Here is a 56,532-nt window from a genome sequence, read left to right as displayed (position 1 = left end):
CCCCCGGGGCCCCGGTTACAACCCCTGCCCCCCCCCCCCCCCCGGCCCGGCCCCCCCCCCGGCCGGGCCCGGTTTTGCTTTCCCCACGGTAGATTCGCTGTGCCTGCATCAGTAGCGGCCGCGGGGGCGACATGGACGACGTAGACAGCCCGGAACCGACGAGGGCGCCGCGGGGTGGTGCCCGGCGCGTCGAGCGCTCCGGGCTTCCCCGCTGGTTCCGCCCCGTGATCCTCTACGTCCTGTTCGCGATCGCCGCGTACCAGATGTCCGGGTGGCTGTTCCACAATCTCAAAGGCTTCCTCGGGCTGCTGTTCCTCGCGTGGCTCTTCAGCATCACCGTCGAGCCCGTCGTGGACCGGATGGAACGCTTCGGGATGCGACGGGGGGCCGCAGCGGGACTGGTGCTGTTCGGGCTGGTCCTCCTGGTGGTCGGGTTCCTGTCGCTGTTCGGCGCGTTGCTCGCCGAGCAGCTCTCCCAGCTCGTCACCGCGTTGCCGGACGCGTTGTCCTCGGTCACCCAGTGGGCGAACCGCACATTCGACACCAACTTTTCGGTCGATTCGGATGATCTCCGCATCACGCCCGACACGGTGCGCGAACTCGCCGCCCGGTTCACCCCGGGTGTGCTCGGTGTGGTGACCTCGCTCTTCGAAGTCGTGTTCCAGTTGCTGACGATGCTGCTCTTCGCGTTCTACATGTCGGCGGAGGGCCCTGCCCTGCGGCGCACGGTGGCGAGTTGGTTTCCGGCTCAGCAGCAACGAGTGATTTCGACCGTCTGGGAGATCTCGGTGGACAAGGCCGGCGGTTACGTCGTCTCCCGCCTCATTCTCGCGGCCTTCAGCACCGTGGCGACCGGGGTGTTCCTGGTCGCGCTGGATGTGCCCTACTGGCTGCCCCTGGCCCTGTGGACGGGCGTCGTCTCCCAGTTCGTCCCGACACTGGGCACCTACCTGGCGATCGCCTTGCCCGCGATCATCGCGGCAACGACGCATCCGATCAACGCCGTGTGGGTCGTGGTTTTCGGCACGCTCTACCAGCAGATCGAGAACTACGTGCTGCATCCGCGCGTCACCGCGCGCACCGTGGCCATCCATCCCGCCGTGGCCTTCGGTGCGGTGATCATCGGTGCGTCACTGTTCGGTGCCATCGGCGCGCTCGTCTCGGTGCCGGTCATCGCGGTGATCCAGTCGCTGATCGAAACGTTCGGCCGGCGTTACGAACTCGTGCCCGAAATCGCCGGTTCACCCGGGCCCGATGCGCCGGACGCGAAGCGGGACATCGGAGACGCCGGAGACACACGGGCACCGGACGAAGGATCAGGTGCGTGAAGCCAGGTCACGTGCCGCGAGGTGCGCGAACACCATGCTCGCCCCGATGGGGTTTCCGCCGCCGGGATACACGGTTCCGCTGACCGCCGCCATGGTGTTACCGGCCGCATACAGTCCGGGTATCGGTGCTCCGGAGGTGTCGAGGACACGGGCACAGGTATCGGTGCGCAACCCTCCCTTGGTACCGAGATCGGACAGTCCGAACGCCGCTGCGTGGAACGGCGGCGTGTCCACCGGCACGAGAGGCGACTCGCCACCCGAGAACGCGCGATCGTAGGGTTCGTCCCCCCTGCCGAAATCCTCGTCGACGCCGACCGCCGCGAAGGCGTTGAATCGTTCGACCGTCGCGGCCAGCACGTCGGCGGGAACACCGATCATGTCGGCGAGTTCCTCGAGCGTGTCCGCGGTCTTCCACAGACCGGCCTCGACGTACTGCTCCGTCTCCGCGACCGGCACGTTGGTGGCCTGGACGGGTGGTGCGAGACCGTCTTTGTCGTCGTAGATCATCCAGAACGGCATGGTCAGCTTTCCGCTCTCCGCATGTGCGAGGGCGGCATGCCCGATCCGGTCGTACGGTGCGGATTCGTTGACGAAACGCTCACCGCGGTCGTCGACGAACACTCCACCGGTAAACCAGAGCGCGAACGCCGAGCGGCCGTCGGGGTGGGTCAGTCCGGGCGACCACCAGGCCTCGTCCATGAGATCGACATCCGCGCCCGCCGCGATTCCCGCGCGGTGCCCCTTGCCGAGGTTGGACCACGGCCCCATCGAATCGCGTGAGTGGCCCGGGACTCCGAATTCGGCCCGCATGTCGTCGTTGCGCTCGAATCCACCGGCAGCGAGGACCACACCCCGCCGTGCGCGGATGGCACGTCGCTCACCTCCGTGCGAGACGATCGCTCCGACCACGCCACCGTTCTCGACCACGAGATCTTCGAGGGCGGTGTCGAGACGGGTGTCGGCGTTCGGGTATTGCCGAAGGGCGACGAGGAAACGGCCGACCAGCGCCCGTCCTCCGATGAGGGTGCTGCGGAGGCGCTCGCCGGCGCGTTCGCGACCGAGGGGGCCGCGGATGGATTCGTTGAGTTCGAGGTCGTCACGCACCCGCAGCGGCGCCGCGCAGATGTGCCGGCCGGTGGCGCTGGCGTTGGGTGCCTTGCCGAAGTAATCGGGCCACGGCAGCACCTGGAACTCGAAGTTGTCGTCCGCTTCGAGGTAGTCGATGAGGGGCGCGCCACTGGTGACGAACGTGTCCTGCAGGTCGCGGGGGGTGCGGTCTCCGACCACGGAACGGAAATAGGTACGGGCGTCGTCGAGGGTGTCCGTGTCACCCGCCCGCCGCAATACGGCATTGGTGGGGAACCACATTCCCCCGCCACCGGAATACGCAGTGGTCCCACCGAAGTGCTCGGAGGCCTCGATGAGTATCACCGAAAGACCTTCCCGGGCAGCGGTATACGCGCCGCAGCACCCGCCCGCTCCCGATCCGACCACGAGTACGTCGCATTCCTCGGCCCAGTCCACCATTGCGTTCCTCCGTCGGTCCGGCGTCGGCAGATGCTAACCGTCCGGCACGCGGGGGCGGGAGCGTCGTGTCCCACCGGGCGGGAGACCCTAGACGGCGAGAGGCGCGGCGGTGGCGGCGAGCACGTCGTCCACGGTCACTCCGGGAGCGGTGTCGACGAGCACCAGACCCGCGTCGGTGACATCGATGACGGCCATGTCGGTGATGATGCGCTGGACGCAATGCCGCCCGGTGAGGGGCAGTGTGCACTCCTCGAGAATCTTCGGGTCGCCCTTCTTGGTGACGTGCTCCATCATGACGATGACGCGCTTGGCGCCGTGGACCAGGTCCATCGCGCCGCCCATCCCCTTGACCATCGCGCCGGGCACCATCCAGTTCGCGATGTCACCCTTCGCCGAGACCTGCATGGCCCCGAGAACCGCGACGTCGATCCGGCCGCCGCGGATCATTCCGAAGGAGGCCGCGGAGTCGAAGTACGACGCACCGGGAACAGCCGTGATGGTTTCCTTGCCGGCGTTGATGAGTTCCGGGTCGAGTTCTTCTTCGGTCGGGTACGGGCCGACGCCGAGCACGCCGTTCTCCGAGTGCAGGATGACCTCGATATCGGGATCGAGGTAGTTCGGCACCAGCGTGGGCATGCCGATACCGAGATTGACGTACTGACCGTCGGACAGTTCCCGTGCCACACGGGCCGCCATCTCCTGACGGGTGAGCCTGCGGATATCTGCCTGGGTCATGCTCGCACCGTCCGATTCTCGATGCCGACCTCGACCGGGCCGACGTGCACCACACGCTGAACGTGGATGCCTGGTGTGTGGATTTCGTTGGGGTCGAGTTCGCCCGGCTCCACGAGGTGCTCGACCTGCGCGATGGTGATGCGGCCGGAGGCCGCGGCGGGCGGATTGAAGTTTCGGGCGCTGGCGCGGTAGACCAGATTGCCGTGGCGGTCGCCCTTCCACGCGTGGACGAGAGCGTAATCAGCGGTGATGCCGCGCTCGAGTACGTAGGTCTTCCCATCGAATTCGCGGGTTTCCTTCGGCTCCGACGCGGCGGCGATGTGACCGTGTCCGTCGTAGCGCAGCGGCAGGCCGCCCTCTTCGACGGCGGTACCGACACCGGCCGGGGTGAAGAATGCGGGGATTCCGGCGCCTCCGGCACGTAGCCGTTCCGCGAGCGTGCCCTGGGGCGTCAACTCCACTTCGAGTTCGCCGGACAGGTACTGACGGGCGAACTCCTTGTTGGAGCCGACATAGGACGAGATCGTGCGCCGGATGCGGCCCTTCTCGAGGAGCAGCCCGAGACCGAACCCGTCGGTGCCGCAGTTGTTGCTCACGGTCTCGAGATCGGTGGCGCCTTGTTCCAGGAGCGCGGTGATGAGTATCTCGGGGATTCCGACCAGGCCGAACCCGCCCACAGCGATGGTCACGCCGTCGGGGATGTCGGCTACGGCCTCGTCGGCTGAGGCAACAACTTTGTCCATGTATCCCAGAATAGACCCGATTGTGCGTAATGTGAACCTGCGTTCGCATTGTGAACACTCTCCGCGGCGCGCCTTGCGAGGCGCGCTCCGGCGGATCTACGCTGTTCGCATAGCGTTCGATCGTCCACATAGCGAACGCTGAACCGGCCCGCTTGCCCGCAGCGACCCGCAGGAGACCACCGATGACCGTCCCGCTGCATGTCGAGCACATCGCGCGCACAGAGCACGGCAGGACGGTCCACGTCAGCACAGAAATCCGCAGCGGTGGATCTCCCGCGCGACAGTCGTTCCTCGACTCCTCCTCGAAAGGCGCCGCCTCGTGAGCACCTCGGACCTGAACGACCCGCGCGAGGGTTCCGTCGCGTCGACCGATTACGTCCAATCGCTCGCGCGTGGACTCTCGGTGATCACAGCGTTCGGGGCCGACCACCCCAGGCAGACCCTCTCGGACGTTGCACGGGCGACCGGCCTCACGCGCGCCACCGCGCGCCGGTTTCTGCTGACACTGGTCGAACTCGGCTACGTGCGTACCGACGGTTCACAGTTCTGGCTCACACCCCGCGTGCTCGAACTCGGCTACAGCTACCTGTCGGCACTGTCCCTGCCGGATGTCGCACGGCCCCATCTCGAAATGCTTGCAGAGAAAGTCCACGAGTCGACCTCGGTGTCGGTGCTCGACGGCGACGACGTCGTCTACATCGCGCGCGTGCCCGTCCGCCGCATCATGACGGTGTCCATCACCTTGGGAACCAGGTTTCCCGCACACGCGACATCCATGGGACGGGTACTCCTCGCGGGCTTGTCGCCTTCCGAACTCGAAAAGTACCTCACGCGAGCCGAACTCACCCCGATGACGTCTCGTACGCTCACCACCGTCGACGACCTGCGAACCGAAATCGAGAAGGTGCGCAGAGACGGGTACGCGATCGTCGACCAAGAACTGGAAGAGGGCCTGCGCTCCCTTGCCGCACCCATCCGCGACGAATCCGGTGCGGTGGTGGCGTCGATGAACATCTCCACCCACGCCGGGCGATACCCGGACGACACCGTCCACGACGTTCTCGTCCCCTCCCTGATCTCGACCGCAGAAGCAATCTCCCACGATCTCGTCCGCACCCGCACCAACTGAGACACCACCCCGAGGAACCCATGAACGACGTAGTGATCTGTGAACCCCTCCGCACCCCGGTCGGCCGATTCGGTGGCGTCCTGAAGGACATCGCACCCGAAGACCTTGCCGCGACCGTGATCCGGGAACTCGTGGCTCGCACCGGGATCACGGGATCGGACGTGGACGACGTGATTCTCGGCCAAGCCTCCCCCAGCGGTGAGAACCCTGCCATCGGCCGTATCGCCGCGCTGAATTCCGGCCTGGGTGTCGATGTTCCCGGCCTTCAGGTCGACCGTCGTTGCGGCTCCGGGCTCCAGGCGGTGCTCCAGGCCGTGATGCAGGTGCAGTCCGGCGGCAGCGACCTCGTCCTGGCGGGCGGCGCGGAGTCGATGAGCCAGGCCGAGTTCTACGCGACCGGAATGCGCTGGGGCGTGAAGGGAGAGGCAGTCGCCCTCAACGACCGGCTCGCGCGTGCCCGCGTGACCGCCGGCGGTCGCGATTTCCCCGTGCCCGGCGGCATGATCGAGACCGCCGAGAACCTGCGCGCCGAATTCTCTCTCAGTCGCGAGGACCAGGACGCGCTTGCCGTGCAGTCGCACCACCGCGCGGTTGCCGCACAGAAGAACGGAATCTTCGCGGAGGAGATCGTCCCGGTGCGCGTTCCCCAGCGCAAGGGCGATCCGATCACCGTCGACACCGACGAGCATCCGCGCGCGGACACGACCCTCGAGGGACTCGCGAAGCTGCGCCCGATCCGCGGCAGGATAGATCCGGATGCCACGGTGACCGCCGGTAATGCCAGCGGCCAGAACGACGGTGCCGCGCTCGCGGTGGTCACCACCGCGGAGAAGGCATCGAAGCTCGGATTGCGTCCGCTCGCGCGGCTCGCCAGCTGGGCCGTCGCAGGTGTCCCGCCACGGACGATGGGAATCGGCCCGGTCCCTGCCACGGAGAAGGCGCTCGGCCGCCTCGGCCTGACGCTCGCCGACATGGACGTCATCGAGCTCAACGAAGCCTTCGCCGCACAGGCGCTGGCGGTCATGCGCGTGTGGGGGCTCGAGCCGGACGATCCGCGGCTGAACCCGCACGGATCGGGTATTTCGCTCGGCCATCCGGTCGGGGCGACGGGCGCTCGTATCCTGGCCACCCTGCTGCGCGAACTCGACCGGCGGGAGGGCCGCTACGGCCTGGAAACGATGTGTATCGGAGGCGGGCAGGGACTCGCAGCGGTCTTCGAACGCATCGGTTGATCCGGCCACGAGCGCGGTCGCGCTCCGTAGCATCGGGGCATGAGTGATCTTCGGACGGACACACCGCCCACCACACGCCCCCGTACGGCCGCGCGACTCCTGCTCGCCGCCGCACTGGTCTTCGCGGGTCTGAGTCACCTGTTCTGGGGCCGTAAGGACTTCCAGGCCCAGGTGCCCGACTGGGTGCCCATGGACAAGGACGGGGTGGTCATGGCGTCCGGAGGAGTGGAGATCATGCTCGGCGCGGGGCTGGCCGTCCTCGGTCGCGACCGGGTCCGGGTGGGCCGGATCGCCGCCTTGTTCTTCGCGGCGGTCTTTCCGGGAAATCTTGCGCAGTACCGCGGGCGGCGCAGCGCGTTCGGGCTCGACACCGACCGGAAGCGCCTGGTGAGGCTGTTCTTCCAGCCGGTGCTCATCCTCTGGGCGCTCTGGAGCACCGGCACGCCGCGCCGCTGACCCCGCTTACTCTTCGGGTGCCACGCGCACCAGCATCTTTCCGAAGTTCTTTCCCTCGAGCATCCCGATGAACGCCGCCGGTGCGTTCTCCAGGCCGTCGACGATGTCCTCCCGGTACTTCAACGATCCGTCGCGAACCCAGGCCGAGGCATCGCGCAGGAAGTCGCCGTACATCTCCTTGACGAACTCGGTCTGGATGAAGCCCCGGATCGTCAGGCTCTTGGTCAGCACCGACGAGAAGAACCTCGGCAGGCGGTCTGCCCGCTCCTCGACAGCGCCGTTGTACTGCGCGACCAGTCCACACACCGGGATTCGGGCGTAGGTGTTGAGCAACGGCCACACCGCGTCCTGCACCGCGCCGCCGACGTTCTCGAAATACACGTCGATACCCTCGGGGACGGCGTCCTTCAGCTTCTGCGCGAAGTCGGGATCGCGATGATCCAAGGCGACGTCGAACCCGAATTCTTCGGTCAGTGCGCGGCACTTCTCGGGGCCACCCGCGATACCTACTGCCCTCGCGCCCTTCAGCTTCGCGATCTGACCCACCGCCGATCCCACCGGGCCCGTGGCGGCCGCCACCGCCACCGTCTCCCCGGGCTTCGGCTGCCCGATCTTCAGCAGTCCGGAATACGCTGTGAATCCGGGCATCCCGAGCACACCGACCGCGGTCGAGATCGGGGCCGCCGCCGGATCGAGCTTCCGCACTGCCCCGGCGTCGACCACCGCGTGCGACTGCCATCCGGCGCCCGCCAGCACATAGTCGCCGGCGGCAATGTCGGCGGCGCGGGACTCGACGACCTGACAGACGGTGCCCGCCACCATGACGTCACCGAGTTCGACGGGCGGGGCGTACGACTTGGCAGTACTCATCCGTCCCCGCATATACGGATCGAGCGACAGATAGACGACCCGCACGAGGAGCTGTCCCTCGCCGACCTCCGGCAGGTCCACGACCTCGGTGCGAAAGTTGTCGGTGGTGGGTGTGGCGTCCGGGCGCGAGGCGAGAACGATGCGGGTGCTCTGGGCTGACGTGGATGCACTCATCACTCCAGTGTGCCGCACATCGCCCGGCGGCCTCAGACGATCCGGTGCGCTTCTCCTCGGGGCGGCACATAGTTGGAGAACAACCGGGAGTGGACGACCTCGGTGAACGAGGGCCCATCCTGTTCGACCCGCCGGGCAGGCCTGGGCTGCTCCCTACGCACCGGCGACATGTTGGATGTGGATCGAATAGACACTTCGACTCCTCTCGGAAACGGGGAGGAAGGCGCTACCGAACACCGTCGCGCATCGACTCGACGGGTGTGCGACCCCCCTTGCGAATACATATACCCCTTCGACGGGCGCAACGCACGCGCGGGTTTCCGCGGCGTTCTCGTGTCGCCTCCGGTGCCACCGCCCCGGACGAGCACCTACCTGCCGTCACCTGCGCGTATGGGAGCGGTCACCGCCGAATTGAGTGCTGCCACTCGGCCTGTCGGCCGATCCGCGAGACCGGCCGGTCGCAGGGGAACCGTGCGAGAACCACCGGGGGGCAGATGAAACCACGAATCGGTTGCGTCGAACCCGGCCACGTTCAGCCGCACGTATTGAGCAGCGCCGTCGGTGTCCACCGTGACCGACCACCCGTTCGCGGATCGGTGCACGGTCGCCCTCAGGCCGATGCTGCGCTCGACGGGACGGGCGGCGCCCCCGATGAGATGGACATTCTCGGCGAGCACGACGCCGGACGCGTCGACCAACCGGACGGAGGCAGCATCGAATGCTTTTGTCCCGAAACGATATGCGTGGTTCACGTCCGCGAAACCTCCGGTGACTACGTTCCACGACAGAATGTGCGCGTCGTGGGCAGCGAGTGTCAGCGGCACTGTGATGTCGGTCGAGACGACACCCGCGGCGGTGTGGGAACGGAGGTGCAGAGTGGCGGCGAGCGGACGGTCGGTGTCGTTGAACACCAGGACCCGTAACCCGTCCAGCCCGTCGTCGACGAGAAGGGCTGTGACAGGCGCGAACACGCGGCGCAGGACGAACCACGGAGCTTTCGGGACACCTGCATGGTCGAGGACACCCCATCCGGCACCCGGTTCCAGATCCCGGGCCGCCAGCACCAGAGCGCCCCGGCAACCGGAGTCCGGCCGACGCCAGTGCTGGAGGACTTCGGTGAAGGCTTCGCATACGGCGGCACGTCCGAGATCGAGGTAGCGTTCGGGGTCGGACCAACGCTCGGCTGCGGGATCGGCGCCGAATACACTGCGCACGTAGTGATCCCGCACATCCTCGAAGTCCCACGACGCCCCGTTGTCGCGCGGAACTGCGGCCTTCCACGCCGGGTGGTGACCCGCGACGGCCACACTGCCGAATGCCGCCTCGACAGCGTCGTTTCCGGGAGGAATCGAGAAGGCGAGAGATTCGGCGGCGAACCGCACGCCTGCCGCACGCACATCGGAGAGTGGCCGACGATAACCTCCGACCCCGAAATAATGCGCCACACCGGAACTCACATCGATCGGCAGTGCGTCCGAGCCCGGAGGCGCGGAGGGTGACGACGACACCCAGACGACTCCCGGAGCGACCGCGTCCGCGATCGCCGGAAGCACGTCGTCGATGGCGCGGATGACAGGGCGCTGCACTCCGAGCATGGCCGGTTGCTGCTCCGTTTCGCTCCCACCGCACAGCACGACGAGCGCGGGGTTGCCCGAGTGCCTCAGCGCGAACGACCGCAACTCTTCCTCGAGCAACGTGCGGAACCCCGCGTCGTCGGGCGGGTCGGTCGTGGCCAGCATGACGTCCTGCCACACCATGATTCCCAGTTCTGCACAGTCCGAATAGAAGTCGTCGCGTTCGTACACCGTGGTCCCGGGGATCCGGATCATGTTGATGCCGGCATCGACGCACCGCTCGAGCACTCGCCGTGTCTCCTGCGGTGCGTTCAGCCCGATCGGATCGGTGGGTGTCCACACGATGCCGCGACAGAACACGTCGATTCCGTTGACCTGCAGCGCGAATCCGTCCTCGTCGTAGTTTGCCGTAACGGAGCGGAAGCCTGCCGACCCGAGGTGCAGGGGCTTCCCGTCGAGGTGCAGGTCGACGCTGTACCCGGCCGGTTGCCCGTGGGTATGCGGCCACCACAAGCGTGCCTTCGGTACCACGACGCGAGCACGAACGAGTTGCGAACCGTCCTGCCGGGAGACGATTTCCGCGCGGGCTTCCTGCTCACCCACCGTGACGAGGGCCGATGTCACGGCGGGTCCGGCGAGCACGACTTCGATCTCCACCACGCCGTCGCTCCCGTCCAGATGCGTGTGGACGCGACGAGAGATTGTCACGGGGTCGGCGCCGTCGAGGAGTCGGACCGGCCGCCAGGGCCCGACCGGAGCGGGCACCCCACCGAATACGGGTGCGCGGCCGAGGAGTGTCGTGCGGAACCAGCGAAGACCCTGGGCGGAGATCAACGACGAGCGCCACCGGCCACGGGGCCGCCGTGTCTTCAATGCCGCGTCGAGAGACGGGAAGCGGAGGGCGATTCGAGCCGAGCGAGGCAGTTCGTCGAGGACCACGACGAGCGGGACGAACATCGACTCCGATACCGCGACACGCTGCGATCCCACCCAGATCTCTGCCTGGGTGGCGAGGCCGTCGAAGGACAGGCGCCACGGCCCGCGTCCGCGCGCGGGCACGTCGGTGACGAACCACCAGTCGCTCGCGTCGGTCTGCGCCTGTCGTGCCGCGTCCACCCCGTTCGCGTCGCGGATGGCTCCCGCCGCGGTGCCCGGGACGGATACCGGTAGCCACTGGTCGAGCGCGTCGAGTTCGTCGGGGTGGCCGACGGAACCTGGCTCCACAGCGGTGCATACCCACTGAGCTTGGGCAAGGAGATCCATGCTCGAGTGCTGTTCCTAGCGAGATCCGGCAGCGCGCGCGGCCGTCGTGATCGAGGCATCCCAGGCATCCGCCATCAGGCCGAGTTGTTCGGCGGGATCGACAGTCCGTCCGCGGGCGGCACGGGCCATGCGGAACTGCACGCTCTTCGCTCCCTCGGAGACCGACCGGAATCCCGGCGCGGCGGTTGCTGTGCCCGGATAGCCGTGGTCCTCCATGTATTCACATATGTCGGCTGCGAGTTCGGCGCTCGCCCCGCACTGACGCAGCACACCGAAGGTCCACCGGTGGAACAGTTCCATCCCGCCCGAGCTCAACTGGTCGACGTCGTCGAGGACGCGCTCGGCGAGCGCGCGCACCGGGTTGGCAACGGACCGATGGCGGAGGTGGCGGCGCACGACAGCGTCGAAGGCGTCGCATTCCGGAAGCGAGACACCGAGCCGCACCTGCTCGATGTAGGGCGGCCAGGTGGAAATCGGATCGTCGAGCCCGAACACACCGCGGAAGTCGTCTGCGGCGAGCCGATGGTAGCCGCTGTTGTGGAAGTACTCGAGAACTTCCGCTTCACGGTCGATGAGGTTCGGCACGATGGTCGTCTTCGAATGCTCTCGGCGGTAACCGGTTCCATCCGTGTCGGGCAGCCAGAAGGCGTCGACCTCGACAGTCGACAGCAGACCTGCATCCGCGTTCGCTTCGAGATGTTCGATAGGCCGGCGCCACACGTTCATCTCCGCGACCTCGATGCCGTACAGGGAGAACAGGTCCTCGGGCTTGAACTTCAGAAACGTCCACTGGCTGCCGTCGAAGCGCGCGGAGAAGGCACACGCCGCGGCCGGTACGGGGTCGAGTCCGAGCGAGTGCAGCACTTCGACCCAGAGGTCGACGTAGCAGTTGGTTTCGGTCCACACCCGGTCTGCGCCGTGGATCGCATGCGGAACGTAGTCCTCGACCTGGACGTCGATGAGCCGTCGGGTCACGGAAACATCCTGTTGCGCACCGAGTCCGGCCAGTTGCCGACGGCAAGGCCGTGCGTGCGCAGCATCGCCAGCGCGATGCGCTCCATTCCGAAACCTACGCACGCACTGTGTGCGACTTCGCCGTCCGGCGTGACGATGCCGAAGGTGTCCCCGAAGTGATCGCGGTGGCAGTTGCACGACACCACGGCGGTGCCGTCGTCGAGGTCTCCGTAGAGCCGCACCGTCAACTCCGTTTTGAGGTTCTCGTGGCGCTGATTCGCCGCGAGCATGCGTCCGGCCCGGCCGAAGAACGGGTCGTTGGCCGGCACCGCGGTGGCGTCGAGGCCGAGCGAGTCCAGTACCTCGAGTCCGCGCCCGATCCAGGTGTCGCGGTGCTGCGCGGCGTCGTCGGCGGTGCCCAGACGCACGAATTCGTGCATGCGGAACGCCTGCATGCGTGCCGGATCGATTGCCGGTTCGTGCCGGAAACAGTAGCCGTACACATCGAGCAGTTCGCCGCCCTCACGCAGGGTTCCGCTGTACTTCGCGTAGGCGGGGTGGCATGCCGCCGAGACCAGGACGGTATCGGCCGGTTCGAGCCAGGCATCCCACGCTTCGCCCCGCGCGCGGGCAGCGAGCAACTCGGCGTGTTCGGCGTTGGTCCCGGCGAACGTCGTCACGGCACCGGTCAGGTGCGGGAACGAGGCGATGTAGTCGGTTCGCTCGAAACTGGTGCGCGGGAAGACCGGAGGGAAGCGCAGGCGGGTCGCCGCCGCGCCCGGGCCGGCCGCGACCACGACCCGGTCGATTCCGTCGACGATGTCTTCGAATTCGCCGGAGCGGCCGTAGAGCCCGGGAACCGCGGTGTCGACGAGCAGTCCCGCGGCGAGCAACTGCTGCTGGAAGTCCAGCCGTGCCCGTTCGAGTTCCGTGCGGTCCCCGACGGCCGTGCTGGTCATATCGTCCCTCGGTATGCGATCGACATCTGGGCAGAGTTGTTCATGATGCGGTCGTTGTTGACCATCACCGCGGCACCGTGCGCGTCACGCAGGTGCCTGCCGAGCGAATAGGGGCCCTCTTCCCGGTAGCCCGCGATTCCGCAGATCAGCATCGACCGGTTCACGAGGTCGACGACGGCGGTGGAGGCACTGACCTTGAGATTGTTCATCGCCAGCGAGAACCCCATCCCCGTCAGCGATTCGGCCTCCGCCGAACCTGCTTCCGCAGCCGTGGTCCGGTCGAAACGTCCCGCGGCCGAGAAGACGAGATCGGCGAACTGCTGGTGAGCGGCGGCCGCCTCCGCGAGACGCAGCGCACCGGGCGGAGTGACGCCGGGCTGCTTGCGGGCCGCCGACCGCACGTACGCGCGGGCCTTCTCCATGGCCGCATCGGCGATTCCCAGCCACACGGCCGACCACACGCTGTGAGACACGGGCAGCATGGTCCGTGACGAGATCTCGGAGTACGGCGCACCCACTATCAGATCCGCGGAAGTCTTTGCGGACAAGACGAATCCGGGACTGCAGGTGCCACGCAACCCCAGGGTGTTCCACGGTCCGGTCGGCTCGAGAGTCACGCCGTCACGGGGGCACACGACGAGAACCTGGTCGCTCGGCGGGCTGTCGGTGGTACGGCGTGCCGTCACCAGGACCGCGTCGGCGTACTCGCCGTACGAGATGACCGGGGCGTTCTTGACGACGGACACGGAATCGTCGACGCGCTCGACTGCGCAGAGGCTACTGCGCACGTCGCCGCCCGTGCCGAGTTCGGTCGTCGCCGACGCGATGAGGTAGTCGTGCTGTGCGGCGTCGGCGACGAACGCGGCCACACCCGGCGTCGAATGCCGCACGAGCGAGAGGATCTGCGTCTGGTGCATCGCGAAGATCATCGCGGTGGAAGCGCAGTAACGGCCCAGGATGCGCGCGATCTCGCACAGGTCGCTCAGCGATGCGTCCTCGCCGCCCTGCGCCGCCGGAACGGCACACGTGAGCAGTTTGTGGGCGCGCAGCGCGTCGACGGCCTCACGAGGGAACCGGGCTTCGCGATCGACTTCGTCCGCCCACACCGCAGCGATGTCGCGGCCGACGATCTCGGCTCGCTCTCGCAACGACAACTGTGTGGGCGCACTGCCGAACGCAGCGTCGACGACGCTCACCCGACACCCAGTTCGGTCAGGGCGGAGCGGATGGAACCGACGCTCGCAAAGGTGCTCTTACGCAGGAGTTCGTCGGGAAACTCGATGTCGAATGCGTCTTCGAGAGCGAGCATCACGTTGACGCTCGCGTGCGAGGTCAGTCCCAGTTCGTAGAGATCCGCAGTGAGATCGAGTTCTGTGGCGTCGACCGACAGCTTGGCGTGCTCTCCGAGCACCTTGCGGATTGCCTGTTCAGTCATGCCTGTTCTCTTTCTGTCACTGCTGTGCGGGTCGCGGCCACGGTTGCGAAGGCGTAGTCGGGCTCGTGGGAGAGCGAGACCTGGAAATCGGTCAACTGTTCATCCGACGCGCGCGCGGCAGCGTTACCGTCCAGGTGCACGGCACATCCGCCCCACGGCGCACGGCGTATTTCGATGGAGCGCCACGGAATCGCGTCGTCGCGCGGGCGGAGCACTTTCATCACGGCTTCTTTCGCCGCGAACCGTGCGGCAAGTCGCTGAACGCGGCCTGCCCCGGTGCACACCGAGAGCTCGTGCGGTGTGAAGACCCGTCGCAGGTACCGATCCCCGAAGAGGTCGATGCTCCGGGCTACGTCGGCGACAGTCACCACGTCGCAACCGATGCGAGGCGTCATCGTCGGGGCCGGGCCGGCATTCACGGGTTCCTCCGGCGTGCGGAGACAGACAGTGGGCGAAGAGGTTCGGCCACGGCCACTTCGGAAGAATTCATCAGGTTCCGCCCGGCATCTGTGCGCTCCGACATGTCCCCCCAACGAGCCCCGACGCCCGTTTTGCGCAATTCGACGTGACTCTAGAGCTGTGCGTGCGCGAACTCAATCCCGCCGCGCCCACATGTGTCCCGGTTCACAAGTAGTCAGGCCCCCGGCCGGGCCCCCGGCCCGGGGTCCTGAAGAGCGAGTCCCTACGCGGACACGCGCACGGGTTCTGTGCCCGCCTCGTCCGCCGACGCGGACACCGGCTCCGGAGGAGCAGCGACCGGCGTGGGTTCCTGCGCGTAGTAGAAGTGCGGGCGGCGGTGGCCCAGGAAGGACCCGCACCACGACATGACCGCGATGTAGCGATTACGGAAGCCCACGAGGTACACGAGGTGCACGGCCAGCCACAGCACCCACGCGATGAAGCCGGTGAGTTCGACCTTCCCGACCCGCGTGATGGCGCGGAAGCGGTTGATGATCGCCATGCTGCCCTTGTCCTTGTACTTGAAGGGCGTGCCGGCCGGGATCTTGCCCAGGATCATCTTGGCGACGTGCCGGCCGCCCTGCATGGCGAACGGCGACTGCGCCGGCAGGTTGTCGAGCGTGACCATGTCGCCGATGGCGTAGATGTTGTCGGCGCTGCCCACCGTGAAGTCCGCGTCGACCACGAGCCGTCCTCCGCGGACCGTCTCGCAGCGCGTGCGCTCGGCGAGCACTGCGGCGAAGTCGTTGGCCTGGATGCCGGCGGACCAGATGATCGTCTCGGCGGTGAGACGACGCGATGCCTCGGTGGTCGGCGTGGACAGGGTCGCGCCGTGCTCGTCGATGTCGGTCACGAGGGTGTTGAGCACAACCTCGACGCCGGCTTTTTCGAGCGATTCCTTCGAGTACTCGCTCAGCTTGCCGCCGAACGGCGGGAGCACCTTGTCTGCACCTTCGACGAGCGTGACGGTGACGTCGTCCGCGGTGATGTTGTGGATCGCATCCGCGAAGTAGCGCTGTGCGAGTTCCTTGATCTGGCCGGCGAGCTCGACGCCGGTGGGCCCTGCCCCGACGACGATGAAGCTGAGCAGATTCTTCCGATGTTCCGGATCGGAGGTCGTGTGCGCTTCCTCGAAGCAGCGGACGATCTGGCGGCGCAGCCGCTCGGCATCGTCGACGGTCTTGAGCGCGTACGTCAGGTCGGCGAACTCATCGCGGCCGAAGTACGCCTGGCGGGCACCGGTCGCGGCGACGAGGTGGTCGTACCCGAGGGTGTGCCGAGTGCCGCCGGCTTCATAGGTGACGGTGCCGGCATCCGGATCCACGTCGACGACCCTGCCCAGCCGCACATCGGCCTGCGGGTACTTCGCGAGGATCGCGCGGACGGACGGTGCGATCTCGCCGGGCGAGATGACACCCGTCGCCACCTGGTAGAGCAGAGGCTGGAACAGGTGCTCGGTGGTCTCCGAGATGAGGACGAACGGCTTGCCTGCCTTCGCGAGTTTCTTCGCCGTCGCCAGTGCTCCGAAGCCGGAACCGACGATGACTACCTCTGTCCGGTCGATGATGTTCGCCTCTTCCTTTCCTGTCCCACCCACGCCAGCGATACCTCCACTCGAGTTCATGTATTAGTCCAACCTAGGTTTCCGACCCTCCGTATATCCAGTAACCTGGGATATTCGGGGAACTGTTATCTGTTCTGCTCATAAGTAGGGGCGTGATGGACTTCCGGCAACTGCGGTACTTCCTCGCCGTGGGAGAAGAGACGAGCTTCTCGAGGGCAGCCGAACGATGCTTCATCTCCCAGTCGGCGATCAGTCACCAGATCGCGAAACTCGAGCAGGAGGTGGGCGCGAAGCTGTTCGAGCGCTCGACGCGCTCGGTCAAGCTCACCCCGGCGGGGGTACGGCTGATGCCCATCGCCGCCGAGGTGCTGAGCCTCGAGGCCCGCGCGCTAGAAGTCGGGCACGAGCCGCGGGGAAGTATCCGGATCACGGCGAACATGAGTTTCGCGTCGCAGAGTCTCGACGCCATCTCCCGCGTACGCGAGCGCCACCCCAACCTCGACGTCGAGTTCGTCATCAAGGACTTCACCGATCGGGTCAACGCTGTCGCGTCCGGCGAAGCCGACCTCGCCCTGATCCGCGGCGACGTGGACCGGCCCGGCCTCGAGGCGATTCGCCTCGGGATCGAAGATCTCGTCATCGTCACCTCGACGAGACACCCGTTGTCCGCCTTCTCCACCGTGGACATCGGAGAACTCGCGCACTATCCGTTGCTGCTGCCACCCCGGAACAACCAGGTTCTGCTGCACCGCGTGATCGAGGACGCGTTCGTCGAGGTCGGTCGCCGCGTCCGGCTCGGTCCCCCGATCGCCAGCGACCACACCGCCACCCTCGAGGTCATCACCAACCCACGGGCCTGGACGGTCCTCTACGCCGGCACCGCCGCCGAGACACCGCACAAGGGCCTGAAGTTCATGCGCGAGACCGACCACCGGCTGCGCGTGCCGGTGTGCGGTGTCCTGCGAAGCGGGGCGACACCGACACCGGAACTCGAATTTCTCGTTCAGGCGCTGGCCCACTCGATCGTGCCCACGACGACCACCCCTCCGGCCGCCGCACGCGGTGCCGGGAGCTGACGCCGGTCACGCGACCTCGCGGTCCGCCCGGTTCACCGTGAGGTTCAGATGCTTCCACCCCGCAACGTCCCGGCGAAGCTGGCGGTCATGGGTCGCGAGCACCACAGCGGCGTCGGTGACCTCCAGGGCCTCGGTCATCTCGTCCACGAGGGTGATCGACAGATGGTTCGTCGGCTCGTCGAGCAGCAGAACGTGGGGCCGGGTCGCGAGCATCATCGCCAGGTCGAGCCGACGCTGCTGGCCCATCGACAGATCCCGCACCCGCTTGTCGAGATCCCGCTCGTCGAGCAGACCGAGATCCTCCAGGGGCACGGTGCGGTCCTCGGGCACCACACCGTGGGCGGTGAGGAGTCCGATGTGGGTGTCGTACACCTCGCGTACCCGCTTGCCGGACGGCGGTGCCGACTCCTGCGCGAGTCGCCCGACCCTCACCACCGGGTCCACGACCAGCGTTCCCGACGTCGGCTCGATCGTCTGTGCGAGCACGGCGAGAAGTGTCGACTTCCCGGCACCGTTCGGTCCCGTCACCATCAGCCGCGACCCGGCGAGCACCGCGAGCGACACCGGCCGGTCGAGCCGGCCCGCGACCGCGATCTTCTCCGCCCTGATCAGCGGCGCGTCGGGCTCGAGCAAGTCGAGTTCGGCGCCGAGTGAGGGCATCGTGAACCGCAGCGGAGGGACAGGCGTCGTGATCTCCTGCTCGTCGAGCGCGTCCTGCCGGCGGTGGACGGATCGAACCAGGCCGGGAGCGCGGGTCGCGCGCTGGTGTTTTCCCGTTCCCTTGTCCGGTCGCCAGCCGTCGATCAGCCTGTCCCGGGCGTGCTCGAGCTCGCCGGTGAGCCGGGCACGCTCGGCCTCCTGCCGGTTGTATTCCTCGACCCATCGCGCGTATTCGGCCTTTCGTCCCTCGCGATAACCGGCGTAGCCACCGCCGTAGAGGCGGGGGCGCCCGTCCCGGCTCGGGTTCAGGTCGAGGATCGAAGTCGCGACATCGGACAGCAGGGCCCGGTCGTGGCTGACGAGGACGAGACCGCTGCGGGTCTGTTGCAGTCGCTCGGTGAGGTAGTCGAGACCGTCGGCGTCGAGGTGGTTGGTGGGCTCGTCCAGCAGAAGGAAGTCGTGTTCCGCGCCGAGCAGGGCTGCGAGCCGCACGCGGTAGCGCTGCCCCACGGACATCTCGGACAGGAGCCGGGACCGATCGGTCACAGCACCGAGTGCCTCGAGGGCCGCATCGACGCGGCGATCGGCGTCCCAGGCCTCGAGTTGCTCGGCTGCCTCGAGCGCCTTCGCGTAGGTCTCCGCGGCAGCCGACCTGCCCTCGGACAGCCCGACGGCACTGTCGTCCAGCGCGCGCAGGGCTGCACGGGCCGCGGCGAGTTCGGTGTCGATCAGGTCGCCGACCGTACGACCGCCGCTGACGGTCATCTCCTGCTCTGCGACGCCGAGCGACCCGAATCGTCGAACGGATCCGGAATCGGGTTCGAGGCTGCCCGCGAGAATATGCAGCAGCGTGGACTTTCCCTGTCCGTTCTCACCGACCACGCCGATCCGGGAGCCGGGTGAGACAGCGAGGTCGACGCCTTGCAGGACGGGGTGGCCGCCGCGGGCGATGTGGACGTCGAGTGCTCCGAGTTGCGCGCGCGAACGGCGAGGCAGTGTGATTGTGGTGGTCATGTTTTCCTCCGCATACCGGGCACCTCGTCCCCACTGTGGTGGGGTGGAGTCGCTCGGTTTCCGACGAACGGCCGGGTCAGCGGCCGAGGGACACAGGCAACGACCCGCTTCTCCGATTCCCGTCGCGCGGGCGAGGGAAGGGGCGGGCCGGCGGGCGTCAGTGGAAGAGGAGTGCCTGGATCACGACATCCAGGGTACCGATGCACAACAGGGCGTCAATCGGATTGATTCCCGACCGGTAACTCCGTTTCATCCGTGGCGGGTCCCGAGACGCGAGCCACACACGTGCAAGGATGCGATGGCCCCACGTCGACCATCCGGCAGGAGACCCCATGCAGCACCGCGAGTCCTCGTTCACCGGCGGAAACGGCACTCGAATCGTGTACGACGTGTGGTCGCCGGACGGTGAACCCACCGCGCTGCTCGTCCTGGCGCACGGCCTCGGTGAGCATGCCCGTCGCTACGACCACGTCGCCGAACGGCTCACCGAACTCGGCATCGTGGTGTACGCACCGGACCATCGGGGACACGGCCGATCCGGCGGCAAGCGACTGCACGCGCGCACCATGAACGACTTCACCGACGACCTCGACGCACTGTTCGACATCGCGACCGCGGCCCATCCCGGCCTGCCGACGTTCCTCCTCGGCCATTCCATGGGCGGTGCGATCGCACTCGCGTACGCGCTCGATCACCAGGACCGGCTCACCGCGCTGGTGCTGTCCGGACCGGCGCTCGTGGTCACGTCCGGCACGCCGAAGCTCGTTGTGGAACTCGGAAAGCTGATCGGTCGGATTCTCCCTGCTGTACCGGTGCAGAAACTCGACAGCGCAGCGGTGTCGCGCGATCCCGCGGTGGTCGCCGCATACGACGCGGATCCGCTCGTGCATCACGGTTTGGTGCCCGCCGGTCTCGCGCGGGTCCTCGTGCTCAACGAGGAGAGTGTCGCGGAGCGTCTGCCCGGCCTGACGTTGCCGCTGCTCGTGCTGCACGGCTCCGCCGACACGCTGGCCGACCCCGCGGGGGCACGCGTGGTTGTGGACCATGCCGGATCGGAGGACCTGACGTCGAAGTTGTACGACGGGTTGTTCCACGAGGTGTTCAACGAACCCGAGAACGACCGTGTGCTCGGCGATCTCGTCGAATGGTTGCAGCCACGCCTCCTGAAGACGACGAAGCACTAGCCTGCGTTCAGGCGGCGCGACCGTCGTCCAGCGCCACGACGGCGCGGCGTGCGAACGCAATGCTGAGCGTGATGAGTTCCAGGGCTTCGGGCAAGGCGCGCGCAAGAACCGGCCACGCATGGACCTGCCCGCGCCACAGGTGGGTTTCGACCACGCGACCCGCCTCGGCGAGGCGGTGCGTCATGATCTCGACGTCGGGGCGGGTGAGTTCGTATTCGGCCGCACAGAGAAACATCGGCGGAAACAGTGCGGGTTCGGCGTCGACCGGGTTCATTTCTCCCTCGATCGCGTCCTCCCCGATCCACCGAGGGCGTAGTTTGTCGAGCGCCTTGATCGGCAGATACGCATCCCTGACCATGTAGGCCCGGTCGTGATCGCCGAGATCGAGATTCAGCAGTGGCGAATACCCGATGACCGCCGCCGGCCGCTGAAGCCCGCGACGTGCCGCGATCTCGGCCACCTTCGCAGCCAGGTACCCACCGGCGGAGTCTCCTCCGACGATGATGCGCGTCGGGTCGTCCGCGATGCCGAGCAGTGCCTCGTACGCGCTCATCGCGTCCTGCACCGATCCCGCAACAGGCACGACCGGAACCTGTCGGTAGTCCATCGAATACACCGGTGCACCCGATTCGAGCGCTAGTTGCACGCACAGTTGCCGGTGGGTGGACGGTCCGCAGAAGATGAATCCGCCGCCGTGGAAGTACAGGATGGTGGCGTCCTCGAGCGGATCGTCCACGGGTTTCGGCGACATAATCTGCTCCGCCGGGACACCGCCCAGCTCGGTCTCCGTGACATGGACATTTCTCGGTGTCGGAGTGACCTTGTCGACGAGCCAGGACAGCCGCCCGAGCACCGCGATCCCGAAATCGTTGCTGGGCCAGAGGGTGAGCAGGGGCTTGAACAGAAGTCGGGCAACCCACAGGACGATCGATGCGATCCTGCTCGTGCGTTCGTGCCACGTGACCGGAGCGGAAGTGCGCATGAGAACACAGTAAGTGGCACACCGCCCGAGTGCTGCGGCGTTACCGGACCTGGAGAAGAGGTACGAGAAGTTCTTCAGCGGTGAGTGCGCCGTGCTGGCCGGGCAGCGCGGAGAGCATCCGCTCGCCGTGGGAACGGATCACGGTCGCCTCGTCACGGCCGATCACGACGATGTCCCCGATGCGGCCGGTGACGGAAGGGTCGGGGTCGGGTCCGAACAGTCCCGCCGACAGCACTTCGTCGCGGGTGCCGACCCAGAAGTCGTCGCCGAGTTCGTTCGCCCACCGTTCGAGGACCCGGTCTACGCGCCCCGTGTGAATGTGCCGGCACCGCGGCTCACCGGCGACGACATCGACGTCCTCCTCGAGACCGGGATGACGGTCGAAATCGACGCGGCGGCCGCGAGAGGAATCGACCATGCCGTGGTCCGCCGTGACGAGCAATCGGGTTCCGTCCGGCAAAGCGCCGGCGAGTTGTTCCACGAAGCGGTCCACGACGGTCAGTTGCGCCAGCCACGCCTGGGAGTCGGGCCCGTAGACGTGTCCGAGCGTGTCCACTTCCGAGAGATAGCAGTACACGAGGTTCCGCTCACCGGCGCGTGCGGCCGCGACGACCTCCGCCAGCAGGTCACCGTAGGCGGACACCCCGACGAATCTGCCACCACGCAGGACTGCCCGGGTCAGCCCGCTGCCGTCGAACGCCCTGGGAACGACGGTCGTCACGGCCAGCCCCGCAGCGTCTCCGCGTTCGAAGGCCGTGGGATGGGGCTGGACCTGTTCGGGCACGAGCGTGTCGCGTTGATCGAGGGAGGTCCCCGCGGCCGTCCAGCTCAGCCAGTTGACCGCGGTCTCGGCTTCCTCGACGTACGACTGGTATCCGGTGATTCCGTGGCGCCCGGACGGCAATCCGGTGCCGAGCGACGCGATGCTCGCCGCGGTCGTGGTGGGGAATCCTGCACGGATCGGCCGACCCGGAAGGTCGGTGAGATACGGCGCCGTGTTCCTGTTGCGCCGCAGCAGTTCCCATCCCATACCGTCGACCAGCAGGACGACCGTGTGCGCGCTGTCCGTGAGGCCGAGGCGGTTGCGTTCACCGGGAACCCCCGCGGACGCGAGTACCGACGGGATCACGTCGGCGAGCGTGGGCTCGGCGTAGATATCGCGCAGCGGGAGAGTCATGGTCCGAGTATGTCCTGTCGTCGTCGTGGCGGCAGATGCAATGACCCCGCAGACCACCTCACTCGCGTCTACCCGAACTTCGGCATCCGCCCACGCAGCGAACTCGCAGTCCGGTTCCGGCAGGAGGAGTGAACCGCACGGCCGCAGCCGGTCTCACGCACCGACGTACTCCGCAAGGTGCTTGCCGGTGAGCGTCGAGCGGTCGTCGACGAGTTCGCGTGGTGTGCCCTCGAAGACGATGCGGCCGCCGTCGTGGCCTGCACCGGGACCGAGATCGATGATCCAGTCGGCATGGGCCATCACCGCCTGGTGGTGCTCGATGACCACGACCGATTTTCCGGAGTCCACGAGCCTGTCGAGCAGGCCCAGCAAGTTCTCGACATCGGCGAGGTGCAGGCCCGACGTGGGCTCGTCCAGGATGTAGACGTCGCCCTTTTCGCCCATGTGGGTCGCGAGCTTGAGTCGCTGGCGTTCGCCGCCGGACAGTGTGGTGAGCGGCTGACCGATCTTGATGTAGCCGAGACCGACGTCCGCGAGACGCCTGAGAATCTTGTGCGCTGCCGGGAGCGACGAGCCGTTCGCGCCACCACCGAAGAACTCCTCGGCCTGCGCGACCGACATCGTGAGCACCTCGTCGATGTCCTTGCCGCCGAACTTGTACTCGAGCACCTCCGCCATGAACCGCTTGCCGTCGCACACCTCGCAGGGGGCCGCTACTCCGGCCATCATCGCCAGGTCCGAGTACACGACTCCGGCACCGTTGCAGTTGGGGCATGCCCCTTCGGAATTGGCACTGAACAAGCCCGGTTTGACGCCGTTCGCCTTGGCGAACGCCTTACGGATCGGTTCGAGCAGTCCGGTGTAGGTCGCCGGGTTGCTCCGGCGCGAACCCTTGATCGCGCCCTGATCGATCGAGACCACCCCGTCGCGGTGAGCGACCGACCCGCTGATCAGTGAACTCTTCCCCGATCCGGCAACGCCGGTCACCACGACGAGCACTCCGAGGGGTATGTCGACGTCGACGTCGCGGAGGTTGTGGGTGTCGGCGCCGCGCACCTCGAGGGCGCCCGTCGAGGTACGGACGGACGGTTTCAGCGACGCGCGGTCGTCGAAGTGCTTGCCTGTGAGGGTGCCGCTCGTGCGCAACTCCTCCACGGTGCCCTCGAACACGATCTTGCCGCCTTCTGTGCCGGCGCGGGGGCCGAGATCGACGACGTGGTCGGCGATCGCGATCGCCTCCGGTTTGTGCTCGACGACCAGTACGGTGTTGCCCTTGTCGCGCAGTTGCAGCAGCAGGTCGTTCATCCGTGCGATGTCGTGCGGGTGCAAGCCGATCGTCGGTTCGTCGAAGACGTAGGTGACATCGGTGAGCGACGACCCGAGGTGACGAATCAGCTTGGTGCGCTGAGCCTCACCACCGGACAGCGTGCCCGCGGGGCGGTCGAGGGCGAGGTATCCCAGGCCGATCCCGACGAAGGAATCGAGGGTGTCGCCCAGCGACTTCAGGAGCGGGGCCACCGACGGTTCGTCGAGCCCGCGAACCCACTCGGCGAGATCGCTGATCTGCATCGCACAGGCGTCGGCAATGCTGATGCCGTCGATCTTCGACGATCGGGCTCCTTCGTTGAGCCGCGTGCCGTGGCATTCGGGGCACGTCTGGAACGTGATCGCGCGGTCGACGAACGCCCGGATGTGCGGCTGCATCGCTTCTCGGTCCTTGGACAGGAACGACTTCTGGATCTTCGGGATCAGCCCCTCGAACGTCACGTTGATGCCGTCGATCTTGATCCGAGTGGGTTCCTTGTAGAGCAGATCGTTCAGTTGCTTCTTCGTGAACTTCGCGATCGGTTTGCTCGGATCGAAGAATCCGCACCCGCGGTATATGCGCCCGTACCAGCCGTCCATGGTGTAACCCGGGATGGTGAGCGCACCCTCTTCGAGCGACTTGCTGTCGTCGTACAGGGCGGTCAGGTCGAAGTCGGACACCGTGCCCATGCCTTCGCAGCGCGGGCACATGCCGCCGGTGACGGTGAAACTCCGGCGTTCCTTCACCGTTCTTCCGGACTTCTCCACGGTGACCGAGCCGGCTCCGCTGATGGAGGCGACGTTGAAGGAGAACGCCTGCTGCGAGCCGATATGGGGCTTCCCGAGCCGGCTGAACAGGATGCGCAGCATGGCGTTCGCATCGGTCGCGGTGCCGACGGTGGAACGAGGGTTGGAACCCATCCGCTCCTGATCGACGATGATCGCCGTGGTCAGGCCCTCGAGCACGTCGACGTCGGGTCGCGCCAGGGTCGGCATGAAGCCCTGTACAAAGGCGCTGTAGGTCTCGTTGATCATCCGCTGCGATTCCGCGGCGATCGTGGCGAACACCAGCGAACTCTTTCCGGAGCCCGAGACACCCGTGAACACGGTCAACCGCCGTTTCGGGATCTCGAGACTGATGTCCCGAAGATTGTTCTCGCGTGCGCCGTGTACGCGGATCCAGTCGTGGCTGTCGGCGGGGTGGGTCCGGGACGAACCGGGCTTTTTTCGCGTGGCAGAGCTCATGGGTCTCCATCCGTCCTCGACCAGGGCCTAACGTATGTATAGCAAAAGTGTGGTGCACCCGGGGGAACCCGCGCGACTGCTCGTCCTCGACGACATGGGTCCGCCCTGCCGCACACAGCGGCAGACCAGGTCGCTGCCGCCATGCTTACCTATGACCGCCCGGTGCAACAACTTTCGTGTTGCCGGTGACTCGGGCTCGGTCGTGAGTGATCGCTCAGCGTCCGATTCACGACTGGTCGAGACGGGTGACCACACCTCGGTCTCCATCCACGCGTACACGGTCGCCGGTCTCGAGCGATCGGGTGGCCACCAAGGTGTTCACGACGCAGGGCAAGCCGTATTCGCGGGCCACCACAGCGCCGTGGGACACCGAGCTGCCGATGTCGGTGACCAGCGCCGCGATGACGGTGAAGTACGGCGTCCACCCGACGTCGGTCACCGGCGTCACGAGGATCTCTCCCCGCTGCAGCTCGCGCGCATCGCCCATCGATTGTGCGACCCGCACAACACCTTCCACGGTGCCGCGACTTGCGGGTCGGCCGATGATCTCATCACCGGTGACACCTGGCGCAGGCCGGGCGATCAGCGGGGTCGGTCGTCCGACAGACACATCGTCGAACTCGAGAGAGTTCTGGAACGCCAGCGCTTCCCGACGCTTCAGCGCGTTCTGCACGAGACCGGTGATGTCGTCCGAACCGACGACGCGTGTCAATTCGGCACGGTCGAAAAAGAACACCAGATCCGAGTCGGGCAGTCGCCCGGTCTCGGCCAGCACCTCACCGAGGTGGCGGTAGCCCAATTTGAGCGCATGCGCCATGAGCGCCATCTTCGATTTCGTCTCCTCGCGCCCGCGTGCGCCGCCCTGTGCCAACCGGGCAAGAAACCTGATGGGGAAGGATCTTGGTGCTTCGACGTGGGTGCTTCCCGATTCACGACGAGTCGGATCGAGCGCCGAACGGACCATCACCTGCATCATCGCGCCCAGGCCTTCAGGATCCTCGGCCCAGGAGGGGTCACGCATGCACAACTCGCGGTATCCGCGGTGACCGTGACGGGTCAAGAACTGTCGCAACGCTGTGCCTGCGGCGCTTCGTGTGGACTGCAGCTCGTTGACCGCGGCGTCCGGCTCTGCTGCCGAGAACTGCTCGGCGACCCCCTCGGTGGCGGCTATGGCGCGTACCACCGAGTCGAGCTCCACGAGCATCATCGCACTCTCGACATCGGAGGCTCCGGCCATGAGCCGGGTTGCCTCGGCACGACCCTCGTCCTCGCTTCGTCCGTTCTTCACCGCTTTTCTCATCAGAACACTTTCGAGAATGTTGGCCGCAACCGCCGCGCGCGATGACGACCGCACATGTGTCAGCGTGATGTCGCAATACTGCTGCACGCCGGATTCCAACTGGCCCATCACGCGTCGTGGGTCGTCGCTGGTCGGGATCTGAAACGCGGCGATCTGGTCTTCGAGGCGCCGAATCGCGGGGCCGGCGGACAACGCATACGTGGTGAGCCGGACCGTGTTGATCAACCTGCGCACAAAAGGTTTCGGGGGTTTCGGCTTCAGCTCGTCAACCACCCGCCCGCAGATCGAGGTGGAGAACTGCTCCAACGAATTGCCCAGGAGTCCGGAGCTCAGAGCTGTCCCCTCGGTCAGGTTCAGAAACATGTGGCCATGGAAGTAACCCACCTGTAGCCATGGCTTCTCGTAACTCTGCTGTGCCCGCGCCACCACCTGCGTCATCTGCATCGCGTAGTCGATGGCAAAGCCGGAGACCGATGCGGTCAACGGGCAGAATGCACCCGGCATCATCTCGCCGATGTTGCAGCGCGTGTACACGTGGTCTGCACCCGCGAGAGGCGAATCCATCTCGGCCAGATCGCCGGGCAGGGTGGTGATCGGTCGAGCCTGCAGCCACCACAGTGTGCCGGATCGGTCGATGGCCCACTCGAGATCCATCGGCCTGCCCCAATGTTGCGCAGCACGCAGGGCGCCGGACCTGATATCGGCGACCTCGTCCGGCGACAGGACCGGCACCTCGCCGACATCGCGGACGGCCGGGTTACCGTCCGAATTTAGGACGATGTGGTCTGAGGACGCCGTACCGTCGACGAGCGCTTCACCGAGACCGGCGACGGCGTCGATCACCGTGAGGTCGCGCCGGCCGGTCGCCGGATCGGCGGTGAACACAACCCCGGCGGCGCGCGCGTCCACCATCTGCTGCACCACCAGATGCATGGTGGCCGTGGGTTGGCCGCTGTAGGCCGCGGCGCGTCGCGAACGCACGGAGGCGGCGCACCTCTGCACGGCCGCGGCGAAGTCATCGACGGAGTTCACGCCGAGCACGGTGTCGTATTGTCCGGCGAACGACTGGTCGTCGCCGTCTTCCCCGACTGCCGAGGACCTGACAGCCACTGGTACAGCACCGACTGCGGCCATGCGCGAGAAACATTCCCCCGCATCATCGGTGCTGACCCACTCGGTAGCATCAGCAATGACGAATCCCACCGGTACCGGAAGTCCGAGGCGGCGCAACTGCGCGAGTCCGGCCGCTTTGCCGCCGTAGCGGTCATCGGTGACCTCGTCGAATTCGATTGCGTTCAGGGGCATGGTGATCCCCCCAATGCGTCGACGATTTCGGCGAGCGCCTCGACCTCGATAGGACCCGGTTGATACAGGCAAATCCGGTCCGACACACCGTCGACGCGATCACGGATGTGCGCGGCGACCTCTTTCGGGGTACCGCACGCGGCGATGGTGTGCAGTATGTCGTCGTCGATCAACGAGGCCATCTCCCGCCAGCGGCCCTGCTTGGACATTGCGTTGAGTTCGGGTTGCAGATCGCCCCAGCCGTGGGCGTCGAGCACCGGCCGGTAGGCCGGGGTGGAGCCGTAGAACGCCAGCAGCATCCGGGTCGAGGCATGGTCGTCGTCCCGTCCGGTACCCACCGACACGATGACCTCGGGCACCACCTCGAAGTCGTCCTCGCTGCGGCCGGCAGCCGCCAGACCGTCGCGAACGGCCGACAGCGTCGTCTCGTGCAGGAACCGCTTCGATCCGAAAGGCATCACCAACAGACCGTCGGCCACTTCTGCGGTCGCTTTGGTCAGCCGAGGCCCGAGCGCGCCGAGATAGATCGGCGGCGGACCGAACGGGTTCGGTCCGGGCACGAAGGTCGGTGTCATCAAGGTATGGCGGTAGAACTCACCGCGGAAGTCCAGTGGCTCCCCCTCGTTCCACGTCGCGAAGATCGCGCGCAACGCCCCCACCAATTCCTTCATTCGCGCGACCGGATGATCGAACTGTGTGCCGTAGCGCTTCTCGATCTGCGCCCGCACCTGTGTGCCCAGACCCAGGATGAAGCGCCCCTCGCTGAGCAGTTGCAGATCGTTTGCCTGGTGGGCAAGTTGAATCGGATTGCGGGGGAATGCGATCGCGACGTTCGACATCAGGTCGAGACCCTTGACCGACGACGCCAACACCAGAGGCGTGAACACGTCGAACGGTCCCTCGAAGGTGAAGACACCGGATGCACCGGCTTCCTGGAGCACTTGCGCGCGCTCGACCGCATCCGTGGGCCCGAACAGGGCTGTCATGATCTTCACTGAAGCGGCGCCTGATCCGCGACGTCTGTCCAGTCGGAGAAGCCCGACGGGTGGTGCGGGCCGATCACACCGTGCTCGAACAAGCCCGCACCTTCGCGGACCGTCCCGTCGGCTTCGGTGCACACAGCTTTGCCGACGTGGTCGATGAGACTGAAGGGCGCTCGGGCCATCACCTCCGGGTCCGTGAGGTCGAAGCTGACGCGTTCGGCGAAGGGGCCGCCCTTCCAGCTGCCGTGTGCCCACGAGGAGTCGCCCCCGTACCCCGACCCGAAAGCAATAGGCGCGAACAACTTCGATTCGACATCCAGCTGAATTCGGTCCCCTGCACGGTTCATGAACTCGACGTGGGCGCCCCGGGGAATCCTGGTTCCGGTCCGGTAGTCGATGGTGGCGCGCACTCCGTCGAGTTGTTCGACGCGCCCGTCCCGCCAGCGGCGCGTGCAGTCGTAGAGGCTGCGGTGGCCGTCGGAATCCTCTTGCAGGATCAAGAAGAGTTGATAGTCGTCGAAGGCCAGAGGTAGGTAGAGCCACCACATTCCGGCGAACGAAGCGTCTGGCCGACCGACTGGCTCGGCCTCACCGACAGGTCTGATCCCCCACGATCGGTCACGGCTCGCCACGCTGGTGTCATGACCGACTTCGAGCCGTTCGCCGTCGACGTCGATCCACCCCTCCCAGGACCCGACCTGGGCGAAGCGACACGCCTGCAAGGTCACTCGCCGCTCGGTGAGCATCTCGTGCGGCTTCTCCAGCGCAGCAGGAAACAGCCCGCGCCAGGTGAGGTCTGCGGAAATACCCTCGGTTTGCGCCAGTGTCAGGTGCAGCTGCTGCAGTGGCTCGACGACTTCGAGACAGTAGCCGTTGACGTTCTGGTGAAGGCGGTCGTCGTCGATGGCGTCACTGAGGTGAAGCGCGGTCTGCATATCGCCGCGGCGGACGACGAAGTAGGCGTCTTTCACGCCGAGGCGCGGGTAGTAGCCGACTCCGGTGAGCGCCATGAAGCGGCCCTCCCGATCGAGCACGTTGAAATACGACCGGTCGTAGAAGTTTCGATCGGACGTGGTCGGCCACGTCAACGGCGCAGGTGCCTGATGGATCGGAAACTCGTCGAGCGGGCTCAAGTTCACAGGCACTCCCTCAAATACGATGCAGATCGTATTGGAAATATGATGCAGTCATGACAGCAGAAAGCCCAAAGGATGGCAAGAGGTCTGCGCAGCCGTCGCCGGGACGGCCGCGCGACAGCAGGATCGATGCCTCGATCATTGCCGCCACCCGCGAATTGATTCTCGAGACGGGCTATTCCGCGTTGTCGTTGTCGGCGATCGCCGCGCGCGCCGGGACCACCACCGCTGCCATCTACCGGCGATGGTCGGGCAAGGCGCAACTTGTCCACGAGGCAGTGCTTTCTGCCGAAACGATTACCATGCCGGACGATTCGGGAGATATCCGCAACGAGATCAGGGTTCTGGTCGAGACGATCCGGGTCATCTTCGACCGCCCCGAGGTGCGAGCGGCATTGCCGGGTCTGATCGCCGACACCGTTGCCGACCCGGAATTGCACAACATGATGATCGCGCGATTGGCCGGGAATCTGACCGCATTCGAGTCTCGCTTCGGTCAGGAGCGTCGCGACGACGACCAACTACCCATGCTCGTGGAGGTGGTCGCGGGGACCGCGATTTTCCGTATCTTGATCCGCCGGGACGCCGCCCTCGACGACACCTGGGTGAACGAGTTGACCGAGATGATCACCGGCCGCTGGCCCCCCGCGTGACGGAACCACTCGCCGTATCAGCGAATCAAGTCCGCATCCTTACTGCCGTACGCTGCGCGGAGTTCGGGTTCGGGTTCGACGACTTTGCCACCGGGATTGCCGGCGTGTCAGCTCGATTCCTGGATGCGAACCATGTTGCCGGCGGGGTCGCGGAGGGCACAGTCACGAACCCCGTACGGCTGGTCCATCGGCTCTTGCACGATCTCCGTGTCGCCGTCCTGCAGACGCGCGAAGGTCCCGTCGAGATCTGCGGTGGACAAGATGATCGAGGCGAAGGTTCCTTTCGCCATCATCTCGGCGATGGTGCGGCCCTCGTCTTCGGTGATTCCGGGGTCGGCGGTGGGCGGGTACAGGACGACGGAGGGACCGGTGCCGTCGGCGGAGCCGACCGTGATCCACCGCATCCCGCCGTAGCCGACGTCGTTACGAACCTCGAAGCCGAGAGTGTCGCGATAGAACGCCAGCGAAGCGTCCGGATCCGAGTGGGGAAGGAAGGTGTGATGAATGTTGATGTCCATGACGATCACCGTAAGTCGGATGCGGCCGCCGATGCTTCTCGATTTCTGATCGGTCGTGTGACCTGTTTGGCCACGCACGACGGCATGCCGTCCGTCGCGAGTGCCGCTTCCCGCCGGTAGGTGCTCGGAGGGACACCGACCAATTCGGTGAAGCGCGTACTGAAGGTCCCCAGAGAAGAACAGCCCACCTCGAAACAGACCTCGGTGACGGTGCGATCGCCACGACGGAGCAGAGCCATCGCGCGCTCGATACGACGGGTCATGAGATACGAGTACGGCGATTCACCGTAGGCGATCCGGAATTGCCTGCTGAGGTGCCCGGCAGAGATGTTCACCCCGCGGGCCAAGGCCTCCACGTCCAGAGGTTGTGCGTATTCGCGGTCGATCCGATCACGAACCCGCCGCAACAGCGCGAGGTCGCGCAGACGCTGTGCTGTGTCGGGTTTCCCGGTCACGGGGATATCCTGCCACGTCCCGCACCGTCGGGACCACGGCCGGAAAAATCGCGTCGAGGTGGTTCGTCTCGTCTGCGTCCGGGAACAACAACCGAGAGGCGCCACGGCATGACAGTCTGACCGGTACGCCCGTATCTGGACGAGAGGAATTCACCGATGGCACGTCCGGTTCGCGTAGTCGTTCTCGGCTCGGGTTCGTGGGGCACGACCGTCGCCGGTCTCGCCGCGAAGAACACGCCGACGCTCTTGTGGTCGCGGAACAAGGAAACCGCCGACGAGATCAACGTCGATCACCGCAACCACCGCTACCTGGGCGACCGGAAACTTCCGGACACCCTGCGTGCCACCGCGGACATCGACGAGGCCGCCCACGAAGCGGACGTGCTCGTCGTGGGGGTGCCGTCGTACGCTGTGCGCTCGACACTCGAGCCGCTCGTCCACGAACTCCGAGCGTGGGTACCGATCGTTTCTCTTGCGAAAGGGCTGGAACCCGGGACGCGGTTGCGGCCTACGCAGGTGATCAGCGCGTGCCTCCCCGGCCATCCCGTCGGGTTGCTTTCCGGTCCGAACATCGCGAGCGAAATTGCGGACGGCAAGGCTGCCGCCTCGGTCGTGGCGATGCAGGACGACTCCGTCGGCACGGCTCTCCAGCCCCTGTTCGCATCCACGCTGTTCCGGGTCTATCGCAACACCGACGTCCTCGGCTGCGAACTCGGCGGAATCCTCAAGAACATCGTCGCCATCGCCGCGGGCATGGCGGAGGGACTGCGCGTCGGTGACAACACGCGCGCGATGGTCCTGTCGCGCGGTCTCGCCGAGATGACGCGCCTCGGGGAAGCGATGGGCGCCAACGCCCGGACGTTCGCCGGCCTCACCGGTATGGGGGATCTGATCGCCACGTGTACCAGTCCGGCCTCCCGCAACCGGAGGCTCGGCGAAGCGCTGGCGCGCGGGCTCAGCGTCGAGGAGGCGGTCGCCGAACTCGGGCAGGTCGCCGAGGGAGTGAAGACGGCGCCCACCGTCATGGAGTTGGCTCGCGAGGCCGGAATCCAGATGCCCATCGCGGCAGAGGTCGCGGCGGGGGGCGGAGGGCACCGCCGGCCCGCGGACGCGTAGCGCGGGCTGCGCCGGGTCACACCCGGCGACGAGGAGGATGTCGTCTGATCGGCGATTATCCGGCAGTCTCGGAATTGCACTAGAAAGCGGTACACCCGCCGAGACGACCGGGCGCCGCAAGTTTCTCGTCGAGATGAACGGCCCACCGGGATGACCACCGCGCCTACCGTGGAGGTCTGAGGCGGAACACTCCGACGGGAGACCGATATGCGAGTGGTGAACATGGTGACCGGCGCGGCGAAGGGCGTCGGCTCGGCGGTCGGGATCCGCACCGGCACCGAGGAACCGCGGTACGAAGTCCAGGCGACGACTCACGGGCTCGAAGTCCGCAGGTACGGCCGTCGTATCGCTGCCGAGACCACGGTGCACGGCGACGAGGAACGTGCCCGCGACGTGGGATTCCGGCGTCTGGCCGGCTACATCTTCGGCTCGAACAGAGGCAAGTCGACGATCGCGATGACCGCGCCCGTATCCCAGGCCGGAGCCTCGGACGACTCGTCGGTCATCCGGTTCTTCATGCCGGCGAAGTGGGCCATGGAGGACCTGCCCGACCCCGAGGACCGGTCCGTGGAACTCGTCGAGATCCACGACGAGACGATGGCGGTGCTGCAGTTCAGCGGCGACCGCAGCCGCGCCGCGGTGGCGGAGCGCACCGCCGAGTTGCTGAGAACGCTGGAGGCGACGGAGTGGCTCGCTACCGGCCCACCGGTGGCATGGTTCTACGACCCGCCCTGGACGGTTCCGTTTCGGCGTCGCAACGAGGTGGCGGTCCCGGTCGCTGCTCGCTGATCCACGAGAGGCCGATCCGCGCGAGGCGGAAGATACCGTCGGGTACCGCGGCCCGGCCGGTATGCGAAGGTGATCGAATGACGAGTTCTGCCGACGTGTTGTCGAACCTTCTCGACTCCCGCTACAGCTGCCGCGCCTTTCTGTCCAAGCAGGTCCCGCGCGACGACATCGAGCGGATGCTCGGGATGGCTCAGCGGACGGCATCGTGGTGCAACTCGCAACCCTGGCGCGTCCACCTCACCAGCGGCACCGCGACCGATCGGTTGCGGGACGCGGTGTACACGCAGGCCGCGTCGGGAGCCATGGATCCGGACATCCCGGGTCCCGCCGAGTATCGCGGGGAGTACGCCGAGCGCCGGCGCAACGCCGGGTATGCGCTCTACAACGCGCTGGGGATCGCCCGCGACGACTACGCGCGACGCGGCGAGCAGATGCTCGAGAACTTCCGGTTCTTCGGGGCGCCCCACGTGGCCGTCGTCAGCACCGACAAGGCGCTCGGTGTGTACGGCGCCGTCGACTGCGGTGGTTACGTGTCGAATCTGCTTCTCGCCGCGGAGTCGCTCGGGATCGCTGCGGTACCGCAAGCCGCGGTGCCGATGGCATCGGCGGCATTACACCGCGAATTGGGCATCGGCGACGACCGCGACATCGTGTGCGCGGTGTCGTTCGGGTACGCCGACGAAGCACACCCGGCCAATACCTGCCGCACCGATCGCGCCACCCTCGAGGCGACTGTCGAGTGGGTGGACGAATAGCCCGAGGAGGTGTCGCGGTCCGGGTCCGGCTCAGTCGGTTTGACTGCGGAGATACCGTCCGAAGTGCGGCACCGTGAAACCGATGAAACCTCTTTCGGCGGAATAGATCAGGCCTTTCTTGATCAATCCGTCGCGTGCGGGAGACAGTGAGGCCGGCTTGCGGCCGAGTTCGGCGGCGATCTTGGACGTTGCGATGGGTCCGTCGTCGCCCGACAGGTCCGCCATGGCCCGCATGTATTCACGCTCGGCCGGAGTGGCCCGCTCGTACCGCGAACCGAAAAACCCTACGGCCAGTTCTTCTTCCGCGGTGGGGGCCGCGACCCGTACGTCCGCTGCGGTGATCGGGCTGTCCGCGGCCAGATCCCAGGTGGCTTTCCCGTATGCCTGGACGAAATACGGATAACCGTCTGCCGTTTCGTACAACAGATCCAGTGCGTCCCTGTTGAATTCGACGTCTTCCCGCTGGGCGGGCGCAATGAGTGCGTGATCGGCGGCATCCCGGTCGAGGCGGCCGATCCGGTGGTAGGTGAACAATCGTTCGGAGTACGACTTGGACGCGGACAACACGGCCGGCAGGTGCGGCAGTCCGGCTCCCACGACGATCAGCGGAGCGGTGTCCTGACTCAATTCGTGGCACGCACCGCAGATCGCCGACACGTCGTCCGGACCGAGGTCTTGCATCTCGTCGATGAACAAGGCGATTCCCACCCCGACGTCCCGAGCGAGGCCGGCGGCGTCCACGAGCAGTTCGACCAGGTCGATCTCGATGTCACCGGAATCGGCGCGACCTTTCACCGCCGGTGCGTCGATTCCGGGCTGCCAGCGTTCGCGCATCCCTTTGTCCGCTGTGGCGCGCAAAGCGAAAGATTTGAGTACACCGAGGAAGTGGTCGACGGATTCGGGATCCGGATGTGCGGCCGCGATCTCACGCACCGCCATGTGCAGGGCAGACGACAGCGGGCGTCGCAAACCCTGGTCCGGGCGCGCCTCGATCTTGCCCGTACCCCAGCTCTTGGCTATGGCAGCGGAGCGCAGGTGATTGAGCAGAACGGTTTTCCCGACACCGCGCAGACCGGTGAGCACGACGCTGCGTTCGGGCCGGCCGCGGGAGATGCGCTCGAGAACGACGTCGAACGCCGCGAGTTGCTTCTCTCGGCCGGCGAGTTCGGGCGGGCGCTGCCCCGCGCCGGGGGCGTACGGGTTGCGGACCGGATCCATCGGTCGATGGTAACGAGCTGCGCAGCTGTTTCTGGGTTGCTCTAGCGCGTGTCGTAGAGAGCCGAATGCAGATGTACGCATAACCGACTTTGACATCCATTTTCATTACGGGATATTTCTGTACCCATGAAAACTCCCTCTCCGCGCGGAATCGCGCTCACGGTCGCGCTCTCCGCCGCACTGGCCGCCGGATGCTCGGCGCCTGCCCCCGCTCCTGCGCAGGAGCCCGGCAGCGGACCCGAGCAGGCCCCGGCCGAGGTCTCCGCCGCCGAACCGCGTCTCGCGCTCACCTACGACGGCGGGGTCCTGATCGTCGACGAAACGAACTTGACCGTGGTGGACGACGTCCCGCTCGGCGGATTCACCCGGCTCGCCCCCGCAGGCGACGGCCGCCACGTCATGATCTCCACGGAGGGCGGGTTCCGGGCGCTCGATACCGGCAGTTGGTCGGAGCGCCACGGCGACCACCGCCACCACTACTCCGGCCCTGCCGCGCTCACCGAGACGGTCTTCCCCGCCGGGAAACCGGGACACGTTGTCGCCCACGGGGGTACGACAGCACTGTTCGACGACGCCACCGGACGGGCCGAGTTGATCGATCCTTCCGGTCTCGCTGCTACAGAAGGCGTTACCGACTCCGAGTCCTACACCGCCCCACACGCACACCACGGGGTCGCGGTCGCACTCGCGGACGGATCGCTTCTCGTCACGCTCGGAGACAGTGATTCTCGCACGGGCATAGCACTTCTCGATTCGAGCAGGCGCGAGATTGCCCGCACCGAAGAATGCCCCGGCGTACACGGCGAAGCCGTAGCGGAGGGCGAGACCATCGTCTTCGGGTGCCAGGACGGCATGATGATCTACCGTAACGGCACTTTTACCAAAGCCACGAGCCCTGACGACTACGGCCGTATCGGCAACCAGGCCGGATCTCCGGCCTCCCCCGTCGTACTGGGCGACTACAAGACCGATCCGGATGCAGACCTCGAACGGCCCGAAACCGTTGCGCTCGTAGACACCCGTACCGCCGAGATCCGGCTGGTGGACCTGGGCACGAGTTACACCTTCCGCTCGCTCGGCCGCGGCCCCGACGGTGAAGCGGTCGTACTGGGCACCGACGGAGCCCTCCACGTGCTCGATCCGGAATCGGGGGAGACGATCCGCCGCATGGACGTCCTCGCACAGTGGACCGAACCCGAGGACTGGCAGACGCCGCGACCGGCGCTCTCGGTGAGCGGACGCACCGCGTTCGTCACCGATCCCGCGACCGACTCGCTCCACGCGGTGGACCTCTCCTCCGGCGACATTCGCACCGGTTCCCTTCCACACACGCCGAACGAGATCAGCGGGACGTGACCCACGTCCGGAGAATATTCGCCTGTCTAGCGTTATTTCTAGAGCGCTGAATATTCTCCGGACGTCTCAGTCGTGAGAGAGATCACATTTAGAAGCCGGCGAACAGGGTATGCCAAAGCGGCTGCGGGACCATGCTTCTCGTCCCTCCACGGAAATTACAACGATTGTGTAACGTAGCCACATCTGTTTCCGACCCGGAGGTACCCGCCCGTGCTGTTGACCGAAGTCCGCTCCCGACCTGTGCAATCCGCGTTGATCGCGGTGGGTCTCGTGGTCTCGGTCCTGGCGGTGTGGGGCTATATGCGTGACGCGACCACCGAATACCTCATGGACCTCGACGTATTCCGCGACGCCGGCTGGGCTTTCCTCCACCACACACCGCTCTACACCGAGGGCTTCTTCAGTCATTCCGGGTTCCGGTTCATCTACCCACCGTTCGCGGCCTTCCTCTTCGCTCCGATGGCTCTGGTGAGCAGCGCCGTGCTGCAGGTGGTGTGGACGGCCGGACTCATCGCACTCGTGTGGTGGATGCTGCAGGTGATCTACCGTCGCCTGGACATCGGTCACGCCGGCCTGATCGCGTCGGCCACGCTCGGTGTCGTCCTCTTCCTCGAACCGTTCCGCTCGAACTTCGCGTTCGGCCAGATCAACATCGTGCTGATGGCGCTCGTCGTCGCCGACGTCCTCGGGGTCATCCCCAAGCGCTTCCGCGGTGTGGGTATCGCCCTGGCCGCCGCGATCAAGGTCACTCCGGCAGCATTCGGCCTGCTCCTGTTGCTGCGCCGGGATCTGCCGTCGGTAGCGCGCGCGTTCGGCGCGTTCATCGCGACCGTCGCGTTCGGCTACTGGCTGCGGCCCGAGTCGACCGTCTTCTTCTGGACCGAGGAATTCTTCGCGACCGATCGTGCGGGCGACCCCGGATTCTTCCGGAATCAGGCACTGACCGGGCTCATCGCGCGATTCGACTTGTCCGAGGGCCTCAGCAAAGCCCTGTGGCTGGCCGGCGCCGCGCTGATCGTGGCCGCCACCGCGTGGGCCGCCTACCGCTTCCTCCGCGCGGACGAACCCGTGGTGGCGCTCGCGCTCGTCGGCCTCGCGTCGCTGCTCGCCGCACCCATCGCGGTCACCCATCACTGGGTGTACGCGCTGTTCCTCGTGCCGCTTCTCGTCGCACCCCGGTATCGCTCCTGGTGGCCCGTCCTGCTCCCCGCCACCCTGGTCTTCCTCGCCGGGCCCAACCACCTGCTGCGCGACGCGGCGTCGCGAGGATGGGTGGAACAACTCCTTCTCGAAGTACTCGGCACGTCGCAGTGCCTCGCAGCCATCGCGGTGTTCGTCGCCGCGGTGATCGCGGCGCGCAGCCGCCGCCCGGCACTGGCCGAAGAATCCGGAGTGTCCGAAGACGTACCGGCGGCGCAGCAGGAGGCTCAGCCCCACACGGTGGACGCGACCAGATAGAGACCTGTCCCCACCACCGTGCTGAGAGCGGCGTTGCGGCGCCACACGTGCACCGCGACGGTTCCCGCCAGGCCGACGGTCGCGGGCAGCCACGTCGTCTGCCCGACGTCACGCAGTGTGTACATCACCAGGATCACCATGACCCCCGCGGGCATCGTGCGGCCGAGAAAGCCGACGAAGGCCGAGTCCCGCAAAGCGGACAACGCCATGAAAGGCGCCGCGCGCAGCGCCACAGTCACCGCGAACATCACGAACAACGCGGTGAATACGTATCCGGCACCCGGCAGCGAGTCAGGCACGAGTCGTCGCATTCCGGTAGACGAACCGGACGAACAACGCCGCGACGAACAGCGTCAGGCCGATCACCAGCATCTGCTCTTTCGCGACCAGCATCGCCACGAGACCGCACACCAGTGCGATCACGGGCGCGGGCACGTCCCGGTTCGCACGGAACGCATCGATCGCGAGCACCGCGAACAACGCGGTGAGGGCGAACTCGAGACCCTCCAGTCCGGCGGGCAGCACCGCTCCGATCAGCGCACCGACCGTGCCCGACGCGACCCACACGATCTGGCACACCACTTGCACGGTGAGGATCCGGGTGCCGGACAGGTCGTCGCGTGCCTTGGGCGCGACGATCGCGTACGACTCGTCGGTGAGCGCGTAGACGCCGTAGAGCCGTCCGATACGACTGCGGATCCGGTGCAGCGGAAACGACAGTCCGTAGAAGACATGACGGAAATTGACCAGCAGCGTCGCGGCGGCGATCGACGCAAGGGGCGTCACGGCGCCGATCAGACCGATCGCGAGGAACTCCATCGACCCCGCGTAGATCACGGTGGAGAAGACCGGCGCCCACCACCACTCGAACCCGCCCTGCGTGAGCACCACGCCGAACGCGAGTCCGAGGGGGACGAGGCCGAGGCCGACGGCCCACGAATCGGCGATACCCGCACGGATCTGCGTGGTGCGAGGGTTGAGCATGGCTCCCAGGTTATCGACGGGCGCATTGCCCTCCGCGCGCACCGTACGATGACGCGTCCGTCCTCCCCGACAGTTCGACGGGGCCGCACTCGGCGGCCCGACACGGAAAGGTGACCGGTGGCGTCCACCCTCGATTCCTTCACGAATGCGGTGCAGTCCGCGTGGCAGGCCGTCTCCACGGTCGATGAGCCGGCTCCGACATGGCTGGTGGTCGGTACCGCGGTCATCGCCCTTGCGCTGGTGTGGGTGCGGCCGCTGTGGCTCAAGACCCGGCATGTCATCACGCAGGCACACGAGGGCTCCCACGCGCTCGTCGCCGCTCTCGTCGGGCGGAAACTCTCCGGGATCCGGCTGCACAGCGACACCTCCGGTGTGATGGTGTCCTCCGGAAACCCCCGCGGACCCGGAATGATCGCGACGACCTTCGCCGGGTACACCGGCCCCGCCGTCCTGGGCTTCGCGGCCGCGACGCTGCTGACCCTCGATCGTCCCGCCGCGGTGCTGTGGTCGATCCTCGCAGCGCTCGCGGTCCTGCTGCTGCTGATCCGCAACCTCTACGGGTTCATCTCGGTGGTTCTCGCCGGCGCCCTGGTCGGTGCGGCCGCCTACTTCGGTGATCCCGTGGTCCGCTACGCAGCCGCGTATCTGATCACCTGGATTCTGCTCCTCGGCGCGACGCGTCCGGTTCTGGAACTGGCACGCACCCACCGGCAGGGTCGCGGGCGCGGCTCGGACGCCGATCAGTTGCGGGGGCTCACCCGGATACCGGCCGGGATCTGGATCGCGATCTTCGCGCTCGTCACGGCGGGGACCGCCGTGTACGGGACGGTGCGGGTCGTGGTGACCCACCTCGGGTGACCGCCCCGCGGTCGCACTGCCGGCGCTCGGCCGGTCAGAAGATCCCGATGGCTTCCGCGGTGTCGAGAACGACCTCCGAGGCGTGCCACTCGGCCCACATCGCGGCCTCGCCCGCGCCCTCCGTGGCCGGGGACATCAGTGCCCGGCTGCTGGCCCATGCCACCGCACGCACCGTCTGGAAGAAGATTCCAGCGGCACGCTCACTCCCGATGACGTCGCCCACGATCGACACCGAGAAGAGTTCGCTGAGATCGGTTCCGTAGTCGGCCTCGATCTCGCGGATGATGTTCGGCGTCGCCGTGCCGAGGACCTCGCCGTACCGGTTGAAGTCGTCCCACCGCTCAGCCGGGGTATCGACCGCGGCGAGCGCGGCGGGCAGGTCGAGCAGCAGATGCGCGCTCATCCCGCTGGTGGCCACACGACCGCCGGAGTGCTCGCAGTCCGTCGCGGTCCGGTAGTAGAGCTCCCACGGCGCGGGCACCGGCTCGCCCGTCGCATGCGCGTGCACGCCTGCCAGGTAGCGCTGCACGAAGTCCACGGCGAGGTCCCCGGCCCACTGCGAATCGTCGTAGTCGCCGCGCTCGATCGAGGGGACGGTGGTGTCGAGGATCTCCTTGTAGACGACCGCGAATCCGCCGCGCGGGTCTCCCGCGTCACCCCACAGCTCGGCGATCTCGGTGACGTTGTCGCGAGCGTCCTGCAGGGTCCGGTTGTTCTCGGGTGCCGATATGTCCGCTATTTCCGCCATGACCCCGGCGTCCGCGCGGGGCGCGCAGGCGGAAGCGGGGCGCGCCTGGGCAGTGGACGTGGCCGTACCGACGAGGAGACCTACGGCCATCGTGACAGCGGTGAACGCAGAGACCATGAAGCCAGCCGGTTTTTTCATGAGGATCAAGGCTAGCCCGGTCCACCTGTTTCGGACAAACGCCGCTATTCGATCTCGGATCACCGATCCGAGGAACGCGCCCGGCCCGAACGGGCCCGGCAGCAATCCCGATCATGGGGACGGACGCCGAACCGGACGGAGCTGAGCGGGTCAGCCGAAGTCGACCTGCCGGTGCGCATTGGCCAGCGCGGTGACCACCCCGGTCCCGAACGGACCGAGCCTGTCGAACAGCACGGCCGTGCCCACCGCTACCCCGTCGGTGCCGATGTGATTGTCCGCCTCCACACCCACTTCGAGACCTTCGGGGAGGCGCGACAACGCCAGCGTCACGTCGGCGTTGATGAATCCGACACCCTTGTCGCCCCAGTTGGTCACGAAACTCGTTCCCTCACCGACCATCGCGGTGTTGACGAAGGGCGACTGTTCTTCCCCGACGATCACCGGGAGTTGCCTCGACCACAGGCGTTTGCGATCCGCATTCTGGTGTTCCGACCGCCCCCTCGACCACCGCCCGTCACTGCTGTACCAGGAGTAGGTGTCCGTGGCCGGAGGGGAATCGAGTACTTCCCGTGGTGGCTCCGGATGCTCGTCGCGGGTCCAGACCGATCCCGGAGGCTGCTCCGACCGCCGCAGGTACACGACCGTTGCCCGTGCGGACACCTTCCCGCCCTGGATCAGGCTTGCGTCGGCGACCCGAATCCGGTTCCCGTCCCGCACCCGGGTCGTGGTGAAGGTGATCGGCTCGTTGCGGACCGGTGCGAACAGATCGAGAGTGAAGCGCGCCGGCACGAATCCGTCCGGCGCGTGCGCATTCTCGAGTTCCCGGGCGATCAGCCCGCTCACACACGGCCCGTTGAGCATGGTGTCCGACCACGGACTGGCCGCATATTTCGTCGGCGTGTAGATACCGTCGGCTTCGGTGAAGAATCCACGTTCCGGGCGTTGGGGCATTCCCGGATTCTCGCAAGTACAGGTGTGAGCCCGTTCACCGGGGACGCCCCCGGAGGTGGCACCGAAAGCGATGGGCCAAGATGAGCGCGTGCGCGCACACGAGGTAGATACGGCCCGGGCACCGATCCCACTGCTCGTCGATGTCGACACCGGCATCGACGACGCCCTCGCCCTGCTGTACCTGCTGGCGAGCCCGGAGGCGGAGATCGCCGCAGTCCTGTGCACCGCGGGAAATGTCCCGGTGCACCAGGTGGCGACGAATACCCTTGCGTGGCTGGAGGTGTGCGGCCGCCCGGATATCGAAGTCGCGGTGGGATCGGCGGTGCCCCTCGTCGCGCCGTTGATGACGACCGAGGATACGCACGGCCCCCGCGGTGTCGGTTACGCGGAACTGCCTGCGCCGACGCGCGACCCCTCGGCACGCTCCGCTGCCGAAGCCTGGGTCGAACTCACGCGCGAACGGCCCGGGGAACTGACCGGACTCGTCACCGGACCGCTGACGAACCTCGCTCTCGCTGTGCGTCTCGACCCCGGTGTTCTCACCCGGCTCCGCCGACTGGTCGTGATGGGAGGTTGCTTCAATCACCCGGGCAACACCACGCCGACTTCGGAGTGGAACGTCGCGGTCGATCCCGAGGCCGCGAAAGTCGTGTTCGATGCCTTCGCGGGACTCGCCCCCGAGCGGCGTCCGCTGCTCTGCCCGTTGGATACGACCGAGTCGATCGAGATGCATCCCGCGCACATCGCCCGGATCGCAGAGCTCGCGGGACGTGTTCCCGGAGAAGACTTGTCGCCGGACGATCCCCGCGGCCGGCGATCACGGGCGTCCGTTCCTGTCGTACGCCACCTGTCCGATGCGTTGCGGTTCTACATGGAGTTCCATCGAGACCAGAACCTGGGATACCTCGCCCACGTGCACGATCCGTTCGCCGCGGCGGTGGCACTCGGCACCGTCCCCTTCGTGACACGACCCGCCACCGTCGATGTCGAACTCGACGGGCGGATCACTCGGGGCACGACGGTCGCCGACTGGTCGGGAATCTGGGGACGAGAACCCGATGCCGACATCGTGGTCGGTACGGAACCCGAATATTTCTTCACTCATCTCGTCGAGCGAGTCGCACTTTATGTGCGCGAGTTGTACGTACCCGGGAGTAACAACTAGCGTCGCGTTTGCAACATTTCGGGGACAAGGAGAATAGCGTGGCGCAGAAAGTGCGCGTCGAGTATTTCGACGACATCGACGGTCAACCCATCGCCGATGGTCTGGCGCAATCGTTTCGGATCTCCGTGGACGACGTGGAGTACGAAATCGACCTCCGTCCGGCCAACGCGGACAAGTTCTGGGCCGTTCTACGTCCGTGGCTGAAGAAGCCCCCCGGCGCACGCACACCGGCCGCGCGCGCCGATGTCACGGAACGGGTGATCAAGCCGTCCCGGCCACGGGCGGCCCGCAAGCGCAAGACCATTCCGTCCACCCGCTCCCCGGAACAACTGGCGGCGATCCGGCACTGGGCCCGCAACGAAGGGTTCGACGTCAGTTCGCGGGGCCGCATTCCGTCGCACATCCTCGAGCGGTTCGAGGCAGCGCACTCCTGATCAGGAAGTCAGGTGATGTCGATCGTCGCGGTGGATGGTCACCGCGGCGACGACTACACCCACCACCACGCCGATGAGGGTGTCCCCGACTCGACTGAGCGCGATATCGGCACCGAGTGGTTCGCCGATTCCGGTGAGTAACAGCGCCATTGCGGTGACGAAGATGCTTGCGACGGCGTAATTGCGGGTGACGAACAACTCGGTGATCGTCTGGAGCAGCACGATGACCGCTACGACCGGCCAATAACCGAGATCGAGTACCAGCACCGCCGCCGCGATGAGAGCCCCGACGACGTTGCCGAGCAGACGTTGAATCGCACGGGCGACGGTGTGCCGGTAATTGACGCCCTGCAGGGCGGCCATCGCGCCCATCGTCGCCCACAGCGGATGCTCCAACCCGACGGCCGCCGCGAAGCCTCCCGCGAGTGCCGAAGCTGCCAGGACGCGGCACGCGCCGATGAACAGCGCCCGGTCTCGCAGGAGCAGCGCTCCCTCACGGACGAAACCCCGGGGGCGCTCGAGGTCCGGCACGGCCGAGATGTCCTCGCGAGGAATATCGATGGTGGGGCGCGTCTTCCGCAGTTCCGCCTCGAATCGGACGAAGTCGGCGCGGCGTCCCGCGAAGGTGTCGTGTGGCCCGCTGTCGATCACTGCTTCCGCGGCGCCCACGAGTGCCAGTAGTTCGGCGGTGTGTGAATCCCTGCGGCTGCCGAGCGCGATCACTTCCCGCGCCCGCGCGGCCGCCACGCGGGCGGCGGACACGGCTGCTTCACCCTCGGTCTCGAGAGCAGCGGTCGCCGCGAGGGCACGCGCGACGGCGACGCGCGCCGGCCCGTGTGGATTCCAGAGCGCCGGGAGCAGCGCGACGATCCAGCCGACCAGTGCGCCCATCGCGGCCGCGGCGGTGGCGATCCGCACGTCGGAACCGGTGTGGGCGAAACCTGCCGCGCCGGCGGCGGCGAAGATCAGGATGACGGGTCCCGGGCCCGTCATCCTGAATGCGGACAGGAATAGATAGGCCAGTCCTGCCGCCACCGACAGCACCGCGATCTGGAGCCATATCGAGAGTCCGAGCGCGCCGAGCACCGCACCGGCGAACGTGTATGCGACGACACACGCTCCGATACACGCGAGCTTTCCCGCCATCCGCGGGTACGGCTCGTGGCGAAGGAAGGCACAGCACAGCGATCCGAGCGCCGCAAAACCTGCGACCTCGCTGTATCCGAGCAATCCACCACCGACGAGCGCGATGAGCGTCGCGAGACCGACGCGTATCGCGATCGCGACAGTCGGGTCTGCGCGGCGCATTTCGACCACGTCGTGCCAAGCGGACGGCGAGACGGAATGGGCCAGCGCGCGTACCGAGTGCTGCACGCGACTGTCACGCGTGTCGAAGGAGGAACGCTGCATTCCCCCCACGATAATACTTTGGGGATAAATTATCTACGAAGCGATTCGCTCCGGCCGTTAGAATGCGCATATGCCCTCGTCTTCCGACCGCCCCGACTACGTCGACCGCGTCCGTCGCGCATGGGAAGACCTCTACCCCGACCTCGATCTCCGACCCCTCGACGTGATCGGCCGCATCACCCGCATCGGTGCACTCGCCCTCACCCGACTCGAACGGGAACTCGAACCGCGCGGCATCGGACGCACCGAATTCGAGGTGCTCAGCGCGCTCGCGCGAAGCCCCCATCCGCTGCGTGCCAGCGAAGTCACCTCGGTCACCGGCATTTCCGGTGCGTCCACCACCAAGCACACCGAGCGACTCGCGAAACTCGGACTCGTGGAACGGCTTCGCCTCGAGCGGGACGGACGCGTCGTGCTGTTGTCCCTCACCGATACCGGCCGTGCCCTGGTCGAGTCGGAACTACCGCGGCGGGTGCAGAGCGAGCGGCTCATGCTGGACGGGCTGAGTGAGGACGAACTCGAGGTACTGACGGGCCTGCTGCGGCGCATCGCACGCAACGTCGAAGATCAGACGTTCTCCTGATCGGCAGCCGCATCGCCGGCACGCCGTGATCCCATCCGGCGCTGCGAGATCAGGGCATCTCCATCGTTTCCGACCGTTCGATCTCCGCGATCGCCCGGCGCAGGCAGGGACCGGGGGCCGCCTTCCGCGCGGCGAGCAGATCGGTCAGTACCAACAGCCCGGCGGTGAGGTACTGCTCCGGCGCGATACGAGGATCCGTCGCCTCGACGTCCTGCACCCCCAGAGCGCCGGTGATCACCGCGACCACCGCGTCGGGCTGCATCGACGGAAGCCATCGCACACCGTCGCGTACGGCTCGCGTGAGAACGGTCTGCACGTCCTCACCCGTCAGGCCGTCGGGATGAAGTTCTTCGAACAACTCCCGCATCATCCCGGCATGGACCGCGGTGACCGTCTCGTACGGCAGCCCGACCAGATCGTCGAGTGCATCGCCGAAGACCTCGCTCGCTCCGGCGCGCGCAGCAACGAGAGCCGCATCGGTCGCGGACGCGATCCGCTGGGTCGTCTTCGGCCAATGATCGGGCCACACAGTACTTCGCCTCGCTTTCGGTCGCAGGTCCGCCGGGGGTCGGGGCGGCGAATCCTGCCGCATCAGTTTTCACGATGCCACCGACCCTTCTGCGAACGGGCCGCCCCCCCCCCCCGCGATGCAGCGGTGCCGTTTTCGGGTCACGGCCACTGCCGCGGGCCTATTCTGAGCACACCAAGATCACGACTTCGAGGTGTCATCACGAGGAGTTCCCATGTCCGCGAACCCCGTTTCTCCCTCCGACCCGTTCAGGTCGCTGTTCAAGCAAATCTGGTGGGTAGTCCTCATCCGCGGCATTCTCGCCGTGCTCTTCGGCATCGTCGCGCTCGCGTGGCCGAACATCACGGTGTGGGCACTGGTCATCGTCTTCGCGATCTACGCGATCGTCGACGGGGTGGTGCTCGGTGCCCACGCGGTACGCGACCGCGCGTCGCTCGCCGGGTGGGGGTGGTGGCTCGCGATGGCTGTCGTGTCGGTTGTCGCCGGCATCGTGGCTCTCGTCTGGCCCGGGATCACCGCGCTCGCCCTGCTGTACGTGGTCGCCTTCTACGCCATCCTGTACGGCATCACCGGCATCGTCGGCGGCCTTCGATTCCGGAAGGTCCCGGAATCCGGGTGGGTCTGGTCGGTGATCGCCGGGGTCCTCGCGGTGGTGTTCGGCCTGATCCTTCTCATCTTCCCCGGAGAAGGCATCCTCAGCCTGATCTTCCTCGTCGGCATCTACGCGATCCTGTTCGGCGCGCTGCTGATCGTGATGGCGTTCCAGGTGCGCAACTCCGCGAAGCGGATCGGCGTCATCTGACGGGCGGCGCTCCTGCTTGCGGTGTAACAAACCGACCGGTATCCCCGACGTTCTGACGGAACACACTTCCTCAGAACGGATCGACTATGAATCCTCCTGCCGGCTGGCATCCCGACCCCTTCGACCCGTCCGTCGACCGCTATTGGGACGGTGAACGGTGGACGGAGCAAACCAGGCCGAAAGGTAGCGATACTCCCACCCAGGTCTTCGGTTCTGTCGATCCAGGGGGCAACCCGCCGGCCGAGGAAAAGAAGCGCCGGAAGTGGCCGTGGGTGGTCGGCGCAGGGTTCGTGGGGCTGTTGGCCCTCGGAGCAGCCGTAGGCGAGGAACAACCGGCGCCTGATTCCACCTCGGTCGTGTCTACGACGACCAGTTCGGCAGCTCAGACCACAACGACGGCGCGACCCACCACGACGACAACGCTCCGGACGACTACCCCGGCGCCCACCACGACCTCGGAGGCTCCCGCTCCGGTGCCGTTGGTCCCTCAGGTGGAAACGACAACCAGCGCGACAACGGACTACACGCCACCGGCTGCCCCGGCGTACACCCCGCCCCCGGCAACGCAATACACGCCTCCGCCCACCGCGGAGTACACACCTCCGCCCACGACGGAGTACACGCCTCCGCCGCAACCGAGTGCGTCGTACAAGAACTGCGGCGAGGTAAAGGCAGCAGGTGCCGCTCCCATCCGTAGAGGCGAACCCGGGTATGCAGCCCACCTGGACAGGGACGGGGACGGCATCGCCTGCGAAAAGTAGCCTCCTGGCGGTGCAGGCGGCATCCGCCGACCCGATAGCGACCGGTCAGGCGTTCGCGAGTCGTCCCCAGGCGTGCCAATGATCGATCTCGATCCACGCGCTCACCCGCCGCCTGTCGCGCTGGTGGTAGGGGCGGCCGGTGTAGTGCGTCGAGATGCGGTCGATATCGGCCAGATCCGGATCGTCGACGAATTCCACCACCCGGCCCTGGATGCTGACGTGGGTGATCCAGTCCTGGGGATCCATCGCGGACAGGCTCACACGCGGGTCGTGGCGCAGGTATTCGAGCCGCTTTCGTCCCTCGTCCATGTTCACGAGAATGCGACCGTTCTCGTACATGTACCAGGTGGGCACCGACACCGGTTGCCCGTCGGCCCGCAGCGTGCTGATGGTGGCGTAATTGGGCTGGGCAAGGAACTCGGCAACGGCGGCAGGAACCGGAGGCTTCGGCACAATCGAGCCTTTCTCGAGGTGAGGATCGGTACCGGACAAGCCTATGCCCGAGCACGCGGGTCGTCCGCCGGAAGTGCACCGAGAAGACAGCGCGCCGACGCTCAATACCGCGGGTTGGCAACCCTCAGCCGCGTTTCTGCCAGATCTCGGATGACGCAGCCGACCGGTGTGTCCCCCAGAGTGACGTCACCTGCACGCAGGCCGAGTGCGAGTTCCGATTCCGTGCGATAGCCGAGAGCCGCTAGCCGCGCGCGAAGTTGTTCTCGCACCGCGTATCCGACCTCCGACTCGCGCGCGGCGATACCGAGAACATGCGCGGCGACACGAGAGCGATAGACGGTCCGCGGGTCGGCCCCTGCTGACGCGTCGACGACGAAATCCTGGACCGCCCGCAGCAACTCGCCGATGCGGGGAGTGCCGAACAACTCGTCTGCCCGATCGTCACCGGCCTGTGCGACGTCACCGGTCGCACTCGCCGGCACACCGAGCAGGTCCAGCAGGTCGTGTTCGCATTCCGCGACGCGGCGGCCGATGGCCAGCAGTTCGAGGGTGTTGTCGCCGACCTCGCCCGCACGCATCGCCTGCACCCGGCAGATGACCGCCCACCGCAGCGACCCGAAGACCTCCCACCAGCGCACCGCATCCGGATCCGGTGTCACACCGCATTCCTCGGCGTAACCGCGAAACAGGTCGTCGCGCGACCCGAACCCTCCGACGGGGTGCGGCGACCCGAATCGCCATGTCTTCGTGCACAGCCAGCCGAGATCTTCCATCGGGTCGCCCACGTGCGCCAACTCCCAGTCCAGCACCCCCCGGATGCCGTCCTCGTCGACGAGGATATTTCCGTTACGAAAGTCGCCGTGCACGACCGACTTCCGTGTGGCCGTTGGCCGGTTGTCTCTCAGCCAGGAGAACGCCGCCTCCAGAGCGGGCAACGGAGCTCCGGTCCGCGTGTACTCGCCGAACAGAAACTCCATCGGGTCGTAGTCCGGAAGGCCCGGCACCGCCACCGGGTCCATCCGGTGCAGTCGGGCGAGCGCGCGCCCGAGGTCGTACGGTAGGCGCGGTCGCACGGAACCGAACCGCTCGTCGCGCAGCAGACGCTGGGGCAGCGCCTCGCCGGGCAGGCGTGACATCACCAGGTACGATCCGATACCCGGCAACGGCTCGGTGCCACTGCTGTCCACGATCTCCGGTACTGGGACTCCCGCTCTGCCCGCTTCCACGAAAGCCGCTGCTTCCATGGACATTCGGGCGGGATCTTCTCGGCCCGGCGGGTCGCGGCGCAGGATCAGTTCGGGTGGCACCGCGGGATCGGGCTTCGTCGTCAGCGACCAGGTCTCGCGGCTGGCCCCGCCGGTGAGCCGTTCGACGCCGGTGAACACGCACGACGCGCCCAGGACCGTCGACAGTCGCTCCGCCAGTGCGTCCTCGAACCTCTCGCTCATCCCGTACCGAACCGTCGTCCTGCGGGCGCGGCGATCAGTCGAATTCCATTCCCGCGGCCTCGCCGCGCTGTCGCGTCGTGTTGGCGCCGTCGAGTGATTCACGAATGATGTCGGCGTGTCCGCTGTGGTGGGCGGTCTCGCGAATGATGTGGATGAGGATCTTGCGGGCACTCATCCATTCCCGCGTAGGCGTCCACGGAGCAATCGGAAGCGGCACCTGTCGGTTCAGGTCGAGAGTCACGACGTACTCCTCCGTCGCATCCGCGATCGCGCGGTAGTTCTCGAGCAGGTCGGCGAGGGACTCGTCGTCGCGCATGAAGTACTGTTCCATCTGCGCATCCATGTCCGTGACCTCGGCGTTTTCGTCCATCTCACGAATCGTCTCGATCCAGGACCGCTCGGTGTTCGCGACGTGCTTGACGAGGCCACCCAGCGTCAACTCGCTCGCGGTCGAGCGCGTGCGAGCCTGCTCGTCGTCGATTCCGCGGACGGTGATGAGAAACATCTCGCGCTGCTCGGCCAGCATCTCCAGGATGTCCGCGTGTTCACCGGTGACTGTGCTCTGGTTCATGACCACTCCTCGTTTCCGGATTCCGTCGATGCTGTCACGGTAGAAACGATTGCGGTCGGCTTCGGTCCTAGATCTGCGCCTCGTGCCGGATTCGGTACAAAAGTGGTCAGGCGGCGAAGCCGACCGCACCGATCACCGGAATGATCGTCATGAACACGATCGCGATCACGAACAACGTGATCGTGACCTTCCTGTCCCAGCGCGACCGTGCTCCCGTCGCCGCAAGAAGAAAGAAGACGAAGCCGATGCAGATGGAGCCGATCCCGATGATCACCGATGTTTCGAGCATGGTTCCATCATCGCCCACGCGGGCGGGCGCCTCACGCGGGCCCGTCCGCCGAGCGTGTGAGCGCGATCAGCGATTGAGCTGCGTGATCCGGCCGGAGAGCACAGTCGCGAAACTCGTCCAGCCGGCGTAGGGAGCGAGCGCCGCCCCGGCCACCGGGTTCGCCGCCGCCGTCCGGCGCGTGAGGTCGACCGTACTCGCGGCCAGAGCAGCGGCCACCAGCGTCGCGGGAACGAGCCGGTGCCACGCGAAGAACATCCACGACCAGGACGCATTGAGCACCAGGTTGACGCCGAGCGCAGTGACGTACTTGCGCCGGCCGTCGTGATCCCCGCGTTCGGTGAGCGAATCGATCGCGACCGCCGAGGTGGCCGCGATATCCGCGTAGAGCGCCGTCCACACCACGGGGAATGCCGCAGCCGGAGGCTGGATGCCGGGCTTGCGCAGCCTGCGGTACCACTTGGAATCCGTTTCGCGGGAAGCGATGGAACCGACGACCGCGGTCACAGTGGTCGCTGCGGCGGTGGCGAGGACGGTAGTGAGCTTCATGCGGGGTGACTCCTGTCGAGTGCATTCCTCTGTGTCGGTCGGACTTCTGTGTCGGTCGGACTTCTGTGTCGGTCGGACTTCTGTGTCGGTCGGACTTCTGTGTCGGTCGGGGGCCGGCTCGCGGCTCCGACCGGCTACCCGGGCTCTCGCGCCTCGAAACGCTCCCGGCACCCCGGCGAGTAACCTGGCCCCGCGAGCACGCAGGGGACGGCGACGGGGGCGGGTGATGAGCGGAATCACACAGATCGGCGACGGGGTATGGGCTTTCGTGCGTCCGTCGGGAGGTTGGGGCGAGGCCAACACCGGGCTGATCGTCGCTCCGGGTACGGCGTCGATGGTTGTGGACACCGTCTGGGACACGGCGTGGGCGAAGCGCGTGGCGGAGGTGCAGCAACCTCTCGTGGCGCACGCTCCGATCACCGAGGCCGTCAATACCCACAGCGACGGTGACCACTGGTGGGGCAACGACACCCTGCCGTCGTCCACGCGGATCACGACGAGCCGTGCCGCCCTGGCCGGCATGCACGAGGATCTTCCACCAGCGGCGCTCGGTGCGCTGGCGGGGATCGGCGGGGTGCTCGGCGCACTGCCGGGGCCGGTCGGCGCCGCAGGTGCGTATGTTGCCCGCGTGCGCGGCGGCGCTCGCTTTCCCCGTCGCACCCCACGCCTGCCCGACCGCACCTTCGACACGCGGGACATCATCGACATCGGCGACCGCCGAATAGAACTCGAACGGCTCGGGCCGTGTCACACCGCCGGCGATCTCGTCGCCCATGTTCCCGACGCCGGTGTCGTGTTCGCAGGCGACCTGCTCTTCATCGGTTCGACGCCGATCCTGTGGCACGGGCCGATGGAGAACTGGTTCTCCGCACTCGAGCGACTGATCTCGTGGGACGCCGCAACCTACGTTCCGGGCCACGGGCCACTGTGCGGCCACGCCGAGATCCGGGCGCTGCGCGATTACTGGGCGTGGGTGAACGACGCGGGTCGTGACCGGCACAGGGCCGGCCTCTCACCTCTGCAGGCGGCACGAGAACTCGTGCGCAGCCCGGAATTCCGGCAGTGGCGCGAGTGGGAGTCGCCGGAACGCCTCGTACTGAGCCTGAGCACGCTCTTCGATCAGTGGAACGGGAATCCCCCCGGCCCCCCGGCGATCCGCCGCCGCGCCCGCGCATTCGCGGACGCGGAGACGCTCCTCCGCGAGGGGATTCTCTGAACCACCACGTGCAGCAGCGTTACGACAGATGCTCCGGCTGGGGGCGCGTCTTGTGCGACCAGTCGGATCCCACTTCCTGAGTGCTGCACACGTCGGGGCACTCGCTGCTGCGGGTGCCCGTGGGCGCAATCGAAATCACGACCGATTTGTAGGTCGGGCAATTGCTTTCGAGAGCAGTGGAATCGAGAGGGACCAACGGGTTGGTCTCCGGGTAGTAGGCCGCCGCAGACCCGCGCGGCACGTCGTACTCGACGACGCGGAACCGATGGGCGCAGCGCACCCGCTCGTCACCGTCCCACCGGGTGAAAAGGTCGACGATGTCGCCCGGGTCGAGCCCCGCCGCGGCGATGTCCTCACGATGCATGAACACCACACGACGACCGCCCTCGATACCGCGATAGCGGTCGCTCAGCCCGTAGATGGTGGTGTTGAACTGGTCGTGACTGCGCAGCGTCTGCAAGAGGAGATGCCCCGGGGGCACCTGGACGACCTCGATCGGGGACACCGCGAATTCTGCTTTCCCCGTCTCGGTTTGGAAAGTCCGTGTATCTCGCGGCGGGTGCGGGAGGATGAATCCGCCGGGCCGCCGGACATTGACCTCGTACCCCTCGCATCCGGGTACCACCCTCGCGATCCGCGAGCGGATGTTCGCGTAGTCGTCGCGCATCGCCTTCCAGTCGATGCCGTAACGGTCCCCGATCGTCGCCTCGGCGATGCTCGTGATGATCGAGACCTCCGACCGGAGATGCTCACTGGCCGGTTCGAGCGGACCACGGGAGGCGTGCACCGAGCATTCCGTGTCTTCGACGGAGACGAACTGGTGACCGGATGCCTGCACGTCCTTCTCGGTTCGTCCGAGCGTCGGCAGGATGAGCGCTGTATCTCCGCACACCAGATGAGACCGGTTGAGCTTGGTGGAGATGTGGACGGTCATGTCGATTCCGGACATGGCTTCGGACGTGACCACCGTGTCGGGGGCGGATTGCACGAAGTTGCCTCCGAGGCCGAGGAAGAACTTCGCCTTGCCGTCCCGCATCGCGCGGATGGAATCGACTGTGTCGAAGCCGTATTCGCGCGGCGGGTCGAAACCGAACTCCTTCTCGAGCGCGTCGAGGAAGTGCTGCGGCGGGCGCTCCCAGATGCCCATGGTGCGGTCGCCCTGCACGTTGGAATGGCCGCGCACCGGCATGAGGCCGGCACCCCGTCGGCCGATGTTCCCCTGTGCGAACGCGACATTGCAGATTTCTTTGATGGTCGCCACGGCGTTGCGATGCTGCGTCACACCCATTGCCCAGCAGAACACCGTGGCCTTCGACCGCCGCAGCATCTGGGCCGCCTCGGTGATCAGTTGCCGCGACAGCCCGGTCGCCGAGATCACCTCGTCCCAGTCGACGTTCTGGACATGCCGCTTCCAGTCCTCGAAACCGTCGGTGTACTCCCGCACGAAATCGTGATCGATCGCATCCCACTCGACGAGCAACGACGCGATCCCCTGCATCAACGCGAGGTCGCCGTTCACCGCGATGGGCAGGTGCAGGTCGGCGAGGTCCGTGCCGTGCCCGACGACACCGCGCGGGGTCTGCGGATTACGGAAGTTGACCAGGCCCGCCTCGCGGAGCGGATTGATCGCAAGGATCTTTGCTCCGTTGCGCTTGGCATCTTCGAGTGCGGTGAGCATGCGCGGATGATTGGTGCCGGGATTCTGGCCCTGGAGAATAATCAGCTCGGCGTTGTAGACGTCGTCGAGCGTGACGCTGGCCTTGCCGATACCGATCGACTCCTGCAACGCGATGCTGGTGGACTCGTGGCACATGTTGGAGCAATCGGGCAGGTTGTTGGTGCCGAATGCACGGGCGAACAACTGGTACACGAACGCCGCCTCGTTCGAGGCCCGGCCGGAGGTGTAGAAGAGGGCTTCGTCGGGGCTGTCGAGTGAACGCAGCTGCTCGCCGATGAGCGCGTAGGCGTCGTCCCAGTCGATCGGTGTGTAATGGGTGGCACCGGGGCGTTTGACCATCGGGTGCGTGATGCGTCCCTGCTTGCCCAGCCAGAGCTCACTGTGCTGGGAGAGATCGGCGATGCTGTGCCGCGCGAAGAACTCGGGAGTGACCCGGTCGCGGGTGGCCTCCTCGGCAACCGCCTTGGCACCGTTCTCGCAGAACTCCGCGGTCTTCCGGTGCCCCGGCTCCGGGTCGGGCCACGCGCAGCTCATGCAGTCGAATCCCTCCTCCTGATTGAGCTGGAGAAGGGTCTCGGCCGAGCGCACTATGCCCATTTCCCGCAACGAGCGTTTCAACGCGACCGCAACGCCGGTGACGCCGGCGGCACTGTTCTTGTGGTCTCCGACGCGCAAGTCCTGCTCGTCGTACTCGCGTCGTTGATCGTCCCGCATCAGATCACTCCTCACAGCGCAGCGTTTTGTGCTCTGTCCAGTGTGACAGAACCCATAGAACCGGGAGGTCGAAGAGCCGCGGGGGGGGGGGGGGGGGGGGGGGGGGGGGGGGGGGGGGGGGGGGGGGGGGGGGGGGGGGGGGGGGCGGCCCCCCCCGGCGGCGCGCCCCCCCCCCCGGCGCCGTCCGTCCGCTACTTGCGGCCGGCCTGCCACTTCATGCCCCACCCGTACTTGCGGTCGAGGTCGGACTGACTGCCGTCGATGTACTCCACCAGGCGGTTGACGGTGACTCCCTGACCGGTGTTCTCGATCATCGCGATGGCGCAGATGCGTGCCCCGTTGTTGGGGGAATCGAGGCGGACCTCGATCTGCGGTCCGGACGGCGGGGACAGCGTGACCACGCCGTCGACCGCGGCCCAGTTGGGCGCGCCCTGGTAGATCATCGCGAAGATCAGCACGCGCTTGAAGAGTTCGGGGCGTTCGAGGTTGATGTGCATGTTCTCGCCACCCGCCACCGAACCGGTGCGGTCGTCACCGTCGAGGTGGATGTACGGCGGCGTGTTCAGCGCTCCGAAGCTGTTGCCGAGAGCCTGGATGACACCCTTGGACCCGTCGGCAAGCTCGAAGAGGCAGCCGAGGTCGAGGTCGACACCGTTGCTCGCGCCGGTCAGCTTGGCGAGGAAGCCCTTCTTCTGCTCCCCGCGCGACCAGTCGAGGTTGACGCGCGTGACGCCCCGAGCGGACCCGCCCTTGGACAGGCTGACCGTCGGGGACTCTTTCGTGAGGTTGATCTTGCTGAGGTTGACGCCCGAATTCTGTTCAGGCTTCTTGCTGTAGTCGATGGCCACGATTACCTTTCGTCGGAACTGCGGTGTGCGGACTGCACTGGGGGTACGAAACAGCGAAGGGAGCCCTCTTCCCGAAATCCGGGTCGGAGGCTCCCTTCGCTGTCGAACTCACTGTCGGACTGCTCAGGCGGACACTATTTCGTCCGCGTCCGCCTTCTTGGCGTTGTTGCGATTGCGGTAGACGCTCGAAGCGAAGGCTGCGCCGATCAGGGCGATACCGACCAGGCCGGTGATCACCTCGGGAACGTGCGTGCCGATCGAGTACAGCAGGATCAACGCGAGTGCGCCGATCGCCCAGTGGGCGCCGTGCTCGAGATACACGTAATCGTTCAGCGTGCCCTTGCGGACGAGGTAGATGGTGATGGATCGGACGAACATCGCGCCGATGAAGCCCAGACCCAGGGCGATGATGATCGGGTCGGACGTGATCGCGAACGCCCCGATGACGCCGTCGAACGAGAACGAAGCGTCGAGGACCTCGAGGTAGAGGAACAGGAAGAACCCGGCCTTACCGGTGGCCTTGGCCAGTCCGCTCGGCCCACCGGTGGGTACTTCGTCTTCTTCCGGGACATGGAACATCTCGCCGAGACCGTTGACCGCGATGTAGGTGATCATGCCGAGCGCACCGGCGATCATCACCGTCGACACCTTGTCGTCGGGTGCGATGACGGTGGCGGTGATCAGCAGCAGTGCGGTGGCGACGACAACCTCGAGCTGGTCGAGCTTGCCGGCCTTCGCGAGCGGAACTTCGAGCCACTTCAGCCACTTGATCTCACGCTCTTCGAGCATGAAGTGCAGGAACAGCATCAGCAGGAACATGCCGCCGAACGCAGCGATCTGGGGGTGCGCGTCGGTGATCAGCGTCTCGTAGCTCGCGCTGCCGTCGGGGAAGTATGCGGCCCCGTCCGCCGGCGGATTGAGCGCAAGATCGAGTGCCGCGATCGGACCGAGCCCGGATGCCACCCACACGATGAGCAGCGGGAACACCAGACGCATGCCGAAGACGGCGATGAGGATGCCGACGGTGAGGAAGATCTTCTGCCAGAACTCGCTCATCCGGCGCAGGACGGTCGCGTTGATGACCGCGTTGTCGAACGAGAGCGAGACTTCGAGGATGCCGAGGATCACACAGAGGAACAGAGCCTGGGGGCCACCGTAGAGAAACGCCACCACAAGAGAGATGACGGTGACGGCCAGCGACGGGCCGAATATTCGCAGAACCACGAAGCGTGGCCTTTCTGAGTAGAAGTCAGGGGCGGTGCAGGGTGGTTACTGCAGGCTCCGGAGAGCGTCGATCCGGCCCCGGCACGGCCGGGACC

Annotated in this window: 55 protein-coding genes; 20 read left to right on the top strand and 35 right to left on the bottom strand. The window is 66.6% G+C overall.

Annotation, left to right across the window (positions count from 1 at the left end; genetic code table 11):
- The first annotated feature begins 131 nt into the window (after nucleotides 1–131).
- Complete coding sequence (locus TVH25_RS04525; protein ID WP_296550389.1) at nucleotides 132–1,328, top strand: AI-2E family transporter; 1,197 nt, start codon at nucleotides 132–134, stop codon at nucleotides 1,326–1,328.
- Here TVH25_RS04525 and TVH25_RS04520 read toward each other — a convergent pair.
- From TVH25_RS04520 to TVH25_RS04510, 3 genes are all read right to left on the bottom strand, one after another.
- Complete coding sequence (locus TVH25_RS04520) at nucleotides 1,317–2,855, bottom strand: FAD-binding protein (protein WP_422423453.1); 1,539 nt, start codon at nucleotides 2,853–2,855, stop codon at nucleotides 1,317–1,319. The genes TVH25_RS04525 and TVH25_RS04520 overlap by 12 nt on opposite strands.
- A gap of 87 nt (nucleotides 2,856–2,942) precedes the next feature.
- A complete protein-coding gene (locus tag TVH25_RS04515; RefSeq protein ID WP_169622951.1) occupies nucleotides 2,943–3,590 on the bottom strand; it encodes a CoA transferase subunit B in 648 nt (215 codons plus the stop codon).
- Entirely contained in the window at nucleotides 3,587–4,333 is a 747-nt protein-coding gene (locus tag TVH25_RS04510; RefSeq protein ID WP_169622950.1) for a CoA transferase subunit A, read from the bottom strand. The genes TVH25_RS04515 and TVH25_RS04510 overlap by 4 nt, the downstream gene beginning before the upstream one ends.
- A 182-nt stretch (nucleotides 4,334–4,515) precedes the next feature.
- Between TVH25_RS04510 and TVH25_RS04505 the strand changes: the two genes are divergently transcribed.
- The 4 genes from TVH25_RS04505 to TVH25_RS04490 are packed head-to-tail and all read left to right on the top strand — an operon-like array spanning nucleotide 4,516 to nucleotide 7,150.
- Nucleotides 4,516–4,656, top strand: a complete 141-nt coding sequence (locus tag TVH25_RS04505) for a hypothetical protein (protein ID WP_169622949.1) — start codon at nucleotides 4,516–4,518, stop codon at nucleotides 4,654–4,656.
- Complete coding sequence (locus tag TVH25_RS04500) at nucleotides 4,653–5,462, top strand: IclR family transcriptional regulator (protein ID WP_296550387.1); 810 nt, start codon at nucleotides 4,653–4,655, stop codon at nucleotides 5,460–5,462. Before TVH25_RS04505 ends, TVH25_RS04500 begins: the two co-directional genes overlap by 4 nt.
- Before the next feature lie 20 nt (nucleotides 5,463–5,482).
- Nucleotides 5,483–6,694, top strand: a complete 1,212-nt coding sequence (locus tag TVH25_RS04495; RefSeq protein WP_422423452.1) for an acetyl-CoA C-acetyltransferase — start codon at nucleotides 5,483–5,485, stop codon at nucleotides 6,692–6,694.
- Nucleotides 6,695–6,733: 39 nt separating this feature from the next.
- Nucleotides 6,734–7,150: a DoxX family protein gene (locus TVH25_RS04490; protein WP_169622947.1), complete on the top strand. Its 417-nt coding sequence runs from the start codon at nucleotides 6,734–6,736 to the stop codon at nucleotides 7,148–7,150.
- Between the two features lie 6 nt (nucleotides 7,151–7,156).
- On the opposite strand, the gene TVH25_RS04485 is transcribed toward TVH25_RS04490, so the two are convergent.
- The 8 genes from TVH25_RS04485 to TVH25_RS04450 all read right to left on the bottom strand — a co-directional run bounded on the left by TVH25_RS04485 (nucleotide 7,157) and on the right by TVH25_RS04450 (nucleotide 16,402).
- Nucleotides 7,157–8,194, bottom strand: coding sequence for an NADP-dependent oxidoreductase (locus TVH25_RS04485; RefSeq protein WP_169652866.1), 1,038 nt, complete (start codon nucleotides 8,192–8,194; stop codon nucleotides 7,157–7,159).
- Between the two features lie 368 nt (nucleotides 8,195–8,562).
- Nucleotides 8,563–11,031, bottom strand: a complete 2,469-nt coding sequence (locus TVH25_RS04480; protein ID WP_422423450.1) for a glycosyl hydrolase 2 galactose-binding domain-containing protein — start codon at nucleotides 11,029–11,031, stop codon at nucleotides 8,563–8,565.
- Between the two features lie 15 nt (nucleotides 11,032–11,046).
- Complete coding sequence (locus TVH25_RS04475) at nucleotides 11,047–12,006, bottom strand: DUF1839 family protein (protein WP_296550384.1); 960 nt, start codon at nucleotides 12,004–12,006, stop codon at nucleotides 11,047–11,049.
- Complete coding sequence (locus tag TVH25_RS04470) at nucleotides 12,003–12,944, bottom strand: amino acid--[acyl-carrier-protein] ligase (protein WP_169622943.1); 942 nt, start codon at nucleotides 12,942–12,944, stop codon at nucleotides 12,003–12,005. The genes TVH25_RS04475 and TVH25_RS04470 overlap by 4 nt, the downstream gene beginning before the upstream one ends.
- Complete coding sequence (locus TVH25_RS04465) at nucleotides 12,941–14,140, bottom strand: acyl-CoA dehydrogenase family protein (RefSeq protein ID WP_422423449.1); 1,200 nt, start codon at nucleotides 14,138–14,140, stop codon at nucleotides 12,941–12,943. Before TVH25_RS04465 ends, TVH25_RS04470 begins: the two co-directional genes overlap by 4 nt.
- The gene (locus tag TVH25_RS04460) at nucleotides 14,137–14,379 is read right to left on the bottom strand and encodes an acyl carrier protein (protein ID WP_169622941.1); all 243 of its coding nucleotides are present in this window, start codon (nucleotides 14,377–14,379) and stop codon (nucleotides 14,137–14,139) included. The genes TVH25_RS04465 and TVH25_RS04460 overlap by 4 nt, the downstream gene beginning before the upstream one ends.
- Nucleotides 14,376–14,774 carry a holo-ACP synthase gene (locus tag TVH25_RS04455; RefSeq protein WP_169622965.1) on the bottom strand — a complete coding sequence of 133 codons (399 nt, stop codon included), beginning with the start codon at nucleotides 14,772–14,774 and terminating at the stop codon, nucleotides 14,376–14,378. Before TVH25_RS04455 ends, TVH25_RS04460 begins: the two co-directional genes overlap by 4 nt.
- A gap of 287 nt (nucleotides 14,775–15,061) precedes the next feature.
- On the bottom strand, nucleotides 15,062–16,402 hold the full coding sequence (locus tag TVH25_RS04450) for an NAD(P)/FAD-dependent oxidoreductase (protein ID WP_169622964.1): 1,341 nt from the start codon (nucleotides 16,400–16,402) through the stop codon (nucleotides 15,062–15,064).
- A gap of 155 nt (nucleotides 16,403–16,557) precedes the next feature.
- On the opposite strand from TVH25_RS04450, the gene TVH25_RS04445 reads away from it, so the two are divergent.
- Entirely contained in the window at nucleotides 16,558–17,478 is a 921-nt protein-coding gene (locus TVH25_RS04445) for a LysR family transcriptional regulator (protein ID WP_169622940.1), read from the top strand.
- A 6-nt stretch (nucleotides 17,479–17,484) separates the two neighbouring features.
- On the opposite strand, the gene TVH25_RS04440 is transcribed toward TVH25_RS04445, so the two are convergent.
- Nucleotides 17,485–19,152, bottom strand: coding sequence for an ABC-F family ATP-binding cassette domain-containing protein (locus TVH25_RS04440; protein WP_296550382.1), 1,668 nt, complete (start codon nucleotides 19,150–19,152; stop codon nucleotides 17,485–17,487).
- 332 nt (nucleotides 19,153–19,484) lie between these two features.
- Between TVH25_RS04440 and TVH25_RS04435 the strand changes: the two genes are divergently transcribed.
- On the top strand, nucleotides 19,485–20,336 hold the full coding sequence (locus TVH25_RS04435; protein ID WP_422423448.1) for an alpha/beta hydrolase: 852 nt from the start codon (nucleotides 19,485–19,487) through the stop codon (nucleotides 20,334–20,336).
- 7 nt (nucleotides 20,337–20,343) lie between these two features.
- Here TVH25_RS04435 and TVH25_RS04430 read toward each other — a convergent pair whose 3' ends face one another.
- From TVH25_RS04430 to TVH25_RS04405, 6 genes are all read right to left on the bottom strand, one after another.
- Complete coding sequence (locus tag TVH25_RS04430) at nucleotides 20,344–21,318, bottom strand: alpha/beta hydrolase (protein WP_422423447.1); 975 nt, start codon at nucleotides 21,316–21,318, stop codon at nucleotides 20,344–20,346.
- A gap of 40 nt (nucleotides 21,319–21,358) precedes the next feature.
- Nucleotides 21,359–22,495, bottom strand: coding sequence for an alkaline phosphatase family protein (locus TVH25_RS04425; protein WP_422423446.1), 1,137 nt, complete (start codon nucleotides 22,493–22,495; stop codon nucleotides 21,359–21,361).
- A 153-nt stretch (nucleotides 22,496–22,648) separates the two neighbouring features.
- Nucleotides 22,649–25,045, bottom strand: coding sequence for an ATP-binding cassette domain-containing protein (locus tag TVH25_RS04420; RefSeq protein WP_169622935.1), 2,397 nt, complete (start codon nucleotides 25,043–25,045; stop codon nucleotides 22,649–22,651).
- 226 nt (nucleotides 25,046–25,271) lie between these two features.
- A complete protein-coding gene (locus TVH25_RS04415) occupies nucleotides 25,272–27,650 on the bottom strand; it encodes a PEP/pyruvate-binding domain-containing protein (RefSeq protein ID WP_422423444.1) in 2,379 nt (792 codons plus the stop codon).
- Complete coding sequence (locus TVH25_RS04410) at nucleotides 27,641–28,645, bottom strand: TIGR03617 family F420-dependent LLM class oxidoreductase (RefSeq protein WP_422423443.1); 1,005 nt, start codon at nucleotides 28,643–28,645, stop codon at nucleotides 27,641–27,643. Before TVH25_RS04410 ends, TVH25_RS04415 begins: the two co-directional genes overlap by 10 nt.
- Entirely contained in the window at nucleotides 28,642–29,778 is a 1,137-nt protein-coding gene (locus TVH25_RS04405; RefSeq protein WP_358473798.1) for a hypothetical protein, read from the bottom strand. Before TVH25_RS04405 ends, TVH25_RS04410 begins: the two co-directional genes overlap by 4 nt.
- 44 nt (nucleotides 29,779–29,822) lie before the next feature.
- Between TVH25_RS04405 and TVH25_RS04400 the strand changes: the two genes are divergently transcribed.
- A complete protein-coding gene (locus TVH25_RS04400) occupies nucleotides 29,823–30,422 on the top strand; it encodes a TetR-like C-terminal domain-containing protein (RefSeq protein ID WP_422423442.1) in 600 nt (199 codons plus the stop codon).
- A 107-nt stretch (nucleotides 30,423–30,529) separates the two neighbouring features.
- Here TVH25_RS04400 and TVH25_RS04395 read toward each other — a convergent pair whose 3' ends face one another.
- Nucleotides 30,530–30,940 carry a VOC family protein gene (locus tag TVH25_RS04395; protein WP_206038849.1) on the bottom strand — a complete coding sequence of 137 codons (411 nt, stop codon included), beginning with the start codon at nucleotides 30,938–30,940 and terminating at the stop codon, nucleotides 30,530–30,532.
- Between the two features lie 5 nt (nucleotides 30,941–30,945).
- The gene (locus tag TVH25_RS04390) at nucleotides 30,946–31,395 is read right to left on the bottom strand and encodes a helix-turn-helix transcriptional regulator (RefSeq protein ID WP_422423441.1); all 450 of its coding nucleotides are present in this window, start codon (nucleotides 31,393–31,395) and stop codon (nucleotides 30,946–30,948) included.
- Nucleotides 31,396–31,551: 156 nt separating this feature from the next.
- Here TVH25_RS04390 and TVH25_RS04385 point away from each other — a divergent pair, with 156 nt between their 5' ends.
- The 3 genes from TVH25_RS04385 to TVH25_RS04375 all read left to right on the top strand — a co-directional run bounded on the left by TVH25_RS04385 (nucleotide 31,552) and on the right by TVH25_RS04375 (nucleotide 34,055).
- Complete coding sequence (locus TVH25_RS04385; RefSeq protein WP_422423440.1) at nucleotides 31,552–32,511, top strand: NAD(P)H-dependent glycerol-3-phosphate dehydrogenase; 960 nt, start codon at nucleotides 31,552–31,554, stop codon at nucleotides 32,509–32,511.
- 207 nt (nucleotides 32,512–32,718) lie between these two features.
- Nucleotides 32,719–33,300: an SOUL family heme-binding protein gene (locus TVH25_RS04380; RefSeq protein WP_169652853.1), complete on the top strand. Its 582-nt coding sequence runs from the start codon at nucleotides 32,719–32,721 to the stop codon at nucleotides 33,298–33,300.
- A gap of 77 nt (nucleotides 33,301–33,377) precedes the next feature.
- Nucleotides 33,378–34,055 carry a nitroreductase gene (locus tag TVH25_RS04375; RefSeq protein ID WP_422423439.1) on the top strand — a complete coding sequence of 226 codons (678 nt, stop codon included), beginning with the start codon at nucleotides 33,378–33,380 and terminating at the stop codon, nucleotides 34,053–34,055.
- A 30-nt stretch (nucleotides 34,056–34,085) separates the two neighbouring features.
- Here the strand turns inward: TVH25_RS04375 and TVH25_RS04370 are convergent, their stop codons facing one another.
- Nucleotides 34,086–35,273, bottom strand: coding sequence for an AAA family ATPase (locus tag TVH25_RS04370; protein ID WP_422423438.1), 1,188 nt, complete (start codon nucleotides 35,271–35,273; stop codon nucleotides 34,086–34,088).
- 126 nt (nucleotides 35,274–35,399) lie between these two features.
- Here TVH25_RS04370 and aztD point away from each other — a divergent pair, with 126 nt between their 5' ends.
- The gene (gene aztD / locus TVH25_RS04365) at nucleotides 35,400–36,629 is read left to right on the top strand and encodes a zinc metallochaperone AztD (protein ID WP_422423437.1); all 1,230 of its coding nucleotides are present in this window, start codon (nucleotides 35,400–35,402) and stop codon (nucleotides 36,627–36,629) included.
- A gap of 210 nt (nucleotides 36,630–36,839) precedes the next feature.
- Entirely contained in the window at nucleotides 36,840–38,087 is a 1,248-nt protein-coding gene (locus tag TVH25_RS04360) for a glycosyltransferase 87 family protein (protein WP_296550373.1), read from the top strand.
- Here TVH25_RS04360 and TVH25_RS04355 read toward each other — a convergent pair.
- Nucleotides 38,057–38,386 carry a branched-chain amino acid transporter permease gene (locus TVH25_RS04355; RefSeq protein WP_422423436.1) on the bottom strand — a complete coding sequence of 110 codons (330 nt, stop codon included), beginning with the start codon at nucleotides 38,384–38,386 and terminating at the stop codon, nucleotides 38,057–38,059. The genes TVH25_RS04360 and TVH25_RS04355 overlap by 31 nt on opposite strands.
- Nucleotides 38,379–39,071: an AzlC family ABC transporter permease gene (locus tag TVH25_RS04350; RefSeq protein WP_169622921.1), complete on the bottom strand. Its 693-nt coding sequence runs from the start codon at nucleotides 39,069–39,071 to the stop codon at nucleotides 38,379–38,381. Before TVH25_RS04350 ends, TVH25_RS04355 begins: the two co-directional genes overlap by 8 nt.
- A gap of 117 nt (nucleotides 39,072–39,188) precedes the next feature.
- On the opposite strand from TVH25_RS04350, the gene TVH25_RS04345 reads away from it, so the two are divergent.
- Nucleotides 39,189–39,929 carry a M50 family metallopeptidase gene (locus tag TVH25_RS04345; protein WP_169652850.1) on the top strand — a complete coding sequence of 247 codons (741 nt, stop codon included), beginning with the start codon at nucleotides 39,189–39,191 and terminating at the stop codon, nucleotides 39,927–39,929.
- 34 nt (nucleotides 39,930–39,963) lie between these two features.
- On the opposite strand, the gene TVH25_RS04340 is transcribed toward TVH25_RS04345, so the two are convergent.
- Together TVH25_RS04340 and TVH25_RS04335 are read right to left on the bottom strand one after the other, a co-directional pair.
- Nucleotides 39,964–40,815: a DUF5995 family protein gene (locus tag TVH25_RS04340; RefSeq protein WP_422423434.1), complete on the bottom strand. Its 852-nt coding sequence runs from the start codon at nucleotides 40,813–40,815 to the stop codon at nucleotides 39,964–39,966.
- A gap of 150 nt (nucleotides 40,816–40,965) precedes the next feature.
- Entirely contained in the window at nucleotides 40,966–41,766 is an 801-nt protein-coding gene (locus TVH25_RS04335) for an acyl-CoA thioesterase domain-containing protein (protein ID WP_169622918.1), read from the bottom strand.
- A 70-nt stretch (nucleotides 41,767–41,836) separates the two neighbouring features.
- On the opposite strand from TVH25_RS04335, the gene TVH25_RS04330 reads away from it, so the two are divergent.
- Nucleotides 41,837–42,931 (top strand): nucleoside hydrolase, encoded by a 1,095-nt coding sequence (locus TVH25_RS04330; protein ID WP_422423433.1) that lies wholly within the window; start codon nucleotides 41,837–41,839, stop codon nucleotides 42,929–42,931.
- A gap of 38 nt (nucleotides 42,932–42,969) precedes the next feature.
- On the top strand, nucleotides 42,970–43,365 hold the full coding sequence (locus TVH25_RS04325; protein ID WP_169652848.1) for a histone-like nucleoid-structuring protein Lsr2: 396 nt from the start codon (nucleotides 42,970–42,972) through the stop codon (nucleotides 43,363–43,365).
- Here the strand turns inward: TVH25_RS04325 and TVH25_RS04320 are convergent, their stop codons facing one another.
- Nucleotides 43,366–44,775 (bottom strand): FUSC family protein, encoded by a 1,410-nt coding sequence (locus tag TVH25_RS04320; protein ID WP_422423432.1) that lies wholly within the window; start codon nucleotides 44,773–44,775, stop codon nucleotides 43,366–43,368. It lies immediately after the preceding gene.
- Nucleotides 44,776–44,845: 70 nt separating this feature from the next.
- Here TVH25_RS04320 and TVH25_RS04315 point away from each other — a divergent pair, with 70 nt between their 5' ends.
- A complete protein-coding gene (locus TVH25_RS04315) occupies nucleotides 44,846–45,358 on the top strand; it encodes a MarR family winged helix-turn-helix transcriptional regulator (protein WP_169652846.1) in 513 nt (170 codons plus the stop codon).
- Between the two features lie 49 nt (nucleotides 45,359–45,407).
- On the opposite strand, the gene TVH25_RS04310 is transcribed toward TVH25_RS04315, so the two are convergent.
- Nucleotides 45,408–45,887, bottom strand: coding sequence for a hypothetical protein (locus TVH25_RS04310; RefSeq protein WP_169652845.1), 480 nt, complete (start codon nucleotides 45,885–45,887; stop codon nucleotides 45,408–45,410).
- 214 nt (nucleotides 45,888–46,101) lie between these two features.
- Here TVH25_RS04310 and TVH25_RS04305 point away from each other — a divergent pair, with 214 nt between their 5' ends.
- Nucleotides 46,102–46,689, top strand: a complete 588-nt coding sequence (locus TVH25_RS04305) for an HdeD family acid-resistance protein (RefSeq protein ID WP_169623004.1) — start codon at nucleotides 46,102–46,104, stop codon at nucleotides 46,687–46,689.
- An 86-nt stretch (nucleotides 46,690–46,775) separates the two neighbouring features.
- Complete coding sequence (locus tag TVH25_RS04300; RefSeq protein ID WP_169652844.1) at nucleotides 46,776–47,450, top strand: excalibur calcium-binding domain-containing protein; 675 nt, start codon at nucleotides 46,776–46,778, stop codon at nucleotides 47,448–47,450.
- Nucleotides 47,451–47,495: 45 nt separating this feature from the next.
- On the opposite strand, the gene TVH25_RS04295 is transcribed toward TVH25_RS04300, so the two are convergent.
- The 5 genes from TVH25_RS04295 to TVH25_RS04275 form a co-directional block, all read right to left on the bottom strand.
- Complete coding sequence (locus TVH25_RS04295; RefSeq protein ID WP_169623007.1) at nucleotides 47,496–47,903, bottom strand: PPOX class F420-dependent oxidoreductase; 408 nt, start codon at nucleotides 47,901–47,903, stop codon at nucleotides 47,496–47,498.
- Nucleotides 47,904–48,004: 101 nt separating this feature from the next.
- Nucleotides 48,005–49,351 carry a phosphotransferase family protein gene (locus tag TVH25_RS04290; RefSeq protein WP_422423431.1) on the bottom strand — a complete coding sequence of 449 codons (1,347 nt, stop codon included), beginning with the start codon at nucleotides 49,349–49,351 and terminating at the stop codon, nucleotides 48,005–48,007.
- Between the two features lie 34 nt (nucleotides 49,352–49,385).
- Nucleotides 49,386–49,922 (bottom strand): DinB family protein, encoded by a 537-nt coding sequence (locus tag TVH25_RS04285; protein ID WP_296550367.1) that lies wholly within the window; start codon nucleotides 49,920–49,922, stop codon nucleotides 49,386–49,388.
- A gap of 106 nt (nucleotides 49,923–50,028) precedes the next feature.
- The gene (locus TVH25_RS04280; RefSeq protein WP_072700725.1) at nucleotides 50,029–50,211 is read right to left on the bottom strand and encodes a hypothetical protein; all 183 of its coding nucleotides are present in this window, start codon (nucleotides 50,209–50,211) and stop codon (nucleotides 50,029–50,031) included.
- 66 nt (nucleotides 50,212–50,277) lie between these two features.
- On the bottom strand, nucleotides 50,278–50,757 hold the full coding sequence (locus TVH25_RS04275; RefSeq protein ID WP_422423430.1) for a TspO/MBR family protein: 480 nt from the start codon (nucleotides 50,755–50,757) through the stop codon (nucleotides 50,278–50,280).
- A 226-nt stretch (nucleotides 50,758–50,983) separates the two neighbouring features.
- Here TVH25_RS04275 and TVH25_RS04270 point away from each other — a divergent pair, with 226 nt between their 5' ends.
- Nucleotides 50,984–51,973: an MBL fold metallo-hydrolase gene (locus TVH25_RS04270; protein ID WP_422423429.1), complete on the top strand. Its 990-nt coding sequence runs from the start codon at nucleotides 50,984–50,986 to the stop codon at nucleotides 51,971–51,973.
- A 19-nt stretch (nucleotides 51,974–51,992) separates the two neighbouring features.
- Here the strand turns inward: TVH25_RS04270 and TVH25_RS04265 are convergent, their stop codons facing one another.
- The 3 genes from TVH25_RS04265 to TVH25_RS04255 all read right to left on the bottom strand — a co-directional run bounded on the left by TVH25_RS04265 (nucleotide 51,993) and on the right by TVH25_RS04255 (nucleotide 56,437).
- Complete coding sequence (locus TVH25_RS04265) at nucleotides 51,993–54,365, bottom strand: FdhF/YdeP family oxidoreductase (RefSeq protein WP_169623012.1); 2,373 nt, start codon at nucleotides 54,363–54,365, stop codon at nucleotides 51,993–51,995.
- A 191-nt stretch (nucleotides 54,366–54,556) separates the two neighbouring features.
- Nucleotides 54,557–55,213: a TerD family protein gene (locus tag TVH25_RS04260; protein ID WP_169623013.1), complete on the bottom strand. Its 657-nt coding sequence runs from the start codon at nucleotides 55,211–55,213 to the stop codon at nucleotides 54,557–54,559.
- A 123-nt stretch (nucleotides 55,214–55,336) separates the two neighbouring features.
- Entirely contained in the window at nucleotides 55,337–56,437 is a 1,101-nt protein-coding gene (locus tag TVH25_RS04255) for a DUF475 domain-containing protein (RefSeq protein ID WP_169623014.1), read from the bottom strand.
- Nucleotides 56,438–56,532: the final 95 nt, after the last annotated feature.

The sequence above is a fragment of the Rhodococcus sp. 7Tela_A2 genome, from assembly GCF_049311045.1.
In the GTDB taxonomy this organism is placed as follows: Bacteria; Actinomycetota; Actinomycetes; order Mycobacteriales; family Mycobacteriaceae; genus Rhodococcus.
The sequence above is the reverse complement of the archived record's forward strand: the minus strand, read 5'-3'. Positions and strand labels throughout refer to the sequence as shown.

Coding starts and splice junctions, on each gene's coding strand:
- TVH25_RS04525 (WP_296550389.1), top strand. CDS start 132: ATGGACGACGTAGACAGCCCGGAACCGACGAGGGCGCCGCGGGGTGGT.
- TVH25_RS04520 (WP_422423453.1), bottom strand. CDS start 2,855: ATGGTGGACTGGGCCGAGGAATGCGACGTACTCGTGGTCGGATCGGGA.
- TVH25_RS04515 (WP_169622951.1), bottom strand. CDS start 3,590: ATGACCCAGGCAGATATCCGCAGGCTCACCCGTCAGGAGATGGCGGCC.
- TVH25_RS04510 (WP_169622950.1), bottom strand. CDS start 4,333: ATGGACAAAGTTGTTGCCTCAGCCGACGAGGCCGTAGCCGACATCCCC.
- TVH25_RS04505 (WP_169622949.1), top strand. CDS start 4,516: ATGACCGTCCCGCTGCATGTCGAGCACATCGCGCGCACAGAGCACGGC.
- TVH25_RS04495 (WP_422423452.1), top strand. CDS start 5,483: ATGAACGACGTAGTGATCTGTGAACCCCTCCGCACCCCGGTCGGCCGA.
- TVH25_RS04490 (WP_169622947.1), top strand. CDS start 6,734: ATGAGTGATCTTCGGACGGACACACCGCCCACCACACGCCCCCGTACG.
- TVH25_RS04485 (WP_169652866.1), bottom strand. CDS start 8,194: ATGAGTGCATCCACGTCAGCCCAGAGCACCCGCATCGTTCTCGCCTCG.
- TVH25_RS04480 (WP_422423450.1), bottom strand. CDS start 11,031: ATGGATCTCCTTGCCCAAGCTCAGTGGGTATGCACCGCTGTGGAGCCA.
- TVH25_RS04470 (WP_169622943.1), bottom strand. CDS start 12,944: ATGACCAGCACGGCCGTCGGGGACCGCACGGAACTCGAACGGGCACGG.
- TVH25_RS04460 (WP_169622941.1), bottom strand. CDS start 14,379: ATGACTGAACAGGCAATCCGCAAGGTGCTCGGAGAGCACGCCAAGCTG.
- TVH25_RS04455 (WP_169622965.1), bottom strand. CDS start 14,774: ATGACGCCTCGCATCGGTTGCGACGTGGTGACTGTCGCCGACGTAGCC.
- TVH25_RS04445 (WP_169622940.1), top strand. CDS start 16,558: ATGGACTTCCGGCAACTGCGGTACTTCCTCGCCGTGGGAGAAGAGACG.
- TVH25_RS04440 (WP_296550382.1), bottom strand. CDS start 19,152: ATGACCACCACAATCACACTGCCTCGCCGTTCGCGCGCGCAACTCGGA.
- TVH25_RS04435 (WP_422423448.1), top strand. CDS start 19,485: ATGCAGCACCGCGAGTCCTCGTTCACCGGCGGAAACGGCACTCGAATC.
- TVH25_RS04430 (WP_422423447.1), bottom strand. CDS start 21,318: ATGCGCACTTCCGCTCCGGTCACGTGGCACGAACGCACGAGCAGGATC.
- TVH25_RS04425 (WP_422423446.1), bottom strand. CDS start 22,495: ATGACTCTCCCGCTGCGCGATATCTACGCCGAGCCCACGCTCGCCGAC.
- TVH25_RS04420 (WP_169622935.1), bottom strand. CDS start 25,045: ATGAGCTCTGCCACGCGAAAAAAGCCCGGTTCGTCCCGGACCCACCCC.
- TVH25_RS04415 (WP_422423444.1), bottom strand. CDS start 27,650: ATGCCCCTGAACGCAATCGAATTCGACGAGGTCACCGATGACCGCTAC.
- TVH25_RS04400 (WP_422423442.1), top strand. CDS start 29,823: ATGACAGCAGAAAGCCCAAAGGATGGCAAGAGGTCTGCGCAGCCGTCG.
- TVH25_RS04395 (WP_206038849.1), bottom strand. CDS start 30,940: ATGGACATCAACATTCATCACACCTTCCTTCCCCACTCGGATCCGGAC.
- TVH25_RS04385 (WP_422423440.1), top strand. CDS start 31,552: ATGGCACGTCCGGTTCGCGTAGTCGTTCTCGGCTCGGGTTCGTGGGGC.
- TVH25_RS04380 (WP_169652853.1), top strand. CDS start 32,719: ATGCGAGTGGTGAACATGGTGACCGGCGCGGCGAAGGGCGTCGGCTCG.
- TVH25_RS04375 (WP_422423439.1), top strand. CDS start 33,378: ATGACGAGTTCTGCCGACGTGTTGTCGAACCTTCTCGACTCCCGCTAC.
- TVH25_RS04370 (WP_422423438.1), bottom strand. CDS start 35,273: ATGGATCCGGTCCGCAACCCGTACGCCCCCGGCGCGGGGCAGCGCCCG.
- aztD (WP_422423437.1), top strand. CDS start 35,400: ATGAAAACTCCCTCTCCGCGCGGAATCGCGCTCACGGTCGCGCTCTCC.
- TVH25_RS04350 (WP_169622921.1), bottom strand. CDS start 39,071: ATGCTCAACCCTCGCACCACGCAGATCCGTGCGGGTATCGCCGATTCG.
- TVH25_RS04340 (WP_422423434.1), bottom strand. CDS start 40,815: ATGAAAAAACCGGCTGGCTTCATGGTCTCTGCGTTCACCGCTGTCACG.
- TVH25_RS04335 (WP_169622918.1), bottom strand. CDS start 41,766: ATGCCCCAACGCCCGGAACGTGGATTCTTCACCGAAGCCGACGGTATC.
- TVH25_RS04330 (WP_422423433.1), top strand. CDS start 41,837: ATGGGCCAAGATGAGCGCGTGCGCGCACACGAGGTAGATACGGCCCGG.
- TVH25_RS04320 (WP_422423432.1), bottom strand. CDS start 44,775: ATGCAGCGTTCCTCCTTCGACACGCGTGACAGTCGCGTGCAGCACTCG.
- TVH25_RS04315 (WP_169652846.1), top strand. CDS start 44,846: ATGCCCTCGTCTTCCGACCGCCCCGACTACGTCGACCGCGTCCGTCGC.
- TVH25_RS04305 (WP_169623004.1), top strand. CDS start 46,102: ATGTCCGCGAACCCCGTTTCTCCCTCCGACCCGTTCAGGTCGCTGTTC.
- TVH25_RS04300 (WP_169652844.1), top strand. CDS start 46,776: ATGAATCCTCCTGCCGGCTGGCATCCCGACCCCTTCGACCCGTCCGTC.
- TVH25_RS04290 (WP_422423431.1), bottom strand. CDS start 49,351: ATGAGCGAGAGGTTCGAGGACGCACTGGCGGAGCGACTGTCGACGGTC.
- TVH25_RS04285 (WP_296550367.1), bottom strand. CDS start 49,922: ATGAACCAGAGCACAGTCACCGGTGAACACGCGGACATCCTGGAGATG.
- TVH25_RS04280 (WP_072700725.1), bottom strand. CDS start 50,211: ATGCTCGAAACATCGGTGATCATCGGGATCGGCTCCATCTGCATCGGC.
- TVH25_RS04275 (WP_422423430.1), bottom strand. CDS start 50,757: ATGAAGCTCACTACCGTCCTCGCCACCGCCGCAGCGACCACTGTGACC.
- TVH25_RS04270 (WP_422423429.1), top strand. CDS start 50,984: ATGAGCGGAATCACACAGATCGGCGACGGGGTATGGGCTTTCGTGCGT.
- TVH25_RS04265 (WP_169623012.1), bottom strand. CDS start 54,365: ATGCGGGACGATCAACGACGCGAGTACGACGAGCAGGACTTGCGCGTC.